This window comes from uncultured Roseobacter sp., from assembly GCF_947492555.1.
GTDB lineage: Bacteria > Pseudomonadota > Alphaproteobacteria > Rhodobacterales > Rhodobacteraceae > Roseobacter.
The window spans coordinates 625,867-682,550 of record NZ_CANLNE010000002.1 but is presented as its reverse complement, the minus strand read 5'-3'; the positions used below and the strand labels follow the sequence as shown (position 1 = coordinate 682,550).

Sequence of the window (56,684 nt, the reverse complement as noted above, 5' to 3'; positions counted from 1 at the left end):
GGCGATGGCCCGCACGTAGGCGTCCTGCAGCCCGCTGGCAGCCAGAACCTCGACCTTGGCGGCCTCAATCTCATCCACGGTATAGGGGATTTCGAAATCGATCATCTGCGCCGACCGAACCAGGCGTTCGGAATGCGCGCGGCTTTTGAAAATCTTGCCGTTATACGCGCGTTCGCCCTCAAATACCGAAGACGCATAGTGCATGGCATGGGTCAGAATATGGACGTTGGCCTCGCGCCATTCGACCATTTGGCCGTTCATCCAGATCTTGCCGTCGCGATCATTGTAAGCGCCTGCCATTGTCTTTCCTTCCAAGGTTGGCAACAAAATTTCCGAATATTGCGCAAATTACGCCCGAACCGGACATAAAGTTGCGCAAAAGATGCGATTCGATAGCCCTTAACCCTTGGAATGTCAACAACACTGACATATGCTGTAACACAATGGCAGGGTGATTATTGAGGCATGTAATGGCAGACGGGCGCGTACCTTCAGCCCAAAGCGGTGAAAACCTTTTGTTTTTGACCGATGAGCAGTTGCGGCAGGGCATCGAGGCGATGTTCTTTGCCTATCGCGGGTTCACGGCCGATCCTGATCGTATCCTCTCGGACATGGCTTACGGGCGCGCCCACCACCGCGCCGTGCATTTCATCAATCGCGCGCCGGGCACCACGGTCAACAATCTGCTCAACATCCTTGGGGTCACGAAACAATCGCTCAACCGTGTCTTGCGCACGCTGATCGAGGATGGTCTGGTCGAAAGCAAGGTCGGGAAGGCGGACAAACGGGAACGTCATCTGTTCCTGACGGAGGAGGGCCACGCGCTGGAACAGAAATTGTCGGACGCACAACGGGTACGGATGCGGATGGCGTACCGGGAAGCCGGGCCGGACGCCGTCGCCGGGTTCCGCACGGTGTTGGAGGCGATGATGGACCGGGAAATGCGCAACGCCTACGGACGGTTGAAGGATAGCGGCACATGAGCGATATGGACGCGCACCTGCTGATCATCGACGATGACGAGCGGATCAGGACACTTTTGCAGAAATTCCTGATGCGTAATGGGTTTCTGGTGACCGCCGCACGGGACGCGGCGCATGCGCGGCGCATTCTGTCGGGGCTGGATTTCGATCTGATCGTGCTCGATGTCATGATGCCTGGTGAGGACGGTCTGGAGCTGACCAGATCCTTGCGGGAAACACGGGCCGTGCCGATCCTGCTGCTGACGGCCAAGGGCGAAACCGGCAACCGGATCGAGGGGCTGGAAGCGGGCGCGGATGACTATCTGCCAAAGCCTTTCGAGCCAAAGGAGCTGCTCCTGCGCATCAACGCCATTCTGCGCCGCATGCCCGAAGCGCCCGCCGACCAGACAGCGCCCAAGGTGCTGACGCTTGGAGGCATTCGATATGACATGGAACGTGGCGAGATGTGGCAGGGTGAAGACCTCGTGCGGCTGACCGCCACCGAAATGCAGCTGATGAAAATTTTCTCGGCCAGTTGCAACGAACCCATCAGCCGCGCCAAGCTGGTTGAAGAGCTGGGGCGGGATCGCGGGCAGGCGCAGGAACGTGCCGTCGATGTGCAGATCACCCGTTTGCGCCGCAAGATCGAGGAAGACCCCAAGCAGCCGCGGTACCTGCAAACCGTCCGTGGTGCGGGGTATATGCTGGCGCCGGAATAGCAGGCCTGATGTTTGGGGGCTGTCTGCCCCCGGCCCTGACGGGCCTCCCCCGAGGATATTTCTGGCCAGAAGAAACAGGGCGCGGGCTGGCACAGCGCGGAAATACCCGCTAGAAAACCGCCAGCGCAAAGACAGGATTTCCGACCATGACCGATATCCCAGTGGATCAAATGAGCTTTGAACAGGCCATGGCTGAGCTTGAGAATGTTTTGGGCCAGTTGGAGCGTGGCGACGTGGCGCTGGATGAGAGCATTGCTCTTTACGAGCGTGGTGCGGCCTTGAAAGCGCGCTGCGAGGCCAAGCTAAAAGAAGCCGAAGAGAAAGTTGCTGCCATTACATTGGACGGCGACGGCACACCGACGGGAACGACACCGGTCGAAGGGCTCTGACCATGTTCGAGACCCGTCTGGGCGCGGATGCTCAGGCCATTCAACAGCATTTCGACCTGATATTGGGGCGTCTGGACGACCTGCCCGTGGTGCAGGCCATGGCGCATGCAACCCACGGCGGCAAGCGTTTGCGGGGTTTTCTGGTGTTGGAAAGCGCGCGGCTTCATGACATCGACATCGGGGCGGCGATCTGGCCTGCCACGGCCATTGAGGCGCTGCATGCCTATTCGCTGGTGCATGATGATCTGCCGTGCATGGATGATGATGACATGCGGCGCGGTCGTCCAACGGTGCATCGCAAATGGGACGAGGCAACCGCTGTGCTGGCGGGCGACGCTTTGCAGACACTCGCCTTCGAGCTGGTGACGGGGACCGAGGCAGGCCTGGAGGCCCAGGTGCGGGCCACACTCGCATTGCGCCTGGCTCGCGCCAGCGGGGCGCAGGGGATGGTTCTGGGACAGGCGCTCGATATTGCGGCGGAAACGGTTCAGCATCCTTTGACACTGGACGACATCACAGCACTTCAGCGCGGCAAGACAGGCGCCCTGATCGAATGGGCTGCCACCGCCGGGGCGGTGATGGCCGAAGCAGACACCACTGCCCTGCAGGACTATGCGTGCGCCCTTGGCCTTGCCTTCCAGATTGCCGATGATGTTCTGGATGTGACCGGAGACAGTGCCACGGTCGGCAAGGCAGTTGGCAAAGACGCCGAAGCGGGCAAGGCAACCTTCGTGTCGCTTCTGGGGCTGGACGCGGCGCGGCAGCGCGCCGATGATCTGGCGGATCAGGCCTGCGACAGCCTGGGGGGTTACGGCGCGCGCGCAGACATCTTAAAAGAGGCTGCGCGTTTTGTCGTGACGCGCGCGCATTGAGAGGGGCATCATGACCTCAGACAAACCCGAAACACCGCTGCTGGACAGGATCCGGCGCCCTGCGGACATGAAAGACCTGTCTGATCGGGAGCTGACCCAGCTGGCACATGAGCTGCGGGCCGAAACCGTCTCTGCCGTTTCGGTAACGGGCGGACATCTGGGGGCGGGTCTGGGTGTCGTCGAATTGACGGTGGCGCTGCATGCGGTCTTCGATACGCCGCGCGACAAGCTGATCTGGGACGTGGGCCACCAGTGCTACCCGCACAAAATCCTGACCGAGCGCCGGGACCGCATCCGCACGTTGCGCATGAAAGACGGGCTCAGCGGCTTCACCAAACGCAAGGAATCACCTTACGATCCCTTTGGCGCGGCACATAGTTCGACCTCGATCTCTGCCGCTTTGGGTTTTGCCGTGGCCCGGGATCTGGGCGGCGTGGTGCCCGAAGGGCTGGGCGACGCAATTGCTGTGATCGGCGATGGCTCGATGAGCGCGGGCATGGCCTATGAGGCGATGAACAACGCGGGCCATCTGGGCAAACGCCTGATTGTGATCCTCAATGACAATGAAATGTCCATCGCCCCGCCGGTGGGCGCCATGTCCACCTACCTCAGCAGGCTTTACGCAGAGGAACCGTTTCAGGATTTCAAGGCCGCTGCCAAAGGTGCCGTCAGCCTGCTGCCCGAACCCTTCCGCGAAGGGGCCAAACGCGCCAAGGACATCCTGAAGGGCATGGCCGTGGGGGGCACACTGTTTGAACAGCTTGGGTTTTCCTATCTCGGCCCAATCGACGGACACGACATGGACCAGCTCTTGCCGGTGCTGCGCACAGTCAAGGCGCGCGCGACGGGGCCGATCCTGATCCATGTGCTGACCAAGAAGGGAAAGGGATACGCGCCTGCAGAATCCGCCCGCGACAAGGGGCACGCCACGGCCAAGTTCGACGTGATCACCGGCGAGCAGAAAAAGGCGCCCTCAAATGCGCCGATTTACACCCGCGTATTTGCCGACAGCCTGCTGCAGGAAGCCGCAGAGGACGATAAGATTTGCGCCGTCACAGCGGCGATGCCGGATGGCACCGGCCTCAACCTTTTTGCCGAACGCTACCCGAGCCGCTGTTTTGACGTGGGCATCGCGGAGCAACACGGGGTGACTTTCTCCGCTGCCTTGGCCGCGGGCGGGATGAAACCCTTTTGCACGATGTATTCCACCTTCCTGCAGCGCGGCTATGATCAGGTGGTGCATGACGTGGCGATCCAGCGCCTGCCGGTGCGCTTTGCCATCGACCGGGCCGGGTTGGTCGGCGCGGATGGGGCAACGCATGCAGGCTCTTTCGACATCGCCTATCTTGCCAATCTGCCGGGCTTTGTCGTGATGGCGGCAGCGGATGAGGCGGAGCTGAAACACATGGTCGCCACGGCTGCGGCGCATGGTGACGGCCCTATCGCCTTCCGCTTTCCGCGCGGTGAAGGCAATGGCGTCGAGATGCCGGAACGCGGCGAGGTGCTGGAGATCGGCAAGGGCCGGATCATCTCCAAAGGATCGCGCGTCGCCCTGCTGTCCTTCGGGACCCGGCTTGCAGAAGTGGAAAAGGCGGCAGAGGCGCTCACCGCGCGGGGCATCCGCCCAACCGTTGCAGACGCACGTTTTGCCAAGCCGCTGGATCGTGATCTGATCCTGCAACTGGCCGCCGATCACGAGGCGCTGATCACCATCGAGGAAGGTGCCCTAGGCGGTTTCGGCAGCCATGTCGCGCAGCTTCTGGCCGACGAGGGCGTCTTTGATGAAGGGCTGAAATACCGCTCCATAGTGCTGCCCGACATCTTCATCGATCAGGCCAGCCCAGCGGATATGTATGCCGTGGCGGGCATGAATGCGGCCGAGATCGAAGGCAAAGTGCTGAACGTGCTTGGCGTTGCGCAGATCGGCGAAGCCCGCGCCTGAGCGTCAGGTCACCGCCACCTGCAGCAGCAGCACCGCACCCAGCGGCACCGCGACCATGCCGATGTAGCCTGCGATAACGAAGTAGCCGTCCCGCGCAAAAAGACCAAAAGCGAAAAGCCCAATGGTCGCCGCCGCCAGCGATGTAACGCCCGGCACAAGTTCCAGCGCGGGCCAGCCCAGCGGGATCACCGCGCATTGCAGCAGAATGATCATGCGCATCGGCCCGCGCGTCAAGTATTGCAAACGCGGGGAGGAATTTCGATCAATCCACGCGGCCGGGCGGCGCAGCCATGCCACCATCCGCGACAAGGTCGAGGCGCCGATGCGCATCCGCATGATGCGCCGGGGCAGCCAGAGCCTGCGCCCCATAAGGCCTTGTACGGCCAGCATCACGATGATGACTGCAGAGATTGTCGGAATGCCCGGCACACCCGACATCGGAGACACGAGGAAAAGCGCGACCACCAGAATAACGGGTGTGATGGTCCTGTCCCCGATCTCGGACAGGATATCGCGCATTTCGACTTTTTCATCCGTCGCCGCACGATCCACCGCGTCGAGCAACGTGCTCAGCGGCCAGTCTCTATAGTCCTGAAACGTCCTGATCTCGGTTTTCCTCACGCAACAACGCCTCCAGCCCGGTCCGGTAGTCGGGATAAAGCAGCTGGACACCCAACTCTTCTTTGATGCGATCGTTCCGAACTTTTTTACTCTCGGCGTAAAAGCTGCGCGCCATGGGGGTCATCTCCGCCGTCTCGAAATCGACGGCAGGGGGTAGCGGAACCTCCAGTAATTCGGCGGCATAGGCGATGACATCCTGCGGCGGCGCCGGATCGTCGTCGCAAAGGTTATAGACCGCACCGGGGTTCGGCTGCGCCAGCGATGCCTCCAGCACCTGCGCGATGTCCTGCACGTGAATGCGCGAGAACACCTGCCCTTTTTTGATGATACGCCGCGCCGTTCCCGCGCGCACCTTGGCAAAAGGGCCGCGCCCGGGACCGTAGATGCCAGCCAGCCGAAAGACGTGCAGGTTCAGACCCGGTATCGCCTGCCATTCGGCCTCTGCAGCAACCCTTGCCCGCCCCCGTTTCGTGGAGGGCGTCAGGTCCGCAGTTTCGTCCACCCAGCCACCCGCGTGGTCGCCGTAGACGCCGGTGGTGGACAGATACCCGACCCAGTCGAGCCGAGGCGCGGCCTCGGTGATCTGCGCCCTCATCTCGGCCAGAACAGGGTCGCCGTCCGGAACTGGCCCAGCGGAGATGAGCACCGCATCCGCTGCGGCCAACGCATCCGTCACGTCCGCGCCCGGCCAGATCAGCGGCTCCACGCCGGTGGCGACAATATCCTTGGCCTTCTCAGCGCTGCGCGTGGTGCCGATCACCCGCCAGCCCTTTTGGATCAAGCGGGGGGCAAGAGCCCTGGCACTGAACCCGTGCCCGAACGACAGAAGTGTTTTGCTCATGGGATCAAAGTGGACCGCCCCCACGCCGGGTGCAAGATGCGCTAGGCGTCTATCCTGATCTCTTTGGCCTTCGGGACCAGACCGTTGATGCGCGCCAGGTGTTCCGGCAGGCAGCGGGTCAGAAAATCGTGGTGTTGCACGATATGCCCGCGTGCGGCAGGCCCAAGATGGGCAAAGGCGCCGGGGTCCGACACCACATCAATGACCTGCTGCGCCAACGCATTCGGATCGTGGAAATCGACCAGCAGCCCGGTTTCCCCATGCGTAATCACTTCGCGCACCGGCAAGACGTCCGAGGCCACGATGGTCGCCTGCATTGCCATCGCCTCCATCAGCGACCAGGACAGCACGAAAGGCATCGTCAGATAGATGTGACAGCGGCTGAGCTGCACCAGTTTCTGGAACTCCGGATAGGGAATCTGCCCCAGAAAGTGTACGCGGCTCCAGTCGATGTCCTGCCCCACTTCCTCTTCCATTTCACGACGCAGGCCGCCGGGGCGCTCGGATTTGCCGCCGTAAGAGACATCATTACCGCCGATGATCAGCACACGCGCCTTCGGGCGTTCCCGCAGAATGCGGGGCAAGGCGCGCATCAACACGTGGAATCCGCGTGTCTTCTCCAGATTGCGCGCCACGTAGGTGATCACCTCGTCCTCCCGCGTCAGCGGATGATCCAGCCGACCCAGAGAAAGAGATGCATCGGCATCGGGCACCAGCGTATCGGTCCGGATGCCGTCGTGACAGACATACATTCTGTCATGGAAACTCGCCGGAAAGCGGTCGCGCTGCCACTGGGTCGGGCATTGCCCCAGATCGACGGTCTCAATGTTCGCAAGAGGTATCGCGTTTCGCGCCTGCATCAGGAAGGGGGCGTGATCCGACACCGTCTCTGCCGGGTCAAACCCCACCAGCCCGCCGTGCAGATTATAGTAGTATTCGAAATACCCGATGATCGGCACATCCGGCCAGACCTGTTTGAAGAACGTCAGCTCGCCCCAGCCGACGTGCCCCACCACGATATCCGGCTTGAAGCCGTGGTCGCGCTCCAGTTTGCGGGCCGCCATCGCCGCACTAAAGCCGGAACCGGTGGCCTCTTCCCAGACCTTCGACAGCCCGTAGGCGTCCTTGCCCGGCACGTGATGTGGTTTGTAGATGATGGTGCGCACCCCATCGAACTTCGGCGGGTTACGGCGCTGGGTCAGAAACGCGATCTCATGTCCGCCCGCTGCCAGCAGCCACTGCACGATCTCGCGATATTGGCCGGGCATGTTTTGGTGCACAAAAAGCAGTTTCATCGATACTCACACTATTCTTTCAAACTGTGAACTCCCATAGCGGGAGACGGGTGGCTTCGGCAAATCCAATCAGCGGCCTTTCCAGATCGGATCACGTTTTTCAGCAAAGGCGCGCGCGCCTTCCAACTGGTCCTCGGAAGCGTATAGCCGGTCCACCGTTTCCAGCTGCCGCCCGGTAATCCGGTTCATCGCGTCCTGGAACTTGGCGTCTTCCGCGTCCCGCACGATCTCCTTGATGGCCGCGTAAACAAGCGGCGGACCAGACGCGATCAATTCAGCCAGCGTCCACGCCCGCTGCACAAGCTCTGCCGCTGGCACGACCTCGTTCACCAGCCCCCAGCGATGCGCCTCATGGACATCAAACCATCTGCCGGTCAGGAGCAGTTCCATCGCGATGTGGTAGGGGATGCGTTTGGGCAGCTTGACCGATGCCGCATCCGCCACCGTGCCCGACCGGATTTCCGGCAGAGCAAAAGTCGCATGGTCCGCCGCGAGGATCATGTCAGCGCTCAGCGCCAGTTCCAGCCCACCCCCGCAGGCGATCCCGTTGACCGCAGCGATCACCGGCTTGTTCAAGCCGTGCAGCTCCTGCAATCCACCAAACCCGCCAACGCCGTAATCCCCGTCGACCGCGTCGCCCTTGGCTGCGGCCTTGAGATCCCATCCGGGGCAAAAGAATTTCTCACCCGCACCGGTGAGGATGGCGACACGCAGGTCCGGGTCATCGCGAAACTCGGCAAAGACCTCGCCCATGATGCGAGAGGTTTTCAGATCGATGGCATTTGCCTTTGGCCGGTCCAGCGTGACCTCAAGAATGGCTCCTTTACGAGCAGTTTTGATCGGGTTCATGCCTGTCTCCTTCTGAAATCGCCGACGTACCCAGCACCATCAACGCATCCGCGGCAACCGCCGATGTTGGTGTACAGATCAGCGGGTTGATCTCAACTTCCGCGATCTGGCCCTGATGCGCAATCACACATCTCTGTAGCGCCATAACGGTCTCGACAATCGCGCTCAAATCAATGGGTGGCTTGCCGCGAAACCCGGTCAGCAGCGGGTAGGTTTTGAGGCGGCACAGGGCCTGCCGGACGTCCATCTCGGTCACCGGCAGCAATAACGATACGCTGTCCTGCCACAATTCCGTCAGGACACCGCCGGTTCCGAGCGTCAGGACGTAGCCGTGTGCGGCATCCACCGTAACCCCGATCAGCAGTTCAGCGATACCGCCCTGCACCATCTCTTCGATCAGCAAACTGCCATTGGGCAGCGTCCGCGCCGCATCGGGCAGATCGCCGTGCGACAGGCCAAGACGCACCCCGCCAGCTTCAGACTTATGCGCAATCCCCTGTGCCTTCAGCGCCAAGGGCGCGCGCAGCGCCTTGGCATCAACCTGCAAAACGTCCTCGCAGACCACATGGACCGGCACGGCCACACCAAAGCTTTGCAACAGGTCTTTCGCCTCTGCCTCCTTCAGCATCCGGGGCGTGGCGGGCGGCGACGCAACCAAGGGCGGCGCGACACAAGGCGCGGACAGATGCGCCGCCGCCTCCGCCGCCACCATCGCCTCGCGCAAACCAAATAGCGGGGTAACCCCGGCCTGCATCAACGTAGCGGCAACCTCAGCGGGCATCAGTTCCGGCAAGGTCGAGACCACGGCCACGGGCCGCCCGCTGGCCCGGTGGGTCGCAATCGCCGCCTTGGTCGCGCAGTGCCAATCCGCAGCATCGGTATGCGGGTAATCAACGAGGATCAAAACCAACCCGATGTGTGCCGCCGCCATCGGCGTCCAGGCTGCTGCCATCTTCTCGGCATCCCCCCAGATATAAGTGTGATAATCCAGCGGATTGGACAGGGCCACCATCGGGCCCAATACCTCCTGCAACGCCGTCTTTTGCCGAGGTTCCAGCGCAGGGAAAGACAACCGCATGCCCATCGCGGCGTCTGCGGCAAGGCTGGCCTCCCCCCCCGAGCAACTGATGCTCGACAACGCCGAGGTTTCCAGCGGACCCGCGACATGCAGCAGCTTCAAACTCTCCAGAAGGCCTGGCAAATCATGGACGCGTGCGACACCCAAACGTGCCAGAAGTGCAGCAGCCCCGGCATCGCTGCCCGCAAGAGAGGCGGTGTGTGACAGGGTCGCGCGCTGTGCTTCCTCCGACATGCCCGCTTTCAAAGCCACCAGCGGTACCCCCCTGGCATGTGCTTTCATGGCCAGCGCGTGCCAGGCGGCAGTGTCCCCGAACCCCTCGATGTGCAGGCCAATCGCGGTGATCCGCGGGTCATCCAACAGCGCAGAAGCCATGTCTGCCTGCGAGGTCTGGGCCATGTTCCCACAGGTCCCGACAAAGGCAATCGGCAGCCCACGCTGTTGCATTGTCAGGTTGATCGCGATGTTGGAACTCTGCGTCAGGATCGCGACACCCCGCTCCACCGACACACAGCCATGCTGATCCGGCCAGAGCAATGCGCCGTCCAGCGCGTTGATGAACCCATAACAATTGGGTCCGAGAATGGGCATGTCGCCCGCCGCCGCAACCAGAGCCGATTGCAGATCATGGGCGCTGCCATCTTCTCCAGTCGCTTCGGAAAAGCCTGACGCGAAACAGACCGCGCCCCCCGCCCCAATCTGCGCCAAAGCCGACACGACCTGCACGGTCAGGTGCCTGTTCACACCGATGAACGCAGCATCCGGCACACCGGGCAGATCAGCAACCGATGCCACGGCGGCAACCCCCTCCACCGACGCCGGGTCGGGATGTACCCGCCAGATGTCTCCTGAAAACCCCATGCCGTGGAGCTGGCGCAGCACCTGACGACACCAAGGGCCACCGCCAACCACCGCCACCGACCGGGGCCGCAACATCCGACCAAGGTCACAGCTCACCTGAAGCCTCCGCAAGCTTCTTCTGGCCAAAAATATCCCCGCCGGAGGCACAAACCTCTATGCCCCCAGCGCCCGCAGCAGATCGCGGCTGATGATATGACGCTGGATCTCGCTGGTCCCATCCCAGATGCGTTCCACCCGCGCATCCCGCCAGAAACGTTCCAGCGGATAATCGTCCATCAAACCCATTCCGCCATGAATCTGAATGGCCGCATCCGTTACCCGTGCCAGCATCTCGGACGCATAGAGCTTGGCGCTCGCGATCTCTCGGTTCGCGGGCAATCCCTTGTCCAGCCGGTCAGCACTGGCAAGGGTCAGTAAATCTGCTGCGTCGATTTCGGTAATCATATCAGCAAGTTGAAAACTGACCCCCTGGAACTTGCCAATCTTCTGGCCGAACTGCTCGCGCTCTGCCGCGTAGTTCAGAGCATAGTCGAACACCCGCCGCGCGCGCCCCACACTCATGGTGGCGACGGTAATCCGCGTCGCGTAGAGCCAGGTGTTCATCACCTCGAACCCGCCATCGACCTCCCCCAGAACCTGAGCGTCCGGCAGACGGCAGTCATCGAAATCGAGGATCATGTTCTTGTAGCCACGGTGGCTCACGGACTTGTACCCGTCGCGGATGGTGAAACCGGGCGTGCCGCGATCCACCAGAAACGCCGTGATCCGCTTCTTCGGTCCCTTCGGCGTCTGGTCCTCTCCGGTTGCGATGAAGACAATGACGAAATCCGCGTGCTCCGCACCCGAGATAAAATGCTTAGTGCCATTCACCACCCAATCGCCACCGTCCCGCACGGCGGCACATTTCATGCCCCGCACGTCCGACCCCGCGCCCGGTTCCGTCATGGCCAGCGCGTCCGTCTTCTCGCCCCGCACCGCGGGCATCAGGTAACGCTCCACCTGCGCGCCTTCACAGGCCATCAGGATGTTCTGCGGTCGTCCGAAGAAATGATTGAGCGCCATGGAGCCGCGCCCCAATTCCCGCTCGACAAGTGCAAACTCAAGATGGTTCAGCCCTGCGCAACCTACGCTTTCTGGAAAGTTGCAGGCGTAAAAGCCCAGCTCAATCGTCTTGCGCTTGATCTCCTGCGCAATCTCAGCAGGCACTTCGCCGGCGCGTTCGACCAGTTCTTCATGGGGGTAGATTTCGTTTTCAACAAAGCTGCGGACGGTCTCCGCAATCATCTGATGTTCGTCAGTCAGGCCAAATATCGTCATCTGTCAGGTCTCTTGCGTACGGTGAAGGGAAGGCGGCGCGCGGCCTCACTTCCCCAAGCGCCGCGTGCTCGTCCAGCAAGACAGATCGTCGATGACCACGCGGACCACCATCAGGTGTACATCTGTTTCTTGCGCGCGCGGGTCTCTTCCGTGGCCTGCGCCGAACCGTCATGGTAGCTGCCGAACCAGCGGTCCCAGGGCATCTCGACCGTGCCGTAGTTGCATTCGAAATAGCGGTGGTGCAGCTGGTGAAAGAACACGCCCGCCTTTGCCTGCCGCTTATCTCCCACCACGATCTCCTCGAAGCCGGAATGGGAAAATACCGGGTGGGTGGATTGCACGTAGCCGTGAAAAAGCACATGCAGCGGATGGCTCGGGACGATGAAATGAATGGCAAAATTGGTGTAGAAGAGCAGATGTTCAACCGGGTGCATCGAGATGCCTGACCATGGCCCCACGTTCACGTTGCGGTGGTGCAGGGAATGCGCCAGCTTGTAAAGCGGCGGCCAGTGCAGCAGTCGGTGAATCCAGTAGAAATGGAAGCTCGACCAAATTGGCAACAGCACGAAAAACGCCACAAACCAGACCGGATTGCCCGGAAAGAGCATGCTTGGCGCATAGCCATTCGCCATTGCCCAGAAGACCAGTACCTGCGCAGCGGTCCACAGGGTAATGCCGCTGGCGATGTGCCAGAACATATTGTCGTGCACCTGATTGCCGAAGGTGAAGGTGCCGTTGGTGCGCGCCTGATCGCGCGGGTCGTATTTGGTGCGGTCGCCCTGCCCTTTGCGTATGATCAGCCAGTAGTGCAGCATGCCCGCACAGATCACCTGCGGCACCAGATTGGCCAGCCAGACCTTCGCGATCCAACCCCAAGCCAACACCTGCATCTCCGCCAGTTCCGGCAGAATTGCGAAATAGGCCAGCAGGGCCAGCGCAAAGCACAAGGTTGTTGTCGAGATTTCCAACCAGAAGGCCGCGTACCACCCAAAAATCGCGCGCGGACGCGGCGGCCATTGAAACAGCGGGTTCTGCGCCAGCGGCGTTGGGGGCCGGAAGTTCCAGCGTCCGGCCTCGCGCCCCTCCGCATGGCTGGCTCTCTCCTGGGCTTCTGTATCACTGGGCATACGTCGAGCCCTCCTCATCCAGGATCGCCTTCAATTCCGCCAGATGCCGGGCATCCTGTTCGGGGTAACTTTCCAGTTCCCGTGCGGTCTTTTCCGCGACGTCGTCCGATAACACGCGCAGCGGCTGGCCGGTCTGCAGCGCGAGAATATAGGTCATGCAGGCGCGCTCGAAGTAATAGAGCCGGTTGAAGGTGTCGGCGACCGTGTCGCCAATGATCATGATGCCGTGATTGCCCATGATCATGACCTTCTTTTTCGGATCGTCGAAAAGCTGAGCGCAGCGCGTCCCTTCCTCCTCGAAGGCGAGCCCCCCATAGTTGTCGTCGATCACGTAGCGATTGAAAAAGGTGCAGGCGTTCTGGTCCACCGGCGGCAGACGGCTGTCGGCCAAGGCGGCCAGCGCGGTGGCGTAGGGCGAATGCACATGCATGGCGCAGCGCGCGTGCGGGCAATGCCGGTGCAACCCGCCATGTAGCCCCCAGGCCGTTGGGTCCGGCGCGTCGGGGCCCTCCATGCTGGTCGGGTCATTGGCATCCACGACGATCAGGTCCGAGGCCCGGATGCGCGAGAAGTGCATCTGGTTCGGGTTCATCAGGAACCGCGTGCCATCCTCGTTGATCGCGAGGCTGAAGTGATTGGCCACCGCCTCGTGCATGTTCAGCCGCACGGTCCAGCGGAAGGCGGCGGCGAGGTCAACCCGCTCCTGCCAGTTCTCCATATTCGGGCGCATTTCCGTCACGGGTATCCTCCGGGTCGTCTGTCCCCATGACAACATCCAAGCCGCTTGCCTGACCAACGAAAAAAACGCAAGCTGGCCATAAGTAAAACTAATGAAGTGGTTATAATGGCTGACCTGCCCCCTCTGAACTGGCTCCGCGCCTTCGAGGCCTCGGCCCGGACACTGAGCTTTACCGGGGCCGCCCGCGATCTGAACATGACCCAGAGCGCGGTGAGCCAGCAGATCAAATCCCTCGAGGGGTTTCTGGGGCGACCGCTCTTTCACCGGCGCCCCCGCGCGCTGGAGCTGACCCAGACCGGCATCAGCTATCTGCCGGTGGTGCGCGACGCTTTCCGCACATTGGCCCATGGCACCCGCGCCCTGACGCGCAACGAAAGCGATGTCCTGCAGGTTCAATCGAACCTGACCTTTGCGATTCACTGGCTTGCGCCGAGGCTGATCCGCTTTCGGGCCAGGCACCCGGAGGTGCAGATCAATATCGTCACCGAGTTGTGGGAGCCACGGGATATGGCAGACGGCGCCGATGTGGAAATTCGCTTTTCCCTGCGCCCGTCAGACCGCGTGCATGCCGAAGTGCTGCTGACCGATCACTACTATCCGGTCTGTGCGCCTGGCTATGCGGTGACATTGCAGACGCTGGCGGACCAGCCGCTTTACGATTGCGCCAACATGATGGGCACTTGGGCGGTCTGGGCGGAAGAGCAGACGCTCGACTGGCCCGATCCACACATTACCTATGCGACCACCTATTCCGTGCCGCTTTCGGTTGCCATGACCGGTGGCGGGCTCGCCTTGGCGCATGATGCCATTGCGGGTGGACTGATTGAGGCGGGCCATCTGGTCGCCCCCTTTTCCCATCGCGCCCGGATGCAGGAGGCCTACTATCTGATCCAGTCGCCCCGCGCCCATGAGATGAGTGCCGCCCGCGCCTTTTCAACCTGGCTGCGGGAGGAGATCGCAGCGCAGAAGGTGGCCTGAAAGCCCACCCTACCTGCTGTTCTCAGAGCGGGCGGCTGGGAACCCAGGCATAACCATCACCGCATAGGATATAGGCTTCGCGCAGCCCGTGGGGCTTGTCGGTCGGGGCCTGCAGGATCATGGCGCCGCACGCCTCCGCCCTGGACGCGGCGGCATCCGGATCGCTCTCATAGAGCCGGATTTCGAGACCCGCGCCGCGCGGCGGGTTCTCAGGGAGCAGACCCAACAGCGGATTATCCGCATAGGTGCCGTCGCCGTGCAATTGGAACACCTCCTTGCCCGCTGTGATGATAGCGAAATCGTCGCTGACCCGGTGGGCGTTGAAGTCAAAGACATCCGCGAGGAAGGCACAGGTGGCCCGGACATCGCGGACCAGCAGATTCAGTCCGATGCCGCGCAGGCTTTTGCCGAAATCCTCGGCCGTGACCGTTTCATAATCCATATCCGCCCCTCCCCGCTTGAACCTTCCCGATTGCCGTGGCACCTAGGGACATGACGCATGCTTCTTTCCCCTCATGGCCCGATTCCGCCAGTCGGTTGATCGCCGTCGCCACGGGCCGCACCCCTGCCGACACCGTGATACAGGGCGGCACATGGGTCAATGTGCATACGCGTGAAATCCTCGACGGCCACGATATTGCCATTGCGGACGGTCGCATCGCCTGTGTGGTGCCGGATGCATCGCACTGCATCGGGCCTGACACCCGGATCATCGCGGCGCAGGGCCGGTACATGATCCCCGGTCTCTGCGACGGACATATGCACATCGAGAGTGGCATGCTGACCCCGGCGGAATTCGCCCGCGCCGTAATCCCACATGGCACGACCTCGATGTTTACCGACCCGCACGAGATTGCCAATGTGCTGGGGCTTGAAGGCGTGCGCATGATGCATGACGAAGCGCTGATGCAGCCGGTAAATATCTTCACCCAGATGCCCTCCTGCGCCCCTTCGGCGCCGGGCATGGAAACCACGGGGTTCGAGATCACGGCAGAGGATGTGGCGGAAGCCATGCAGTGGCCGGGCATTATCGGGCTGGGCGAGATGATGAATTTCCCCGGTGTGTCAAACGCCGATCCCAAGATGCTGGCCGAGATGGCCGCGACGCAAAACGCCGGTAAGACCGTGGGCGGACACTATGCCTCGCCCGATTTGGGGCCAGCTTTTGCAGGCTATGTGGCCGGCGGCCCCGCAGATGATCACGAAGGCACCTGCGAAGAGGACGCCATCGCGCGGATGCGACAGGGGATGCGGTCGATGATCCGGCTCGGCTCCGCGTGGTACGATGTGGAGACCCAGATCACGGCGATCACCGAAAAGGGCCTCGATCCGCGCAACATGATCCTGTGCACGGATGACTGCCATTCAGGCACGCTGGTGAATGACGGACATATGAACCGTGTTGTGCGCCACGCGATTGACTGCGGCTGTGACCCGGTGGTGGCCCTGCAAATGGCCACGATCAACACGGCCACACATTTCGGGCTGGAGCGCGAGATCGGCTCGCTCACCCCGGGACGGCGCGCAGATGTAATTCTGACCTCGGATTTGAAGACCCTGCCGATAGAGACCGTCATCGCACGCGGTGAGATCGTGGCGGAAGACGGCAAATGCCTTGTAGACTGCCCGCATTATGACTGGCCTCAGACCGCACGCCAGACCGTGCATATGGGCAAGGCGCTGGAGGCGGATGATTTCGCCATACCGGCGCCCAGTGGCGCCAATGCGGTCCGCGCAAACGTCATCGGCGTCGTCGAAAATCAGGCCCCCACCAAGGCGCTGCAATTCGAACTGCCGGTGACCGAAGGGCGCGTGCAGGCCACTGGTGAAGTCTGCCAGATCGCGCTGGTCGAGCGCCACCGCGCCACCGGATCCGTGACCAACGCCTTTGTCTCGGGCTTCGGCTACGAGGGGCCGATGGCGATGGCCTCCACGGTCGCACATGACAGCCACCATATGATTGTCGTCGGCACCGATGCCGCGCATATGGCCATAGCGGCGAACCGCTTGGGCGAGGTCGGCGGCGGCATTGTCATCTTCAAGGACGGGATCGAGACCGCGCTGGTCGAACTGCCCATCGCCGGGCTGATGTCGGACCAACCGGCGCGGGACATTGCCGCCAAAACCGACCAGATGATGCAGGCCATGCGCGATTGTGGCTGCACCCTCAACAACGCCTATATGCAGCATTCGCTGCTCGCCCTCGTGGTGATCCCGGAACTGCGCATCTCCGATCTCGGTCTTGTCGATGTGCGCAGCTTTGAATTCATTCCAGTAATTGAGCCGCTTTCATGACAGATATCCTGACCCCCGACGCCCCAGAGGCCGAAGAATTCCTTGATGCCAAGGCCGCCGTTGCGCGGCTGGAGGAGCTCTACACACAGGCCACCGGCTTTCTATGCACACATTTCGTCAAGGCGATGGCCGACGGCGCGCCAGACGGGCGGGTTCGCGCGTTTTACCCGCAGGTCCTCTTCAAGACCTCGACCTTTGCGCAGGTGGATACCCGGCTCAGTTACGGTCATGTCTCGGCCCCCGGCAGTTTTCGCGCCACGATCACGCGCCCAGACCTCTTTCGCAGCTACCTGACCCAGCAGATCGGCCTGCTGATCGAAAATCACAATCAGCCAGTGATCATCGGGGCCTCCGAGACCCCTATGCCGGTGCATTTCGCTGTGGCACATGACGCCACCATGACCGTGCCGCAGGAAGGGGCGGCGGATTTCACGCTGCGCGATGTCTTTGATGTGCCGGATCTGACCACAACCAACGATGACATCGTGAACGGCACCTATGTGCCCACCGATGGCATCGGCCCGCTGGCCCCCTTCACCGCGCAGCGTGTGGACTACTCGCTGGCCCGGCTGGCGCATTACACGGCCACGGATGCCGCGCATTTCCAGAACCACGTGCTGTTCACGAACTATCAGTTCTACGTCGCCGAGTTTGAATCCTATGCCCGTGCGCAACTGGATGATCCGAAATCGGGCTACACCGCCTTCGTCTCCACGGATAACGCGACCATCACCAAGGGCGACCAGGCGCTGGCCAGCCCGGTGAAAACCCCGCAGATGCCGACCTATCACCTCAAGCGGGCAGACGGGTCGGGCATCACACTGGTGAACATCGGCGTCGGCCCCTCCAACGCCAAGACCGCCACCGACCACATTGCCGTGCTGCGTCCGCATGCCTGGCTGATGGTTGGCCACTGTGCGGGACTGCGGAACTCCCAGGCGCTGGGGGATTTTGTGCTGGCGCATGCCTACCTGCGCGAGGATCACGTGCTGGACGACGACCTGCCTGTCTGGGTACCGATCCCGGCGCTGGCGGAAATCCAGATCGCGCTGGAACAGGCAGTGGCGCAGGTGACCAATCTCGAAGGATATGAACTGAAACGCATCATGCGCACCGGCACGGTTGCCACCCATGACGACCGGAACTGGGAACTGCGCGACCAATCCGGCCCGGTGCAACGGCTCAGCCAGTCCCGCGCCGTTGCCCTCGACATGGAAAGCGCCACGATTGCCGCCAATGGTTACCGATTCCGCGTACCCTACGGCACCCTGCTCTGTGTGTCCGACAAGCCGCTGCATGGTGAATTGAAGCTTCCCGGCATGGCCTCGGACTTCTATAAAACACAAGTTGCACGGCATTTGATGATCGGAATTCGGGCCATGGAACGGCTGCGCACCATGCCGTTGGAACGCATCCACAGTCGGAAATTGCGGTCCTTTGAGGAGACAGCCTTCCTCTGAGACCGAAAAACCCAATAAAATAGGTTAATTTTGCATGTTTTTCCTTGCAAAGCTCTACTAATCGTTGTGTTCATACACAACATCCGGGTAGATTTCGGACATGAGGCCCAACTCATCGGGCAGCTAAGGAGAACAAGAACATGGCGAAACCAATGACAAAGACCCAACTTGTTGCGGCACTGGCCGAAGAAATGGGTTCAGACAAGAAATCAGCGGGCGCAGCCCTTGAAGCGGTATGCGACCTGATCACACGCGAAGTATCCGGCGGTGGCGCGGTCACCTTGCCCGGCGTTGGCAAAATCTACTGCCGTGAGCGCCCCGAGCGCATGGTGCGCAACCCTGCGACCGGCGAACAATTCAAAAAAGACGCGGACAAGGTGGTCAAAATGACTATCGCCAAAGCGCTCAAAGACAGCGTGAACGGCTAACCGCCGCTCCGCTGAGACTTTCAGGGGTCGCCTTCGGGCGGCCCTTTTTTTATGCCTGTTCGGATGATCCCTCGGACAGCCGGTGATTTGATCTCGAACAAGGTCTGCTCTGCTCCCTTCCCCTAACCTCTCATCAGGTTTCGATCACAACCCGTGAAAGAACCTGCGTGATTCTGGCTGCGACGGCTCTTGCCGGAGGGTCATGCAGACTGACCTCTGTCCACGATGCTCGTTCGGACAAGAGACCAAACCGATCTCTGCAGCGCCTGCTATCCCGCCACGGTGCGGGGATTTGGAGGCACCGCCAAACGGTGCCGATGCATGGAGGAAGCTGCAATGAACGTTCTTATCATCTTCGCAACGGTCGAAGGGCAAACCCGGAAAATCGCGGAATTCGCACAGAGGATTGCAGAGAAGGCAGGGTACAATGTGACCCTGTTTGATGCCGCTGACAAAACCGCTCCCCTGTCGCTTGAGGCGATAGACAAGGTCATATTGGCGGCACCTGTGCATGAGCGGCGCCATCCCGAAACATTCGAGGTGGTGCTTGGCGCGCACCGTGCAGAGTTGGCGGAACGCGAGACGTTACTGCTGTCCATCAGCCTGAGCGCTGCCTTTGAAGACGGCATGGAGGAAGCCCAGGAGTACATTACCGAAATGGAGATGCGCACGCGGTTCAAATCCGACCTGAACGCGCTTGTGGCCGGGGCGGTGCGCACCGGCAGTTACGATTACTTTGCAACGCAGGTCCTGCGCCATGTCGTCTTGCGTGATCGCGATTATGATCCCGGCGCAGGGGAACATGAATTCACCGACTGGGACGCGCTGGCGGATGTGCTCGCCACATTTCTGGAGGCTGAGACGGCATCAACCCAGCCCCCCAGCCAAGCGTCGTCGGGTTAAAGCTGATCGACCGAGGAGATCACCTGCCCCACCAGCCCGTAGTCCAGCGCCTCTTGCGTGGTCAGCCAGAAATCGCGACCCGTATCCTCGGCGATCTTTTCGGGCGTTTGCCCTGTGGCCTCGGCAAAGAGCGTGTGGAACCGCGCGCGCATGATCCGGATCTGTTCGGCCTGGATCATCATGTCGGTCGCCTGTCCGCCTATGCCCCCGCGCGGCTCGTGCAGCAAAAACCGCGTGTTGGGCAGGCAATAGCGGTTCTCGGCCGCAGCTCCCACAAAGATCAGCGCCCCGGCGCTGGCCACCCAACCGGACCCGATGGCACGGACCTTGGGACGGATGAACTTGATCACGTCATGGACCATGTCACCGCTTTCCACATGCCCGCCGGGCGAGGAGATGTAGACATTGATCGGATCATCACTTTCTTCGGCCAGCGCCAGCAGATGCGTGACGGTGCGATGCGCCAGCTTGTCGGTGATCTCGCCCGTAATGATCACGTTGCGGCTTTTGAAGAACAGGGCTTCGATGCGCCCATCACCTGCCTTTTCCGGCGCTTTGCTGGTATCGTCGAGCATTTTGTCAGACATGGAATCCCTCCGCGAATTTAAACCTATGCGGGAAGTCTAGCGCCCGCTGCGGGATTGTCTATCGCATCCGGCGCATGAACGGCCTGCGCAAACACGGCAACGCGTCCGGGCGCATCTTGCTCTCCCTGCGGATATGGGAAATGGTCGGCCCGCAGACAGATCCGTCAGAAAGGCCCCCATGGACATTCGAGCAATTCTTGCGGGGCTCGCCTTTGCCCTGATGTGGTCTTCGGCCTTCACCTCTGCACGCATTATCGTGGCCGATGCCTCACCGCTGGCCGCTTTGACGCTGCGCTACCTGATCTCTGGGCTGCTGGGCGTCGCAATCGCCCGTGCCTTGGGGCAGTCCTGGCATCTGACCCCTGCGCAATGGCGGGCCACGATCCTCTTCGGCATCCTGCAAAATGCGGTCTACCTCGGCCTGAACTTCGTGGCGATGCAGACCATCGAAGCCTCGGTTGCCGCCATCATCGCCTCTACCATGCCCCTGTTGGTGGCGCTGGCCGGGTGGGCCTTTCTGGGGGAAGGGCTGCGCCCGCTCAGCTTCGCAGGACTTGTCGCGGGCGTTGTCGGTGTCGGGCTGATCATGGGCACGCGCATCACCGGCGGCATTGATCTTTATGGGTTGATGCTCTGCGGCATCGGCGTGGTCGCTCTGACCATCGCGACACTCTCCGTGCGCGGGGCGACCTCTGGCGGAAACTTCCTGATGATCGTGGGGCTGCAGATGCTTGTGGGGTGCCTGACACTGGCGCTGGCCACGGCCGTTTTCGAAACGCCACGCTTCAACCCCACCTGGCCGCTGGCTGCAGCCTTCATCTACACCACGCTGGTGCCCGGTCTGGCGGCCACCTTTGTCTGGTTCTGGCTGGTCAACCGCATCGGGGCAACACGAGCTGCCACCTTCCATTTCCTTAACCCCTTCCTCGGCGTGGCCATCGCCGCCTTGCTGCTGGGTGAGAAACTGGGCGCCCGAGATGTGATCGGCGTGGCGATCATCGCGCTTGGCATCCTCGCCGTACAGCTTTCGCGACATTCAAAGACGTAAACCGACCAGTCTGCGCATTGCGATCACGTCTAGGGTCAGGTTTAAAACCACCGCTGGCTTTGGACCTGTCGCTGATGACCCCGCGTGATGCCATCAAACCATACGCTTTCGTATTGATCCCGGGATTCTCGCAGCTTGGGTTTGCCTGCGCGCTCGAAGCGCTCAGCCTCGCCAACCGGCACCCCTCAGGCGGGCCATATTATCGTTGGCGGGTGCTCAGCGAAACGGGCGCACCCGTGACGGCCTACAACGGGGTCACCACCGCCGCTGATAGCACCCTGACCGCGTTGGACCGCAACGAAACCATCGTGATCTGTGCCGGCGAAGACGTGGGGCGCAACACGAGTAAACCCCTGGTCAACTGGCTGCGCCGCGAGGTGCGCAAGGGTATGGACTTTGGCGCGCTCTCGTCGGGGACCTATGTGCTGGCGCTGGCCGGTCTGGTGGCGGGCAAGCGCGTGACCACCCACTGGGAATACCGTGCGGCACTCACCGAAATCCTGCCCGATGTGATCATGGAGGACGCGATCTTTTCCATCGATGGGCGGGTCTTCACCACGGCGGGCGGGGCGGCCTCCATGGACATGATGCTGGAGCGGATCAAGGCGGATCATGGCACCGAACTGGCCACATGGGTTGCCGACCAGATGGTCTATACCGATCCACGCCTGCCCGACCACGCGCAGCGCGCCACCCTGCAAAGCCGGACACAGGTGCGCAATGGCAAGCTCGCCATGGCCATGCAGATCATGGAAAACAACATCGAAGACCCGCTGACACCAGATGAAATTTCCGACGCAATCGGTCTCTCGACGCGGCAACTTGAACGGCTGTTCGCCAAGTACGTCGGCGTGTCGCCCAAGCGCTATTATCTCCGGCTCAGGTTGGAGAAAGCGCGTGATCTGTTGCGGCAAACCGACTTTTCGGTGACGGAGGTCTGCGTCGCCTGTGGTTTCAAATCGCTGTCGCATTTTTCAAAGAGCTACCGTGCCGCCTATGGGATCAGCCCCGGGTTGGAGGGGGGTGATGCCCGTCTGGTCTGGCGTGGCAGCATCTGACGCTATTGCAACAACGCCTCGATTGCCCCGATGATTTTTGCGGATTGCGGTTTCGTGGCCGAGCCCCAGGTGCCGATCACATCGCCCTCCGGACCAATCAGAACCTTGTTGAAGTTCCAACGCGGCGTGAACCCGGTGGCGTCGGCGACATCGCGATAAAACGGATGCGCCTTTGAGCCCTTAACATGGGTGATATCGGTCATTGGCAGGTCCAGCGCAAAGTTCAGCTCGCAGAATTCCTTGACCTCCTCAGCGCTGCCCAGCTCCTGCCGAAAATCGTCGGAAGGGACCGCCAGCACCACAAGCCCCTGGTCGCGGTAGGTATCATAGAGCGCCTGCAGCCCATCATATTGCCCGGTGAACCCGCATTGCGACGCGGTATTGACCACCAGCACCGGTTGCCCCGCCCAATCCCCGGTGTTCAATGTGCCGCCATCAATTGATGGGAACACGTGGCTGGACATGCCCGCGAAAGCTGCCGTTGCCATCCAGAGGCCCAGAAAAATGCTGCAAAGAAGTTTCATAAGGCTCTCCCTATTCGCTTGGTGGTACATTTAGGGCGGCTGAGCGCAAAGTCATGCCTGCGTGATCGGAGGTGTTTTTCTCTTTAACTCCGACGTTTTTGACCCATTTACTAAGCAAAGGACAAAAGGAGCATCCTATGCCCAAATATGAAAAGACAGATGAAGCGATCTCGCGCCTGTCGCTTGAGGAATACCGCGTGACCCAGCAGAGCGGGACCGAGCGCCCGGGCACCGGCAAACTCTTGAACAACAAGGAGCCGGGCATTTACGTTGATATCGTCTCCAGCGAGCCGCTTTTTGCGTCTGCTGACAAGTACGAGAGCGGCTGCGGCTGGCCAAGTTTTACCAAGCCCATCGAGCCTGCAAATGTCACCGAACTCAGCGACACCACCATGGGGATGACCCGCACGGAGGTTCGCTCGACCCATGGTGACAGCCATCTGGGCCATGTCTTTCCCGACGGACCCCGCGACCGGGGCGGGCTGCGCTATTGCATCAACTCGGCGTCCTTGCGGTTCGTGCACCGTGACGACATGGCGGCCGAAGGCTACGGTGATTACGTGGATCAGGTGGAGGATGTGGCATGAGCCATCAACGGGCCGTTCTGGCAGGGGGATGTTTCTGGGGGATGCAGGATCTGATCCGCAAACGCGCCGGTGTGATCTCGACACGCGTGGGCTATACCGGTGGGGACGTACCGCAGGCGACCTATCGCAATCACGGTACCCATGCCGAAGGGATCGAGATCATCTTTGATTCTACGCAGGTGAGTTTCCGCCAATTGCTGGAGCTCTTCTTCCAGATACATGACCCGACGACGCCCAACCGGCAAGGCAACGATGTCGGCCTCAGCTACCGTTCAGCCATCTACTACGTGGATGAAGACCAGCGGGACGTCGCACTCGACACAATCGCGGACGTCGAAGCTTCTGGCCTGTGGCCCGGCAAGGTGGTGACCGAAGTGGAACCGGTTGGCGCTTTCTGGGAAGCCGAACCCGAACACCAGGATTATCTGGAGCGTATTCCAAACGGCTATACCTGTCACTTTGCGCGCCCGGACTGGGTGTTCCCCAAAAGGTCCGAAGCTGCCGAGTGAGAGGGGCGCCCCGCACTCATGAATATGAATACCGTGCCGCAAACATAAAGATGATCTTAAGGAACCCTGCTTTAGACAAGACTGGCTAAAACAGGAGAATACGATGCGTCTTTTTTCCCGTACCAATTCCGGGGCCGCTACCGAGTCTGGCGGCACTCAGGCTTTGTCGACGGCATTGGATCAATCACATGTGGTTGCTCGGTTTGATGAAGAAGGCAAGGTCGTGGAAGCGAATGCGGCCTTTTGCACAGCTTTGGGATGCACAAAACAAGATATCCTTGGCTGTTCGCAATCGGATTTTGCCGGCGACTCTTCGGCAGTTATCGAGTTCTCGGCAACCGGGAACAGCGGGATTCTCAAGCAGGGCGTGCTTTGCCACAAAACGCCATCAGGCGCGTTCGTTTGGCTGGAAGGAGCGTATACCGCTGTCAAAAACGAGAATACCGGACACCAGGAAACCGTACTGATCGCGCAAGATGTGACAAGGCGACACCAGGCATCAATCGACACACAAAAACAGTTGGCTGCGATCGAAGGCGATCAGTGCAAGGCCGTCTTTGACCTTGAAGGCAACTTTGTCGAAGCAAATGACAACCTCTTGTCTGTTTTTGGTTATTCGCGGGATGAGCTGCTTGGCCGGCCACATCACATGCTTGCGGGTGAGAAGTATGTTAAGACCGTGGAATATGGTGAATTCTGGGATGCTGTTTGCAACGGCGAATTCCGTATCGGTCGCTTTCGTCGCTACTCGAAGGCAGACACGGGGATGTGGTTACAATGCAGTTACTCACCCATTCTTAACGAAGCGGGCGTTCAAACCGGTATCGTAATGCTGGCGTATGACGTATCAGACCGCAAACGTTCGAATGAACAGGTGGATGCCATCAGCCGGGTTCAGGCCTGCATTGAATTCACAACCGATGGCCATATTCTGGATGCAAATGAATTGTTTCTGAACGCCGTTGGTTACTCTTTGGAAGAAATCAAAGGCAAACACCACCGCATGTTCCTGACCGAAGAGCAGGCCAACAGCCCAGAATACGCGGACCACTGGAGCAGGCTGGCCAAAGGCGAGATCATCGCAGGCGAAGTCTGCCGCGAAGGCAAAGACGGATCTAAGGTGTGGCTGAACGCCTCTTACAATCCAATCATTGGCGCCGATGGAAAGCCTTACAAGATCGTCAAATACGCGCAGGATGTGAGCAACCGGATGTTTGCCGTCACGATTCTGCAGGAAGCAATGAGTCGATTGGCGCAAGGCGATCTCAGCGCGTCAATTGACGCAACCTTTGCCAATGAATTCGAAATGCTGCGCGTTGATTTCAACACTGCGCAGTCACGCCTCCGCGATACCGTGAAAGGCGTTGTACACAGCAGTGACGAAATCGGTTCAGGCACGAAAGAAATTACCACTGCGTCGCGGGAATTGAGCAGTCGTACCGAAAGCCAAGCCGCGGCACTGGAGCAAACAGCGGCAGCGATCAGTGAAATGGCCGCTTCAGTCAAATCAACCGCTGAAACGGCGGAAAACACGCGCACTGTTGTCGAAAAAACCAAGTCTCGCGCATCGGTTGGCAGCAATGTCATGAGCGACGCACGTGATGCGATGGATGCAATTTCCAAAAGCTCATCCGAGATTTCCAGTATTACGTCGGTGATCGATGATATCGCATTCCAAACCAATCTGCTGGCCCTCAACGCAGGCGTGGAAGCAGCCCGAGCCGGTGAGGCCGGACGAGGCTTTGCGGTGGTTGCGTCCGAAGTTCGCGCGCTTGCGCAACGGTCCTCTGAGGCCGCTACTCAGATTGCCAAACTGATCTCCACCTCCGCAGAACAGGTGGAGCAAGGCGTTCAATTGGTATCCAAAACAGGAGAATCGCTCTCTGAAATTGAGGAGTTCGTATCCGAGGTCGCCAATATGGTCAGCGACATGGCTGCCGCAGCGACGGAACAATCCGGCGGACTGGGGGAAATCACAGCATCCATAAGCAACTTGGACGATGTGACCCAGAAAAATGCAGCCATGTTCGAGGAAACCAACGCCGCAACGCAGCTTTTGGCAAATGAAGTCGCGTCTCTTGGCAAAATCACAGCATCCTTCAGAGTCAGCTCTGAAACATCGGAAAGCTCAGTTCAAGACCTTCACCGCATGGCATCCTGATAAGTCATTCGGATGCCACGCGTGGTCGACCACTGGCCTCGACCGTCAAAACCGCTTCGATGAACACTTCACGAGCCTCGACACCTGCAACACGAATGTCTTTGGTCGTGGTGATCTGCAGATCTTCAGCGCCTGCGGCATGAGCCTTTGCACGGGCTTCCTCCCGCAGGTTGGTTTCCAACAAAGTCAGCGCAGCGTCCTGATCAGCGACTTCAACCGGACCATTTCTGAGGTGCACCTGAAAAAGGCCTTCGCTGGGGGCTGTCACGGATCCGCTGCATCGCATTGATATCCTTCCCACCACGGCGCCAATGGCATTCGCAACATCGGCGTGTTCGGGCAAAATCATCTCCGTGCCGACGGAGACGCCAACCGCAGGGTAATAGCTTGCCGCCGAAGCGCCAAGACCCACGACCGGCAGGTTGAGCCCGGCGCTGAGCCGCACCAACCCGCGATGGTCCTGCAGACCGGCTTGCATCAAAGTGTGACTGGCGAGGGCCTGCGGCGCATCGCCAAAATAAGTACTCTCTTCCGCGAACGCGGTTTCCAAGAGAGCCAAAGCGGTCTGATGTGTCAGTCGATCAACAACCATCCGGGCCAGTGATTTGGCACTTTTCGCTAAAACATCTCCTGAACCCTGTCGTCGGCGCGCCATCAACATCAGTGCTTTTTCCGCGGCGTCCGCATCCCACCCGGAAAGCTTTCCCAAGACATGACTGGCATCGGACGGCGTCACACCAGAAATCTGAACAAGTCCACGATCAACAAGCCGGGACAATGCGCCTGTGTCGATTCGAACGCGAACAACGTCTGCCAGCGGGCAAACGGCACCACCAATCCGGCGCAGCAACGCGGTATCTCGGGGGCCAAGACCTTCAAGGCTTTGCCCCGGCACCGCACGCACAAACCGGCCGTCATATTCGCGTGGCACCGTATTGCGCATTTGCGCATCGAGCGCGTCATGCACCGCTTTCGGAGCGTCTACCGCGAGCAGCGAGACCGGCAACAGGCGACGCGGCCCCAGGTTGAGCCCACCCTTGAGACCCTCGCCGATGACCCGTACTTCGCTGTCACCCCCGAGACCGGTTGTCCGCATGGCCACCGCCTCGACCATCGTCCGGTGGGGACCGACCTGCGCGCCACCTGGATCAATGGCAGGTTTTCCGTTCTGAAGCAGGGCGATGTCCGTGGTTGTCCCTCCAATGTCGCTGACGAGAGCGTGCTGCACGCCGGTCAACCAGCGGGCCCCGACAATCGAGGCTGCAGGACCGCTCAAAATCGTCTCGATCGGACGGGCCCGCGCCTGCTCTGCTGACATCAACGCGCCATCTCCACGTACAACCATCAACGGTGCGGAGATTTCCAGATCGCGCAGCACCTGTTCGGCGCGACCGATCAATCGTTCTATCATGCCAATCAAGCGTGCGTTCAATACTGCGGTAACTGCGCGTTTCGGTCCATTCAACCGCGCCGACAATTGATGTGAGGTAGAAGCCAGACGCCCGGTGATATCAGCCACAAGCGACGCCGCGCGCACCTCATGGGCCGGATTGCGGGTGGCAAATTGCGACGCCACGGCAAACCCGCTGACCCCATCACGATGCGCGCGCAGGAAGTCGGTGATCGCCCCCTCGTCCAATGGATGCGCTTCCATACCAGCGTGATCATGCCCACCCGCGCAAATCAAATGGGGGTCGCCCTTCAGCGCATCTGACAGACCATGGGCGTCCAGGTCCCGCGCGCGAAACCCGATGTAAATCAAACCGACGCGGCCACCCTGCCCCTCGACCAGCGCGTTGGTTGCAAGCGTCGTCGACAGCGAGGCCAGCGAAATGGTATCGGGCGCGATCCCCGATGTTTCGAGTACCAGTCTAACGGCCTTGCCAATGCCGATGGCAAGGTCTTCGCGCGTGGTCAGCGCCTTTGCGGACGCAATCACCTCAGTCTCATCTTTCAGCAGGACAGCGTCGGTGTATGTGCCACCTGTATCTACACCCAATAAATACGCCACCAAGCGCTCTCCTTTGCATTCCTCGCAATCGGACCTTTGGTGCTGCTTTGCGGAGTTCTTCGCCTCATTTCGCGTCCAATTGTGTCACGGCCCAGATCGCAGCATCCACAACGGTCGCATCCGGGTCACCGACCAACGCAGCGGCGGCAGGGCGCAATTCCAGCAGCCCCGAGTTGCCGATGGCATAAAGAACGTTGCGCACAAAGCGATCCCGCCCGATGCGTTTCACCGCCGATCCGGAAAACAAATGCCGAAATGCAGCGTCATCGAGCTGAGCCAGTTCTGCCAAATGCGGCGCGGTCAGTTTCGGTCTGGCCGTCAAGCGCATGTCCCGCGCGGTCACCGCAAATTTGTTCCACGGACAGACCGCAAGGCAGTCGTCACATCCATAGATGTGGTTTCCAATACGCGTACGTATGCTCTCGTCTATAGGGCCTTTGTGTTCAATGGTCAGATAGGAGATGCAACGGCGCGCATCGAGTTGGTAGGGCGCTGGAAAGGCGTCAGTCGGGCAGATGTCCAGACACGCCCGACAAGACCCGCAATGATCGACCTCTGCGGCATCAGGTGGCAGTTCCAAGGTGGTGAAAATCGTCCCCAGAAAAGCCCAGCTGCCCCACTCACGGCTCACAAGATTGGTGTGTTTACCCTGCCAGCCCAATCCCGCCGCAGCACCCAGCGCCTTTTCCGGCACCGGCGCGGTATCCACGAAAACCTTGACCTCTGCGGGCTCATCAGCCTCGGCCAAAAGCCAGCGGGCCAGCCGTTTCAGGCGCTTCTTGACCACATCGTGATAGTCTCGCCCCTGCGCGTAGACCGAAATGGCGCCGCGATCAGGCTCCTGCAGTATGGCCAGCGGGTCGTGGGTTGGCGTGTAGCTCTCCGCCAGCATGATGACCGAACGCGCCTCGGGCCAGAGCGCTGCGGGATTTCCGCGCCAGTGCATCCGCTCGGCCATCCACGCCATCTGGCCGTGATAGCCCGCTGCGACAAAGGCGTTCAACCGCTCCGCCACCTCGGGTACCGCATCCGGTCTGCAAATGCGGCACGCCACAAACCCGGCAGCATCCGCCTCCGCCTTCAGGCGTTCCGTCAGGCCAGGCAAACGATTGCCCATGACATGTTACTAGAAATCGAGATCATTGTAGTGTTTCGGTGGCGGAAATCCTGGCACCTGATCGGCCAGAATGGACCGGAAGGCTGGCCGCGACTTGATCTTGGCATACCAGTCCTTGACGACGTCGGATCGGTTCCAATCCACGTCAGAGATGTAGTCCAGCGCGCTCAGATGCGCGGCGGCTGCAAAGTCGGCCAGTGTCATCACATCCCCCGCCAACCAGCGGCGGTGGTCGAGCAGCCACGTCATGTAATCCAGATGATACTTGATCGCTTTGGCACCGGCCTTGACGTTGGAACTATCGGGATAGCCGTGGCCCATCACCTTCTTGTTCACCCGCTCATAGAGCAATTTGGACGTTACCTCATGGTGGAACTTGTCATCGAACCAGCTGACGAGGCGGCGCACTTCCTGGCGGGCAACGGCGTCCTTTGGCATCAGCGCGGGGTCAGGGCGCGTTTCCTCGATGTATTCGCAGATCGCGGCGCTTTCGGCCATCATCACCCCGTCAAGCCGCAAGACAGGCACCTTGCCAGCCGGGTTGCGTCGCATAAAGTCCGGGTCCTGCTCCCAGTACTTTTCCTCGACCAGTTCAACCTCGACTTTCTTCTCCGCGAGGCTCAGACGCACCTTGCGACAAAATGGGGAGAGGGGGACATGAAACAGGCGTGCCATCGAGAGTTCCGAGTGGTTGCGTAACCCCTCCTCAATGCCCGCAACGCTCGCCGGTTTCAACTCTCGAAACAGGCAGCGCGGCCATCTTTGCCGATTGTTGCTGCCCCGGATAGGATCGCGCGAGCCCTTTTCTGCACGAAGGCGGAGGGTTTGCTGGCGGATCGTCCTTTTGGGTCCGGCAATATGGCAGCAAGGCGCGCGGCCTGAACGCCCGAGAGTTGATCGGGTCGAACGCCGAAATAATGGCGTGCTGCCGCTTTGACGCCAAAGACGCCTTTGTCGAATTCGGCGACGTTTAGATAAACTTCGACAATGCGGCGTTTGGACCAGATCGCTTCCAGGATCGGCGTCAAAAGCGCCTCCATCGCCTTACGCGTGTAGTTACGGCCGTGCCAGAGATACACGTTTTTCACCGTCTGCTGGCTCAGCGTTGACGCTCCGCGGGTTCCGCCATCTTCAATTGCTTTCTTGATTGCCGGCAGATCGAACCCCCAATGGGTACAGAAGTTGGCATCTTCGGCGGCGACGACCGCGCGCGCCATCACCGGGGAGACATCGTCAAGCTCCACCCAATCCTGCGATACTCCACCAAGGGCACGGGACTGGGCAAACATGTAGGGCGTTGTCGGTGGGTTCACTACAGCCCCCAGCGCAATCAATCCCAGAATCACAACCGCCAGCACAAGAGTCGCGCGGGTCAGAAACCGCAAAACCCGCCGTAGCGGGTTTTGACGGGCCGGTTTCTTGCGCGACCGGGTGTTCTTTTTCGTGACGCGTTTTGCCATGAGCCAGCTATAAGCCTGCGCGGCGGTCTTGTGAACCGCCGCGCCGTTTACTATTCGGCAGGGACCGCCTGATCCTCAATGCCCAGCGGTGCAGGCAGATGCACCAGCATCTCCTTCGGGCAAACCTGAAGGAAATGCGCCTTCTCACTTTCCCAGTGTTGCAGAATGTCCGCGGTCCGCCGACTGCCGGTTTCGCTCAGATGCATCTCCAGCAATTCTTCCAACTGTCCCAGCCAGTGATCGACCGTGACCGGACAGGTCACCAGGGTCTCCATGTTCATCAGCGCGGGCGCGCGACCCTCGGGGTCATAGAGATACGCCATTCCGCCGGTCATGCCCGCACCGAAGTTGGCACCGATATCACCGAGGATCACAGCGACCCCCCCAGTCATGTACTCGCACCCGTTCGAGCCGCAGCCCTCAATCACCACCTTCGCGCCGGAGTTCCGCACGGCAAAGCGCTCGCCCGCGCGACCAGCGGCGAAGAGATGCCCGTCGGTGGCACCGTAAAGCACGGTATTGCCGATGATCGTATTTTTCGATGCCTCGATGGGCGAGGCCATCGGCGGGCGGACCACGATCGTGCCGCCCGACAGGCCTTTACCCACGTAGTCGTTGGCGTCGCCCGATACCTCCAGCTTCAGCCCGGGTGCCGCAAAAGCCCCCAGCGACTGCCCGGCAGAGCCGCTGAGCTTCACGGTCAGATGATCCGGCTGCAGTGTGTTGCGCATCCCGAACTGCTTCACGATATGGCTCGACGTGCGGGTGCCGACCGTCCGATGCGTATTTTGCACCGCGTAGGACAGTTGCATCTTCTCGCCGTCCTCAAGGAACCGCGCTGCGTCGCGCACGATCTCCGCGTCCAGCGTATCAGGCACGGCGTTCCGCGCCTTGGCCCGGTCGTAAACGATCTCCGCCGCGCCATCGACGGTGATCAGCAGCGGGTTGAGATCCAGATCATCCAGATGCGCCGAACCGCGCGAGACCTGCGCCAGCAGATCCGCCCGCCCGATCACATCGTCAAGGCTCCGCGCGCCAATCGACGCAAGGATTTCGCGCACCTCGGTCGCATAGAAGGTGATCAGGTTCACCACCTTGTCAGCATTGCCACTGAACTTGGCCCGCAGGCTTTCGTCCTGCGTACACACGCCCACCGGGCAGGTATTCGACTGACACTGCCGCACCATGATACAGCCCATCGCGATCAGTGCCGCAGTGCCGATGCCGTATTCCTCGGCCCCCAGCATCGCCGCCATCACAATGTCGCGGCCCGTCCGCAAACCACCATCTGTACGCAACGTGATCCGGTCGCGCAGGTTGTTCATCGACAAAACCTGATGCGCCTCGGTCAGGCCCATCTCCCACGGCAATCCGGCATATTTGATCGAAGTCGCGGGCGAGGCGCCCGTGCCGCCATTGTGCCCGGAAATCAGGATGATATCGGCCTTGGCCTTGGCCACCCCCGCGGCAATCGTGCCCACACCGGAGGAGGCCACCAGCTTCACCGTCACCTTGCAGCGCGGGTTGATTTGCTTGAGGTCATAGATCAGCTGCGCCAGATCCTCGATGGAATAGATATCGTGGTGCGGCGGCGGCGAGATAAGCGTGACGCCCTTGGTCGAATGCCTGAGCCGCGCTATCAAGTCGGTGACCTTCATGCCGGGCAACTGCCCGCCTTCGCCGGGCTTCGCGCCCTGCGCGACCTTGATCTCCAGCTCTTCGCACTGGTTCAGATACTCCGCCGTCACGCCAAAGCGCCCCGACGCCACCTGCTTGATCTTCGCGGACGGATTGTCGCCATTCGGCTCCGGCACGAAATGCGCCGGATCCTCGCCGCCTTCACCAGAATCCGATTTCGCGCCGATCCGGTTCATCGCCACGTTCAGTGTCTTATGCGCCTCAGGGCTCAGCGCGCCGAGACTCATGCCCGGCGTGACAAAACGCTTGCGTATGGAGGTGATGCTTTCCACTTCCTCAATCGGCACCGGCGTGCCCAGCGGTTTGATGTCCAGCAGATCACGCAGATGGATCGGCGGGTTGCTCTGCATCTTCTTGGAATACTGTTTCCACATCTCGTAAGACGCGCGATTGCAGGCCATCTGCATCATATGCATCGAGGTCGCTTCCCACGCATGGGTCTCGCCCGACTGCCGCGCTTTGTAGAACCCGCCGATGGGCAGCACCGAGGCCGGACCGCCCCAGGCCTTGGCGTGCACCTCTTCGGCCTTACGCTGGATACCGCTGACACCAATGCCCGAAATCCGGCTGGTCATGCCCGGGAAATACTCCGCACACATGGCCCGGCTAAGCCCCACGGCTTCGAAATTCAGACCGCCGCGATAAGAGGAGATCACCGAAATCCCCATCTTGGCCATGATCTTGAGCAAGCCCTGATCGATGGCGATGCGGTAGCGGTCAATCGCCTGGGTCAGGCTCATGTCGAGCAGCCCGCGGTCGATGCGGTCAGCCAGCGAATCCTCCGCCAGATAGGCGTTTACCGTGGTCGCCCCCGCGCCGATCAGCACCGCAAAGTAATGCGGGTCGACACATTCGGCAGAACGGACGTTGATCGAGGTGAAAGTCCGCAGCCCCTTGCGCACCAGATGGCTGTGCACCGCCGAGGTGGCGAGGATCATCGGCATACCGACCTTGTCCGCGTCCGACATCTGGTCGGTCAGCACGATGTGCCCGGCGCCCGAGCGCACAGCGTCTTCGGCATCGGCGCGGATCGCTTCCAGCGCCGCGCTGAGGTTGCCGCGTCCCGGCGCAAAGGTGCAGTCGATGGTCACCACATCCGCGTTGAAATGCCGGATCAGCTCGTCAAACTGCGCATTGCCCAGAAAGGGACTGTCGAGCGTGAAAATCTCGGTCTGGCTGCTGTCTTCATCGAGCACGTTCTTGAGATTGCCGAACCGCGTTTTCAGGCTCATCACCCGGTATTCGCGCAAGGAGTCAATCGGTGGATTGGTCACCTGACTGAAGTTCTGACGGAAGAAATGGCTCAGCGGGCGGTATTGGCCCGAAAGCACGGCAGAGGGCGTGTCATCGCCCATTGAGGCCAGCGTTTCCTTGGCATCTTCTGCCATAGGCGCCAGAATTTGTTCCAGTTCTTCAACGGTATAGCCCGCGGCCACCTGGCGGCGCCGCAGTTCGGCCCCGCTGAACAGCGCTTTCTCGGAGACGTCATCGAGCGCTTTTTCCAGGTCGTTGATCTTGCCCACCCAGTCCCCAAACGGCTGTGAGGCTGCCAGCGCATCCTTGATGGCCTGATCGTGATAGAGCTTGCCCTCGGCCATATCGACCGCCAGCAGTTGCCCGGGTCCGAGCGCGCCTTTTTCCACCACCGTGGCCTCATCCAGCGGCACCATACCGGTTTCTGATCCGGCGATGACCATGCCGTCATTCGTCACCACATAGCGCATCGGCCGCAGACCGTTGCGGTCCAGCCCGGCGCAAACCCAGCGCCCGTCGGTCATCGCCAAGGCGGCGGGTCCATCCCAGGGCTCCATGACGGAGTTGCAATAGGAATACATGTCGCGCCAGCTTTGCGGCAGCTCCACCGCCTGCTTCGACCAGCTTTCTGGCACCAGCATCGTCTTGGCCATTGGCGCATTCCGCCCCGCCCGTACGAGCACCTCGAAGACCGCGTCTAGCGCCGCACTGTCGCTGGACCCGGAGGCGACGATGGGTTTAATATCCTCGGCCATCTCGCCAAAGGCACCAGACGCCATGCGTATCTCATGGCTCTTCATCCAGTTGAGGTTGCCCTTCAGCGTGTTGATCTCGCCGTTGTGCGCCAGCATGCGGAACGGCTGCGCCAGCCACCACTGCGGGAAGGTGTTCGTCGAATAGCGCTGGTGATAGATCGCAAAGGCGCTCTCGAAACGCTCATCCATCAAATCAGGGTAGAACTCCGCCACCTGCTCGGCGAGCATCATGCCCTTGTAGATGATCGACCGGCAGGACATCGACGCGATGTAGAGCGTCGGCACCTGTGCCGCGAGCGCCGCCTTTTCAATACGCCGTCGTATGACATAAAGTTCGCGCTCGAAAGTGTCCTCATCCACGCCCTTGGCATTGGAGATCAGGATCTGCTCGATCTCGGGCCGGGTCGCGTTGGCCTTCTCGCCGAGACAGGAGATATCCACCGGCACGTGGCGCCAACCGTAGATGTAATATCCCATGCGCAGGACTTCGGTCTCGACGATGGTCCGACAGGTCTCCTGCGCGCCGAAGTCCGTGCGCGGCAGGAACACCTGCCCCACAGCTATCATCTCATTTGCACGCGGATCGTGGCCGGTGCGCTTGACCTGGTCGTAAAAGAACTCCACCGGGATCTGCACGTGAATGCCGGCGCCATCGCCAGTCTTGCCATCCGCATCCACAGCGCCCCGGTGCCAGATCGCCTTCAGCGCCTTGATCCCGTTTTCCACCACGCCCCGGCTCTTCTTGCCATCGACGGAAACCACCAGACCCACGCCGCAGGAAGAATGCTCCTCACTCTCGGCATAAAGCCCGTGCTCTGCCATATAGGCACGTTTGGCATCCTCACGGGCCACCCAGGCATCATCATATTTGGTCATTTGGCGTCTCCTTCAAGAAAGGCGGCAAGCTCGGTCTGCATCTCGGCTTCGTCACGTTGTGTGGCCTCCGGCCAGGCTGGCAGCCAGCTGGGGCGGTGATCCACAAAAATCTCGTCGCCCACCGCAAGACCACTCTGGTCTTCGAACAATCCGACCGGCAGATACGCGATATCGTGCCCCTGCATTCTCCAGTACAGGGTTGTACCACAGATGCCACAAAAGGCGCGCTCGCCATGGGCGCTGGCGTGGTAGGCCCGGATCGCGTCGGCACCTGTCGTCGAAACCTCCTGCACGCGCACCGTCAGGAGCGGCCCGCCCCCGGTCCAGCGCTGGCATTGCGCACAATGGCAGGCGTGAATCTCCGTATCCGGCAGCCGGGCAGAGAATTTTACTGCGCCGCAGAGACATCTTGCATTTGTGATCCGGCTCATGTGCCCTCTCCTTCACCCGAAAACATTGCGATGGTCTCTTCCGTGCTCAGCCGCTTGTGTTCGCCGGCAAGCCCGTAGCCCTGGGGGCAGCGGTCGATAAAGAACTCCAGCTTCATCTGCCCACCGGCAGCATTCTCAAATAGGCCCGCCGCCGGGTGACGTATGCCGTCATGCAGCGTGCCGTACCACAGAGTGGACCCGCATTTTCCGCAGAACCCCCGCTCCGCCCAGTCCGAGGACACAAAGCTCTCCGCGGGACCCTCGACGGTCAAAGTGCCGGGTAGCGTATCCACCGAGATGAACATGCCCGAGGTGTGGCGGCGGCACATATCGCAATGGCACGCCCGCAGGCGCAGGTTGTCCGACAGGACGCTGACTTTGACCGCGCCGCACAGGCACCGTCCATTGAGAATTTGCCCCGCCTCACTCACAGCCAAACTCCGAGGTTGCGGCCAGGAAACCCGGATCGCCGCGTTCGTAAATTGCCCGTGGCGTATAATCCAGCACCTCTTCGTCCCCATCCAACACACGTCGAGACCATTTGCCTTCGATCACCAACTCGCGGCTGAGCGATACCAGCACGTCCACGTTGAATGCCAAACCGCCTGCCCCTGCTTCACGCTCAAACAGGCGGTCGGCCTTGAAGACCAGAAATTCCTCGTCGCCGACCGTCACATTGGTGCCCGAATACTCGGTTCTACCGCTCAATACATAGGGTTGGCCGTCGATGATATTCGTGGTCAGCACAAATTCGCCCTGCGCCTCGTGATAGCCAATGTCCATCAGGTCACGAATGTTCATGCTGATGCCTGATCCAGGCACATGTTCCATCGTCAGGCTGTTGGCGTCATGTGTCTCCCATTTCACAAACGCCCAGTCACGATCATAATGGGTCGTGCCAAGGGGCTTGCCGCGCCGAAAGGTCAGCGCCTGCCAGCTGCTGTTCGCACATTGCATAATGGACGTCGTGACGCAGCTGTTTTTGTGCACGGTCGCCACCGCTGTACAGGCGTTCGGGACCCGCACGCGATCTTCGGCCAATACAATGGGGGCAGCAGCCGACAGCAGCAACGCGAGTGCTGCAGATCGTGTCAAAATGGCTCTCTTGCCCTCTTGGGTCATGATTGCTGTCCTTTAAGGTGTGCTGTGCTACACTGTGTTCGGTTAGGAAGCTGCGTCTGCGGGCGGGAGTTACTCAGCGGCCATTGCCGCCGCATCGCCCATCTGCTTCAGGATCGCCTCGGCGCAATCCCGCCCGTCGCGAATGGCCCAGACGACGAGGCTGGCACCCCGCACGATGTCGCCCACCGCATAGACGCCGTCGAGATCGGTGGCACCCGTCGTGAACGCCGCCTTGATCGTGCCCCAGCGCGTGACCGGCAATTCCGGCTGATCCCAGAGCGTGGGCAGCGCCTCGGGCTCGAACCCCAGCGCCATGATTACCAGATCGGCGTCTTCCACATAGTCAGCACCGTCGATTACCTCCGGTGCCTGCCGGCCGGTTGCATCGGGCGCGCCAAGACGCATCTTCTGCACCATCACACCGGTCACCGGATCGCCGACAAAGCCCTTGGGCGCCGAAAGCCATTCAAAGATCACGCCCTCTTCTTCAGCATTCTGGACCTCACGCTGTGAGCCCGGCATGTTCGCCCGGTCGCGGCGGTAGAGGCATTTCACGCTCGTTGCGCCTTGCCGGACGGAGGTGCGCACACAGTCCATCGCCGTGTCACCGCCGCCGATCACGACTACGCGTTTGCCTTCGGCATTCAGCGCCCCGGAATCAAATTCCGGCACCGCGTCGCCAAAGCTCTTGCGGTTGCTTGCTGTCAGGAAATCAATCGCCCGCACAAGGCCGGTTACACCCACGCCCGGCGCCTCGATTTCCCTTGATTTATAGACACCTGTGGCAATGATCACCGCGTCATGCTTCGCCCTCAGGTCATCAAAGCTGATGTCCTCGCCCACATTGGTATTGAGCTCGAAGGTCACGCCGCCCTGCTCTAGCTGGTCGTTACGGCGCATGACCACATCCTTCTCCAGCTTGAAGCCCGGGATGCCATAAGTCAGCAGCCCGCCGGCGCGGTCGTAGCGGTCATAGACGGTCACCTGCACACCTTCGCGGCGCAGCACGTCTGCCGCCGCCAGCCCGCCGGGGCCCGCGCCGATGATGCCCACGCTCTCGCTGCGCTCGGCCCGCGGTGCGATGGGCTGGACCCAGCCCTGCTCCCACGCCGTGTCGGTGATGTATTTCTCCACCGCACCGATGGTCACGGTGCCATGGCCGGATTGTTCAATCACGCAATTGCCTTCGCACAGACGGTCCTGCGGGCAAATCCGGCCGCAGATTTCCGGGAAGGTGTTCGTCGCCTGGCTGACCTCATAAGCCTCCTGCAAGCGGCCTTCGGCGGTCAACTTCAACCAGTCAGGGATGTTGTTGTGCAGCGGACAATGGCTCTGGCAATAGGGTACACCGCATTGACTGCAGCGACTTGATTGCTCCTGCGCCTTGGCCTCTGCGTACTCGGCATAAATCTCGTTGAAGTCGTCGCGGCGCACACCTGCGTCACGCTTTTCGGGCATGTCGCGCCCGACCGTCACGAATTTCAACATAGGTTGCTCAGCCACAGCTCGCGTCCTCCACGTAAGTCCCAGAACCGCACGCATACGCGAACTCAAAAGGAAAATAAAGTCAGTAAAGGTTACCTATAATCATTTAATTTGGCGTTTATCGGCGCAAAAAAGCTCTCCCAAACGAAAACTAATTCCGATTCGGTCCTTTATTCAGGCTTTTCATTTGATTCCCTGACCTTATACCACAAAGGCCTGCAGTCAGCCCGGACCGTTTCATGACGCTCTTCCACCTCTTCCTTGTTGCAGCCATTCAGGGTCTGACCGAGTTTCTGCCGGTCAGCTCTTCAGGGCACCTCATCCTGCTGCCAGCGCTCACCGGTGAGCAGGATCAGGGGCTGGCCATCGATGTGGCCGTACATGTGGGCACACTCTTCGCCGTGGTGTTCTACTTCCGGGCGGATGTGAAAATTGCCCTGCAAGGCAGTCTGCGCTTACTTCGCGGGCGTGTCGATACGCAAGGTGCGTTCCTCGCACTTTGCCTTGTAGCGGCAACCATTCCGGTGGTGATTGCGGGAACAGTGGTCAAACTGGCCGGACTAGATGACATGTTGCGATCCGTGACCGTCATCGGCTGGGCCATGTTGGGGTTCGGAATCGTGCTTTATTGGGCGGACAAAACTGGCACATATGATCGTACGGCAACTGATTGGCGGCTCAAGGACGCGGTGACGATGGGGCTCGCACAGATGTTGGCCCTTATTCCTGGCACATCACGCTCGGGCATCACGATCACTGCCGCACGCAGGCTTGGCTACGACCGGGAAAGCTCTGCCAAGCTGGCCATGTTGATGTCTATTCCGACCATTGCGGCCTCAGGGGTGCTGCTCGGCGTTGATGTCGTCCAGGAAGCTGATTGGGCGGTGGCACGCGATGGTCTGATTGCTGCCGCCTTTGCCTTTGCATCGGCTTTGCTGGCACTGAGCATCATGATGCGACTGCTGCACAGCGTCAGCTTCACACCCTACGTGATCTATCGCGTTATTCTGGGTATCGCACTGCTGATCTACGCCTACACTTAGGTGCGCAGGTTCTTCGCGGAATCCTTGATCGCATCATACTGACCTGACGGGCGGAAGCGCCACAGGTAGTCGGGCAACACGGACGCCAGAGACACCGGCGTTATACCCAGCGCGGCGAACCCCTTTGCGTTGTCACTGACCACATTATCATTGGCGAGGTTACGCACCTGATCCCGGGTGATCATCGAATTGGTAACAAGCCCAAGCGTCACCGCCTGCAGCATGTCAAAACCAAACGCCATTATGCGGGCAAAAAAGAACGGAATGCTCACGACCAACCGGCGCCGGTGAATCACCTCAAGCATTTGCTGCATCAGTTCGCGGAAGCTTGCGACATCAGGGCCGCCCAGCTCATAGATACCTGCAGACGCGTCGCCGGTCAGCGCCAATTCAGCCGCCCGCGCGACATCATCAACATAAACCGGTTGGAACTTTGTCTCCGCGCCAACAACCGGCAGGATCGGGCCGAGACGGCTCATCGACGCGAAACGATTGAAAAACTGATCCTCGGCGCCAAAAACGATGGACGGACGCAAGATCACCGCTTCGGGCATATGCTCTAGGACGCCGGCCTCTCCTTCGGCTTTCGTACGGGCATAGTCGCTGTCAGAAGCGGCATCCGCGCCAATAGCAGAGATGTGCACCAGCCGGTCGACACCCTCCTCGGCTGCGAGACGCGCCACCCGTTCGGCACCTTCGGCCTGCACAGTATCAAACTGATTCTTGCCACTCTCAGCCAGAATACCAACACAGTTGACGACGGCGTCCGCCCCGGACATGACCGCGCGTACCGAGTTGTCATCGCGGATATTGCACAGCACTGGTTCAACCTGCCCAACAACGCCGTAGGGCTTGACGAAAATCGCCTCGTTCGGGCGCCGCACCGCGACACGCACGCGCCACCCCGCCTTGGCCATCCGTCGCGCAATGTAACGCCCGACAAAGCCGGATCCTCCGTAGATCGTGACCAGTTTCGACATGATGAGCCTCTTTCAACGCCGTCTATCACGATGTACCCCCGCATACCCTTCGAAACAAGGCGCAAATCAGCAAACAACACCCGAATGGCGAGAGGCACATAAAGCTTAAGGGACCGCCAAATGACCTAGGCAAGGTTGAACCTGCATGGTTCGCAAAATCACCAGTTTCCGTTTGACACCCCAGCGACATCGGCTTAAAGGCAAGCCTCACGACACCTGCCCAGGTGGCGGAATGGTAGACGCGCTAGCTTCAGGTGCTAGTGTCCGTATGGACGTGGAGGTTCGAGTCCTCTCCTGGGCACCAAATCTCCTTTTAAATATTCGTATTTTCAGGCCACCAGGGCAAATTTTATTTGGTCCATCCACCTTCTCAAATACCTGCGCAGCTGCTCAACCCGGCGTTTGCGTTAGTGAGGTCATTGACCGGACCAAGCCATTAGCCGTCTCTTCACTAAGCGTTTAACAGAATTCAACACAGCAAGGTCATGCATCGCAGCCGTGTAGGTGCATCTCTGTCGATCTGGACACGGGCCCGGCGACGTCAAAATCAGAATGCTCGGTGTCGGATATTCAGTTTTCGACGCTGATCTTACTTGCCAATTTTGACCGTCTACGTTTGACTATCTCGTGCGCTCGTAACACAGAACGGGAAGGTCTCAAATTGCCAGACATCAGCACAAACAAAGTCGTCCGCGTGATTTTTCTCGCCCGAGAGTATGGACCGGAAAGCAGCCAGCTTCACAACTATATCTCGAACCTGAACGACGAAGAAGCTGCCAACCTTGTTGCGATCATGTGGGTGGGACGCGATAGTTTTGAACCGGAAGACTGGGCCGAGGCGCTTGCCACTGCGACAACCGAGGCGACCGCGCCGACGGAGAACTATCTATCCGGAATACCCGAACTTCCAGATCATCTGGAAGCCGGACTTGAGGCCCTGGGTGTCGATGTGACCGATGCAGAGGATCATTTCCGAGACCGCTGACCTTGGCGGCGACCTTCCAGCGAGCAATCAGTAGCGCCTTCTGCGGCACCGTCGAAGGGGGCAAAGACGCCAATCGGCGCTGGTCTTCGGTTTCGGGGTCATCTGAATGCGCGAGTGCTCACCGGTCGATTGCCGATAAATTTACAAAATGACATTCGTTTTCGTCTTTCCCGCTGATCCACCACGCCAACCAGTGATGCGGCCGACCAAGGCCCCCGACGAACCAATCAGATCCATCAAACTGGCAGAACACTCAGTATTTGGATGGCGCAGTTAACCACGAATAAATGTATGCGTATTCGTTTAAAATTTTTCTCAATATAGTTGAGTTGTCTTAACTCATTCAATCGGGCGTCGGAGGTAAAATGTCAGCAACACCAGAACATGCAGCCCGCGTCCTGGGCATGACTGACGAGGCGACTCTGGCCGATGTGCGGCGGGTCCGGCGTGAGCTGGCATTTAAGTATCATCCCGACCGGTCCAGTGATCCAGCACGATCATCGCGCCACATGGCCCGTATTAACGCCGCCGCTGATACCTTGATTGCACACCTGAGAGGCCAAGCTCCCAAACCATCGAAGCCAGAACGGCCTGAGGGTCATGGCTTCTCCGATCGGAAAACGACACGGCAAGCTTCGGCCAAATGCAAAACCTCCAACACGGCATCAGACCGTACCAAAACTGACCCGGACAGGACCGCATCGCGTCCAGGGAACAACGCCGCCGCCCCTGGAAAAGAACACGCGGCGCACGCGATGACTGCTCAACCACATAACGGTAAACGGTCATCTGCTGAGACTACTCTCATTCGGTTGGCTGCTGCGTCCTACCGCAATGTATTGGAGCGGATCGGTACCGTTACCCCGGCACCGACAATAGACATGAAAGTGCTTTGCTACCCAGGCTCGCATTGAGCCACCTGGGTGATCATTAAGTCGTCGCGCGATCATCCCAAACTGCAGAACATCAGCGTAGTCACTTGATGAAGGCAACGTGGTCACTTTCCCAGATCACGATCTCAAAATGCCAGTGTTGGCAAAGAGCCACTCGCAACAAGTGGCTCTTTCCCCATCAAGCGGCTTCACCATGCACAGCCTTGCGCATGTCCATGAGATGACCGTCCCATCCCTTGTCAAGCGACAGTGTCAAATCAAAGGCTTCAGCGCCCTGCGGCAAGCCTTCATGTTCCAGTGACAGCTGTGTGCCACCGGCCACCTCCGTGAGGGTCCATTTCACTAAGCTTTCCGCATCGCCCATTGGCTTCACGGTGAAGCTGTATTCCAGATACTCCGGCTCTCGGGCTGCCTTGACCTCTCCCCAGATCAGCTTGTCACCGCTTTGCGCTCCGAACATTTCCAACTTTGTGCCCGCGGTCAGCGTGACCTTGGGGGGATGGAACCATTCGGCAAGGTGTTCAGGTTCGGTGAGATAGGCCCAGACCTTGGCCCGGGATGCCTTGAGGAAAATGGTTTTCCGTAAAACTGTGTCAGTCATTTACTATCCTTTTCGATTGCAATTTTCAGTGCCGAAAGATGATCGTCCCAGAAGCCGTCGAAGTAGCTCAGCCAGTCGAAAACAGGACTGATACCCTTCGGGTTCAGCTGGTTGATCCGCTCGCGGCCCTGGGCGCGCACGGTGATCAACCCGCCGTCAGACAGCACGGTCAGGTGCTTTTTAACCGCGGCGCGGGTCATGTCGAAATTCTGCGCAACTTCGGCGATCGTCAGGTCGCGATCCCGCAGCATCAGCAGAATGTCGCGCCGGGTTGGGTCCGCCAAGGCGCGAAAGGTGGATTGTACAGGGGTCATGTCTCCTCCAATATGATACCAATTGGTGTTCCTTTTACGAAACCATAAGGTATCATGTCAACCCAGATGGTAACGGCGATCTTGAAAGGGTCAGAAGGGCGCAGCGGTCCTAATTTTCATGGAGCGACCGCCCTGTGGATGTTTGAACCGCAGCTCTTCGCTGTGCAACATCAGGCGTGGAAAGGCGCGTGCAGGGCCGGTGGCATAGAAGGGATCCCCGAGAATCGGGTGACCGAGCGCCAGCATATGCACGCGCAGTTGATGACTGCGCCCGGTCTTGGGGTGCAGACGGACACGTGATGTGTTGCCCTCATTTTTCAGCACGCGCCAGTCGGTCTGAGCCGGTTTGCCGTTAGCGTGATCCACCATCTGTCGCGGTCGGTTTGGCCAGTCGACGATCAGCGGCAGATCGACGGTGCCGGTCTTCTCCGACGGTACGCCCCAGACGCGGGCAACATAGGTTTTCCGCGTCATCCGCTTTTCGAATTGCAGCCCGAGATGGCGCTGCGCATGGGGGGTCAGCGCGAAAATCATCACGCCCGAGGTGTCGCGATCAAGTCGATGCACGAGCAGCGCATCAGGAAATGCGGCTTGCACGCGGTTCAGCAGGCAGTCGGCCAGCTCCGGCCCTTTGCCCGGCACTGACAACAGACCCGCAGGCTTGTCCACCAGCAGCACTTCTGCGTCTTCATGCAGCACGACCAAAGGGTCTTGAGGCGGGGCGTAGATATCGCTCATGCCGCCGGATCGCAGATGCCGGCGCGATGTTCAACCCTCGCGGTGCGCGTAAAGGGGGGTGGGCTAAAGCCCACCTTACCTGCTTTCGGGTAGGGTGGGCTTCAGCCCACCGTGCGCTCAGACCTTCACCCGCTCGGATTTCGGGTCGTACATCGGCTTCAGCGATGCCTCTGCCTTCACCAGCGTGCCTGCGACGTCGATATGATACTCCGAAGCCAGCACCTCGGCCGCCGTCTCGCCGGCGCACGGCACATAGCCGAGGCCCATCGCCGCGCCGAGACTATGCCCATACGCACCGGAGGCGAGGTAGCCCACGATCTCGCCATTCCGCATGATCGGCTCGTTGTGATAGAGCAGCGGCTCCGCGTCGGTCAGTTTGAACTGCAAGAGCCGGTTCTTCAGCCCCTCTTCCTTCTTGCGCAGCACCGCGTCCCGCCCGATGAAGTCCGGCTTGTCGGTCTTCACCGCGAAACCCAGCCCCGCTTCCAGCACGTGGTCCTCGCAGGTGATGTCATGCCCGAAGTGGCGGAAACCCTTCTCGATTCGCGCCGAATCCATCATGTGCATCCCGCAAAGCTTGAGGTCGAGCGCCGCGCCCGCCTCCATCAGCGTCTCGAACACATGGCCTGCCATATCGGTGCTCATGTAGACCTCCCAACCGAGCTCACCCACGTAGGTGACCCGGTGCACCCGGGCCATCCCCATGCCCAATTCGATCTCCTGCGCGGTACCGAAAGGGTTCACCTCGTTGGAGAAGTCGTTGGGCGAGACCATCTGCAGCAGTTCCCGCGACCGGGGGCCCATCACGGCCAGCACGCCCTCGCCCGCAGTCACGTCCGTAATCACCACATTGAAGTCGCCCACATGGCGCTGCATCCATGTCTGATCGGCCAGCCGCGTCGCCGCCGGGGTCACCACGAGGAACGCGGTCTCCGAGACCCGCGTCACCGTCACATCCGCCTCGATCCCGCCGCGCTGGTTGAGGAACTGGGTGTAGACGATCTTGCCCACCGGCACGTCGTACTGCCCGCCGCCCACATGGTTCATGAAAGCCACCGCATCGCGCCCCTCGACCCGGATCTTCCCGAAAGACGACATGTCGTACATGCCGACATTGTTGCGGATCGCGGTAACCTCTTCGGCGACGTTGTCGAAGAAATTCTGCCGCTTCCACGTGTATTCATATTCCGCCGTCTGCGTCGGCTTAGCGATCCAGTTCGCGCGTTCCCAGCCCGCAAATTCGCCCATCACCGCGCCATTGTCGATGAAATGCTGATGGAACGGCGAGCGGCGGATGCCCCGCGCGGTCTCCTTCTGGCGGAACGGGAAGTGGTCGGCATAGAGCAGGCCCAGCGACTCAGTCGCGCGTTCAAAGAGGTACTTTTTGTTGCCCTGAAACGGCTGCATCCGGCTGATGTCGACGTCACCGAGATCGAAAGGCTTGTCGCCATCCTCCATCCACTGTGCCAGCGCCATGCCCGCACCGCCAGCAGACTGGATACCGATGGAATTGAAGCCTGCAGCGACCCAGAAGTTATCGAGCTCCGGCGCCAGACCCAGGTGATAGGCATCATCGGGCGTGAAGCTCTCGGGCCCGTTGAAGAAGGTGTGAATACCGGCCTCTGCCAACATCGGCAGACGTTCCACAGCAGCTTCGAGGATCGGCTCAAAGTGGTCGAAATCCTCCGGCAGCTGGTCGAATTCAAAATCCGCCGGGATGCCGTCCATGCCCCAGGGCTTGGCGTTGGGCTCAAACGCACCCAGCAGCATCTTGCCCGCATCTTCCTTGTAATACGCGCATTCATCCGGCACCCGCAGCACCGGCAATTGGGTCAACCCCGCAATGGCCTCGGTCACGATGTAGAAGTGCTCACAGGCGTGCAGCGGCACATTCACGCCCGCCATGCGGCCCACCTCATGCGCCCACATGCCGCCGCAGTTCACCACCATATCGGCCGTGATATGGCCGCTCTCGCCACCCTGCTCCCAGTCGACACCGGTGACCCGCTTGCCCTCGCGCACAATACGGGTGGCCTTGGTGCGCTCCAGCACCTGCGCGCCGCGTTGCCGCGCGCCCTTGGCCAACGCCAGCGCGATGTTCGCGGGGTCCCCTTGCCCGTCCTTGTCGAGATAGACCGCCCCGGTCACCCCCTTGATGTTGAGATGCTCGTAGCGTTCCTTAACCTCGGAGGGCGAGATTTCCTCGACCTCCACGCCGAACGCGCGCGCCATCGCCGCCTGCCGCAAGATCTCCTCGCGGCGCTCTTCGGTCAGCGACACGGTGATCGACCCACAACGTTTGAACCCGGTGGCGACGCCGGTTTCCTCTTCGAGATTGCCGTACAACTCCTGGGAGTACTTCGCCAGCTTGGTCATATTCGCGGTCGCGCGCAGCTGTGCGATGAGGCCCGCCGCGTGCCACGTCGTACCGGACGTCAGCTGCTTGCGCTCCAGCAGGACCACATCGGTCCACCCCAGTTTGGTCAGGTGATAGGCGACGGAGCAGCCGATGACGCCCCCCCCGATGATGACAACGCGCGCGTGAGACGGTGGCAGAGCCATGAGCAGTGTTTCCTTTAAACGATGGTGTGACCGACGGCCCGCAGCCGCCGTGCGATTTCAGCGATATGCGCGGGGCTGACTTCACAGCACCCGCCGACAATGGTGGCCCCGAGGCCCACCCATTGCATGACGTATCCGGCGTAAGCGCGGGGGCCCATATCCCTACGCGCTTTCAGCGCGTCGACGGTGGGTTTGGCCTTGAGGAAATCCTCAGTGATCATCTCAAAGGCATTGGCATAGCCGCCGAAGGGCTTTCCCAGCTCCGCAATGATCGGCATGGCCTGGGTGACCGCTTCGGGGGCTGAACAGTTGATCAGCACCGCGTCGGCCTCTGCCGCAACCGCCCTCGCGTCCTCAAGCGGCTCGCCCGAGCGCAGGCGTGTCCCGTCGGTATCGGACACGGTGAGCGACAGCCAGACCGGCAGATCGGTCTGCCGCGCGCCTGCCAGCGCGTCGCGCGCATGATCGACAGAGGCCACAGTCTCAAGGATCAGAAAATCGACATCTGCGGCCAGCGCGCGCGCCACCTCGGCAAAGAGCGGCACAGAGATGTCCGACGCGGGATGCAGGTCGGGCTGGTAACTTGCACCAAGCGGGCCGATCCCTCCCGCGATGCGGCCCGCTCCGTGTGCCGCGCGGGCGGCTTTGGCCTCTGCAAGTGCTGTTGCATGCAGGGCCTCGAAACGCCCCGCAAGGGGTGTGTCTTCCAGACGGTCGCGATGGATCGCGTAAGTATTCGTCGTCGCAATCGTGGCCCCTGCGGCAAAGAAATCCGCATGCACCCCCTGCACCATGCCGGGATGCTCCGCCATCACCTGCGTCGACCACAAAGGCGTGGGCCGATCCCCTGCGCGGTGGATCAGCTCCTGCCCCATGCCTCCGTCCAGAAGCGTGATCTGTGTCACGCACGGATCCTTTCGTTCTCGGGATCCCAGAGCGGTTGATCCGGCTGCACGACAGCCTTGTAGCGTTGGCCGTAGATTTCCACCTCCACTTCGCTGCCCGGGTCCGTCAGGTCCTTGCGCAGCATGCCCAGGGCCACGGACTTGTTGATCCGGTAGCCCCAGTCGCCACTTGTGGTTTCGCCCACAACTTCATCTCCGACAAAGAGCGGCGACATGTAAGGCGCGTCCTGATCGCCTGCATCGACCACCAGCGTGACGAACTGCTTCTTGCTGCCCTGCTGCTTTTCATTGAGCAGCGCGGCCTTGCCAATGAAATCCTGCGGCTTGTCAAAGCGGATGAAGCGTTCCATGCCACCTTCGAGCAGCGAATAATCCGTCGACAGATCGCCTTTCCAGCTGCGATAGCCCTTCTCGATCCGCATGGAGTTGAGCGCGAACATCCCAAACGGCGCGGCGCCTGCGTCGCGGATCGCGGTGTAGACGGCGGCGCTGTCTTCAAAGGAGGTATGCACCTCCCAGCCCAATTCCCCCGCGAAGGAAATCCGGAAGAGCTTGACCGGTTTGCCTGCAACCGTCGCCTCCTGAATGGTCAGCCAGCCGGTGGAGAGGTCCGCGTCGTCCGTCAGACCGGCAAGCATGTCGCGCGAGGCAGGCCCGGTCAGCAGATGCGCGGACCACTCTTTGGTGATGTCTGTCAGAGTCAGCGAGCCATCGGCGGGCAGGCGGCCTTGCAGAAACTCAAAGTCGTGCCATTGCGCCACAGCCGCCGTCATCAGCCAGAAGTCATCCTCGCCCCAGCGGACGATGGTGACTTCGGTCACGATCTTACCACGGCTGTCAGTGAAGTAGCCAAGGTTCATCCGCCCCGCTTTGGGCAGCGCACCGGCAATCTGACCACGCAGCCATTCGGCTGCACCCTCACCGCTGAGCGTGTAGCGCGAGAAGCCCGGCATATCGAGCACGCCTGCGCCGTTGCACACAGCCTCTACCTCTTCCTTGACGCGTACCGCCCAGGGGCCGTTGCGATCCCATGTCTCGGTCGCTGCCTCGGAGGTGTCGTCACCATCTTTCGCGAACCAATTCGCCCGCTCCCACCCGTTATAGGCACCCATCTGGCCGCCGTCTGCCAGCAGGCGTGCGTGGTTCGGTGACAGCTTCTTGTCGCGCCCGGCAGGCCATTCGTGATGCGGGAAATGCATCGCGTATTCGTGGCCATAAGTTTCCAGCGCCTTGGACAGGCAATAGTCGTGATCCGCATAATCGGTGTAGCGGCGCGGATCGACGGCCCACATGTCCAGCTCGGTCTCGCCGTGCATGATCCACTCGGACAGGCACTTACCGGCACCCCCACCCTGCGCGATCCCAAAGGTGAAGGAATGCGCCTCAAAGGCATTCTTCACCCCCGGCATCGGGCCGATCATCGGCAATCCGTCGGGGGCATAGGGGATCGGGCCGTTGATGTTCCGGCCAACGCCCGCCGTCCCCAGCGCAGGCACCCGCTCCATCGCGTCCTCGATGTAGAACTCCAGCCGCTCCAGATCATCCGGATAGAGCTGGAAGGAGAAATCCTCCGGCATCGGATCGTCGGGCGTCACCCAATGCGCCTTGCAGTTCCGCTCGTATGGCCCGAGGTTCAGACCGTTCTTGTCCTGGCGCAGATAATACGAAATATCCACGTCACGGATCATCGGCATCTTGTGGCCCTTCTCCTTGGTCCACTCGGCCAATTCGGGAATCTCATCGGTCAGGAAATACTGGTGGCTCATCACGACCATCGGCACCGTGCGCCCGCCGAAGGGCTTGAACATCTCGCCCACGCGCTGCGCGTAGTAGCCTGCGCAGTTGGCCACATATTCACAGCGAATGTCGCCCTTCTCGGTCTTCACGATCCACTCGTCGCCATCGCGCTCGATGCTCGTGACCGGGCAGAAGCGTTCAATCCGCCCACCTGCATCCCGCGCGCCCTTGGCCAGCGCCTGCGTCAGCTGTGCGGGGTCAATGTCGCCATCCAGTGGATCCCAAAGGCCGCCTGCCAGATCATGCGTCTCCATGAACGGGTTGTGTTCTTTCAATTCCTCGGGTGTGCAGATGTCCATCTCAAGACCCTGATAACGGGCTTGCGAGGCGACTCTCTCGAACTCCATCATCCGGTCCTTGGAATGCGCCAGCCGCAGCGCGCCTGTGACGTGGTAGTTCATCGGGTAGTCGACGTCCTTCGCCAGCGTCCGGTACATCGACAGCGAATAGCGCTGCATGTTCATGACCGCCCAGGAGCCCGCGAAGTTCGGGCAGTTGCCCGCCGCGTGCCAGGTCGAACCAGCCGTCAGTTCGTTTTTCTCCAACAGCACACAATCGGTCCAGCCCGCCTTGGCGAGGTGATAGAGCGTCGAGGCGCCGACAACACCGCCGCCGATGATGATCACGCGAGCCGTTGTTGGAAAATCTGCCATGGTTTAGGTCTCCCTTTGCGGCTCATCAGCCGAAATTGTGTAATAATCGCCTTTTGTGGCGGTATGGATGTGGCCGCGCAGGCGCAGCCCCGTCGGCCCGTCAATCGAGCCGGTGGAAAAACAGATGAACGGATCATCTTCGTGGTCCCAGAACAGCGCCGACCCACAGGTTGGGCAGAAGCCGCGCTTGGCCTTCGGGGACGACTGGAACCAACGCACCGGGCCGGAAATCTCCAACGCCCCGTCCTCGACATAAGACGACGCCCAGACATGCCCCGACTGCTTGCGGCATTGCATGCAGTGACAGGCCGCAGGTGCGCCCGGCTCCCCCTTGGCCGTATAAGTGACCGCGCCACACAAACAGCTTCCAGAGATCATCTCACGCCCTCCCCGGTGTGGTGGATGTGCCCAAAAGGACACCGTAAATCACGAAACAGGCCGCCAGCACGCGGCGCACCCAGATGTTGAACACCGCCCCCAAAGCGGCACGTCCCAGCCCGGCCCCCAGCAGCGTAAACCCGCTGTAGCTGAGCGCCGTGATGGTCAGCGCCGTGGGCACGATCACCGCCATCTGCTCCCAGATCGGCACATCCGGCTGCACAAATTGCGAAAAAGCTGCGAGGTAACCGGCCACGCTCTTTGGGTTGATCGTCGCCACCGCCAGCGCGTGCAGATAGACCGATTTTGCCGGGCGGTCGCCAACCACCACGGGGCGCTTGGCCAGGATCCAGCCGCGCACACCCAGATAAATCAGGAACCCCGCCCCCACCAGCTTGGCAATGAAGAACCCGGTAGGCGAGGCGGCGATCAGCGCCGTGATCCCCAGTGCAGAGAGCAGCAGAAACAGGCTCGCCTGCGTCAGGATCGCCAGCACGCCAACCATGGCGCGGGGGAAGCTCAGATGCATCCCATTGGTGATGCAATTCACCGCATTCGGCCCCGGCGTGGTCACGAAGACCACCCAGAACAGCGCGAATATGGTCCAGGCCTCGAAGCTCATTCAATACACCGGGGGGGCAATGACCCAGATGGCCACGGCAGGTTTGTCATAGGGGTTGGCCCAGCGGAACGCCTCGCCGCGAATGCGAAAGCTGTCACCGGGGGTGATCGTGTGGGTGGTGCCACCGATCTCCAGATCGAGCCGTCCTGACACGAGATATCCCACCTCCTGCGTGGGCCTTGTCACGGTGTCGGTGATGCGGCTCTGCGGTTCGAAGGTCGAGTGCACCATCTCGAAATCATCTGTCAGATCGGGGGAGAGCAGTTCTTCAACCAACCCGGCCACCGTGTTGCCAATCTTGCGGCGTGCCGTTTTGCGCACCACATAGCCCGCCTCATGGGCGGGCGCTGCCGCATGCCGAAAGAGGATTGAGACCGAAACCTCCAGTGCCTCCGCGATATGGCGCAGATCGGTGATCGAGGGTTCCGACATGTCCCGCTCGACCTGACTCAGCCAGCCCACCGAGCGACCCAACCTCTCCGCCAGATCGCTGAGAGTCAGCCCGCGTGATTTGCGCAAGGCCCGCAGGTCAGCCCCCAGCGTATCGGAATGAGTCGGAAGATCGTGGCGCATCGGTCTCGTGAAAAAATCGGCGTTTTGTTCACGTTAACGATTCTAGTGAAAAAATCCAGAACTTTTTCACGGTCGGCAACAGTATACAGTCAGGCCGGATGGGCTCTGCCACGTAGGAAAGTGTCAGCACCCATCCATGAGGCGATATCAGCAAGGAAAGACCGTGCCGCCGCTATGTCCAGACGCAAGACAGAAACAGCCAGAATGGTTTTTTATCAAGCTTGTCAGATATGCACGAACACCGATTTCAGTATGTCAGCCAGGGCAATAGCGTCGCGTCTGTTGAAAGCATCCGGCTGATCACTGTCGATATCGAAAACCGCAATGATCTCGTCTGCCTCATTGCGCACCGGCAGTACCAATTCGGACCGTGTGGAACTCGCGCAGGCGATATGCCCCTCGAAAGCCTCGACATCCGGCACCAGCTGCACCTCGCCAGTCCGCGCCGCCGCGCCGCAAACGCCACGCGAAAAAGGAATGACAAGACACCCGTGCCCACCCTGATAGGGACCGATTTTCAACAGCTCGGGTTCGGTGACCCGGTAAAACCCGGTCCAATCAAAGCGATCATCCGAGTGGTGCACCTCGCATGTCACGGTCGCCATGAGCGCTACCGCGTCGGTTTCGCCCTCCGTCAGCGCAGCGATGGACTTTTTCAACGCATTGTAATCAACCGTCATACGCGTTCAATGGCGATAGCAGTGCCCTCGCCGCCACCGATGCAAATCGCGGCCACGCCCCGTTTGACGTCCCGTTTCTCCATCGCATTCAACAGCGTCACCATGATGCGCGCACCGGAGGCGCCAATCGGATGACCCAGCGCGCAGGCCCCGCCGTTCACATTGACGATCTCATGATCGAGCCCCATCTCGCGCATGAAGGCCAGTGGTACCACGGCAAAGGCTTCATTCACCTCCCACAGATCGACACTGCCTTTGTCCCAGCCAATCCGGTCGAGCAGCTTTTGCGCAGCGGGCACCGGCGCCGTGGTGAAGAGCCCGGGGGCCTGAGCGTGACTGGCATGGCCCACAATACGCGCACGAACTTTCAGCCCCTGCGCTTCGGCAGCATCCACCCCCGCCAGAACGAGCGCCGCCGCCCCGTCGGAAATGGAGGACGAGTTTGCGGCCGTCACTGTCCCCCCGTCGCGGAAGGCCGGTTTCAACTGCGGGATCTTTTCGGGGCGTGCGTTGCCGGGTTGTTCATCCGCCGAAACCGTCACCGCCCCTTTGCGCGACGGCACGCTGACCGCGGCAATTTCACCGTCGAAAGCGCCGGTCTTCTGCGCCTCAAGCGCACGTGACAGCGACGCCAGCGCATAGCTGTCCTGCACCTCGCGTGTGAACTGGTACGTTTCGGCGCAATCCTCTGCAAAGGTGCCCATCAGGCGGCCCTTGTCATAGGCATCCTCCAACCCATCGAGGAACATGTGATCGATAACCTGAGCATGGCCCAAACGCGCCCCACCCCGCATTTTTGGCAGCATATACGGGGCTTTGGTCATGCTCTCCATGCCGCCCGCGACCATCACATCCGTATGTCCGAGGGCTATCTGGTCAAAGGCAATCATCGCAGCTTTCATGCCGGATCCACACATCTTGTTGAGGGTAGTGGCGGGCACATCTTCGCCTAATCCGGCCTTGAACCCCGCCTGTCGCGCAGGCGCCTGACCTTGTCCTGCGGGCAAAACGCAGCCCATCAGCACTTCCTGTATTTGTGCGGGGCCTGAATCCGTCATCGCTGCCCTGATTGCCACCCCCCCAAGATCAGAAGCGTCCAGGTTGGAAAAATCACCCTGAAATCCGCCCATCGGCGTCCGGGCCGCCCCGGCAATCACGACGTCGCGCATGATCTCGTCCTTTCGATGCCTAAGAATTTCGTAAGATTTGCCAAGTACTGAACAATCAAACGAGTAGTGAGGCTATATAATGCAACTCTCCACGAAAACAGAAGAGCAGTTGCGCATCGTATCGGTAAAGGAAGACCGTATCGATGCTGCGGTTGCCCTGGAATTCAAGGATGCGATGCGTGTTGAGACCGAAAACGGGCCAGACACGGTTGTGCTCGATCTAAGCCAGGTTCAGTTCATCGACTCCAGCGGGCTTGGGGCGATTGTTGCCGCCATGAAAAGCCTTGGGGCAGAACGCAAGATGGCCCTCGCAGGTCTCACGCCAACGGTGGAACGCGTGTTCCAATTGACACGAATGGACACTGTTTTCAGCGTCTTCTCGACGTTGGATGGCGCGTTGGCCGAGTTGCAACACTGAGCAAAACACCAGGAAAAGATCGAACAAATGGCAAATCTGCCCCCTTTCGAGATATCGGTGAAAAGCAGCGACATGGCTGTGCGCAAAGCCTTGGGGCAATTTCTGCACGCGCTGCAACCACTTGAGCTCAGCGTGGAAGAGGCAGGCACGGTCGAACTGGTTCTGGCCGAGACCCTGAACAATATCGTGGAACACGCCTATCCAGATCCTGCCACGGCGGGATATTTCACCATTGCTTGTGCGCATCAAAAAGACGGGTTGCACCTGCAAGTAACTGACCAAGGCCTCGCAATGCCAGATGGTACCACACCAATGGGTCAACGTGTTTCTGTCGATGTGGAGCCTGGTGATCTCCCCGAGGGTGGCTTCGGCTGGTTCCTGATACAAGATCTGGCAAAAGACGTTTCTTACCAACGTGTTGGATCGGAAAATCAGCTCACCATGCGCTTGGCTGTTGCCGTACAATAACCTTCGCCATCGTAGACGCGCCGTCTCCAAGACATATTTCGTCCTCATTCTTCCCCCAAAGCGCCCTGTTGCAATCATATTGCCGCCTTGTTCACTACGCATATTGAGGGTGTAGCTGCATATAGCTTCCCTCGGCGCTGCGCGTAATAGCCCCCACCCAGTGCGCGGCGTCGAGGACCTTACCCCCAAAATCGTGAGACGCGCAGCCATGGACTTTGGCGCATCACGCGGTACTTTGCACAAAAATTGTTCAAAGAGGCTGTAAATGCGCGATTTTCATTTTCCGGGACGCTCGCCCGTTCTTGCAACCAACGGCATGTGCGCCACGTCGCACCCGCTGGGCGCCAAAACCGCCATCGACATTCTGGAGCGTGGCGGCAATGCGATGGACGCGGCCATTGCCGGTGCCTTGGTGTTGGGCATTTGCGAGCCGCAGATGACCGGGATCGGCGGGGATTGCTTTGTGCTCTGGCAGCAGGGCGACGCTGATGTTCAGGCGCTGAATGGGTCCGGCCGCGCGCCGGCGGCCCTGGACGCCGCTGATTTGCGCAGCACGGGCGAAACAACCGTCCCGATCCAGAGTGCTCATTCCGTGACGATTCCCGGGGCCATCGACGCCTTTTGTCACCTGTCTGAAACCGTCGGCAAACTCGGGTTGGACACGCTGCTGGCACCGGCCATCTCTGCTGCTGAAAACGGCGTGCCTGTCGCTCCCCGTGCTGCATTCGACTGGGAACGCGATGCTTCCGTTTTGCAAGGCAAGGCGCGGGACTACTACCTGGTTGACGGACAGGTCCCCCAAGTGGGCCAGTTGTTTCGTGCGCCCGGTCAGGCGGATGCCCTGCGACGCATCGCCAAACAGGGGCGTGACGCTTTCTATACCGGTGAAGTCGCCGAGGATATGATCAACACGCTAACTGCGCTTGGGGGGCGTCATACGGTCGAAGATTTTGCAAACGCGGCCTGCACCCACACGACCCCCATTTCAGGGGGCTACAAAGACATCGAGGTAGTAGAACACCCACCCAACGGCCATGGTGCAACGGCGTTGTTGATGCTGAACATCCTCGCCCAATTCGACATCGCGGACATGGATCCGTTTGGCGCAATGCGTACGCATCTCGAAGCGGAAGCGGCCAAACTGGCCTACGACGCCCGCAACCGTTTTCTGGCCGATGCGGATTACACCACCCGACTGGACCACATGCTGAGCATGGAAACCGCCAGGGCGCTTGCTGCCCTGATTGATCCAACCAAGGCCATGACCGATGCCACGCAGATTTCTGAGAACACGCATAAGGACACGATCTACATCACAACCGTCGACCGTGACGGTATGTCGGTTTCGCTGATCTATTCGATCTTTAACGGTTTCGGTTCTGGCATCGCCTCGAATAAATTCGGGATCCTGCTGCAGAACCGCGGCTCTGGCTTCACATTGGAAGCAGGCCACCCGAATGAGCTCAAGGGCGGCAAACGACCGATGCACACAATTATCCCTGGCATGCTGCGCAAAAACGGAAAGATCATCATGCCCTTCGGCGTCATGGGCGGTGCCTACCAGCCGAACGGTCACGCACGGTTCGCCTCGAACCTGGTGGATTTCGGCATGGACCCGCAAACCGCAATCGACGCGCCGCGGGCCTTCTCCGACCGGGGCGACATGAAGGTTGAAAAGGGCTACACCGACGCGGTCCGTCAGGAGCTCTCAGACATGGGGCACAATGTCAGCATCCCGGAGACCCCCATCGGGGGCGCCCAGGCGATTCTGATCCGCGATGATGGCGTGCTCGAAGGCGCAAGCGACCCACGCAAAGACGGATGCGCATTGGGGTATTGATCAGCAGGTAGGGTGGGCTTTCAGGCCACCTAACCTCAGTTCAGCTGGAAATGCAGCGGGTATGTCCCGTTTTGAAACGGTCCGAAAAGATCGGGGATATCCGGGTGATCCACAGGTTCCCCGGAATAATCTGCGATCAGGTTCTGTTCCGAAACATAGGCGACGTAATAGCTCTGCTCGTTCTCCGCAAGCAGGTGGTAATACGGCTGTTCCTTGACCGGACGACTGTCTTCGGGGATCGCCTCGTACCATTCCTCCGTATTGGAAAATTCCGGATCGACATCGAAAATCACACCACGAAAGGGGTGTTTTTTATGTCGGACCACTTGTCCGAGATGGTATTTGGCACGCGTTCTTAACATTACAAACAAGCCCCTTACCGATTGAAGTTAAACGCTTCAAGGGGGATTTGTCCAATCACAGCCTCGGATTTTTGCGAAACAGTTTGTGAACATCTTACCGACAGTAGCGCAATTGCGGCGGCAGACCGCCACATCTCTGCTAAGCGATTAAAAATGCGCAAAATATCACATCTACGGTAGAAAACAGGATTTCCTAAATCGTGCTTTTCGGCTAAACTGATAAAAAACATAAAAGAAGCGAGAGGCAGATGAGCAGAACTCTTCGCGCTATGGCATTGGTTGTTTTGGTGGCCTCTTGTGGGGGTGGCCAGGGCACGGCACCGCGGCATTTGGATGACGCGTGC

Annotated in this window: 56 protein-coding genes and 1 tRNA gene (2 of these 57 only partly in view); 23 read left to right on the top strand and 34 right to left on the bottom strand. The window is 60.3% G+C overall.

What is annotated here, in order from left to right; genetic code table 11:
• On the bottom strand, positions 1–300 hold the 5' end (the start) of the coding sequence (locus Q1A07_RS10385; protein WP_299780414.1) for a branched-chain amino acid aminotransferase. 570 nt of this gene lie to the left of the window's left edge; only the first 300 of its 870 coding nucleotides appear in the window; the start codon lies at positions 298–300; the stop codon falls past the left edge of the window.
• Between the two features lie 170 nt (positions 301–470).
• Between Q1A07_RS10385 and Q1A07_RS10380 the strand changes: the two genes are divergently transcribed.
• The 5 genes from Q1A07_RS10380 to dxs all read left to right on the top strand — a co-directional run bounded on the left by Q1A07_RS10380 (position 471) and on the right by dxs (position 4,884).
• A complete protein-coding gene (locus Q1A07_RS10380; RefSeq protein ID WP_299780412.1) occupies positions 471–983 on the top strand; it encodes a MarR family transcriptional regulator in 513 nt (170 codons plus the stop codon).
• A complete protein-coding gene (locus Q1A07_RS10375) occupies positions 980–1,681 on the top strand; it encodes a response regulator (RefSeq protein ID WP_299780410.1) in 702 nt (233 codons plus the stop codon). Before Q1A07_RS10380 ends, Q1A07_RS10375 begins: the two co-directional genes overlap by 4 nt.
• A 146-nt stretch (positions 1,682–1,827) precedes the next feature.
• Entirely contained in the window at positions 1,828–2,070 is a 243-nt protein-coding gene (locus Q1A07_RS10370) for an exodeoxyribonuclease VII small subunit (protein WP_299780408.1), read from the top strand.
• A gap of 2 nt (positions 2,071–2,072) precedes the next feature.
• Positions 2,073–2,942, top strand: coding sequence for a polyprenyl synthetase family protein (locus tag Q1A07_RS10365; protein WP_299780406.1), 870 nt, complete (start codon positions 2,073–2,075; stop codon positions 2,940–2,942).
• Positions 2,943–2,952: 10 nt separating this feature from the next.
• Positions 2,953–4,884: a 1-deoxy-D-xylulose-5-phosphate synthase gene (gene dxs / locus Q1A07_RS10360; RefSeq protein WP_299780404.1), complete on the top strand. Its 1,932-nt coding sequence runs from the start codon at positions 2,953–2,955 to the stop codon at positions 4,882–4,884.
• A 3-nt stretch (positions 4,885–4,887) separates the two neighbouring features.
• Here dxs and Q1A07_RS10355 read toward each other — a convergent pair whose 3' ends face one another.
• The 8 genes from Q1A07_RS10355 to Q1A07_RS10320 all read right to left on the bottom strand — a co-directional run bounded on the left by Q1A07_RS10355 (position 4,888) and on the right by Q1A07_RS10320 (position 13,618).
• Complete coding sequence (locus Q1A07_RS10355) at positions 4,888–5,505, bottom strand: exopolysaccharide biosynthesis protein (RefSeq protein ID WP_299780402.1); 618 nt, start codon at positions 5,503–5,505, stop codon at positions 4,888–4,890.
• Positions 5,468–6,346 carry an SDR family oxidoreductase gene (locus Q1A07_RS10350; protein WP_299780400.1) on the bottom strand — a complete coding sequence of 293 codons (879 nt, stop codon included), beginning with the start codon at positions 6,344–6,346 and terminating at the stop codon, positions 5,468–5,470. Before Q1A07_RS10350 ends, Q1A07_RS10355 begins: the two co-directional genes overlap by 38 nt.
• Positions 6,347–6,387: 41 nt before the next feature.
• Positions 6,388–7,641 (bottom strand): glycosyltransferase family 4 protein, encoded by a 1,254-nt coding sequence (locus Q1A07_RS10345; RefSeq protein ID WP_299780398.1) that lies wholly within the window; start codon positions 7,639–7,641, stop codon positions 6,388–6,390.
• A 69-nt stretch (positions 7,642–7,710) separates the two neighbouring features.
• Positions 7,711–8,490 carry a carnitinyl-CoA dehydratase gene (locus Q1A07_RS10340; RefSeq protein WP_299780396.1) on the bottom strand — a complete coding sequence of 260 codons (780 nt, stop codon included), beginning with the start codon at positions 8,488–8,490 and terminating at the stop codon, positions 7,711–7,713.
• On the bottom strand, positions 8,465–10,525 hold the full coding sequence (locus tag Q1A07_RS10335; protein ID WP_366944076.1) for an acetate--CoA ligase family protein: 2,061 nt from the start codon (positions 10,523–10,525) through the stop codon (positions 8,465–8,467). The genes Q1A07_RS10340 and Q1A07_RS10335 overlap by 26 nt, the downstream gene beginning before the upstream one ends.
• Positions 10,526–10,582: 57 nt before the next feature.
• A complete protein-coding gene (locus Q1A07_RS10330) occupies positions 10,583–11,746 on the bottom strand; it encodes an acyl-CoA dehydrogenase family protein (RefSeq protein WP_299780394.1) in 1,164 nt (387 codons plus the stop codon).
• A 110-nt stretch (positions 11,747–11,856) separates the two neighbouring features.
• The gene (locus Q1A07_RS10325; protein WP_299780392.1) at positions 11,857–12,873 is read right to left on the bottom strand and encodes a sterol desaturase family protein; all 1,017 of its coding nucleotides are present in this window, start codon (positions 12,871–12,873) and stop codon (positions 11,857–11,859) included.
• Positions 12,863–13,618 (bottom strand): class II aldolase and adducin N-terminal domain-containing protein, encoded by a 756-nt coding sequence (locus Q1A07_RS10320; RefSeq protein WP_299781952.1) that lies wholly within the window; start codon positions 13,616–13,618, stop codon positions 12,863–12,865. The genes Q1A07_RS10325 and Q1A07_RS10320 overlap by 11 nt, the downstream gene beginning before the upstream one ends.
• A 99-nt stretch (positions 13,619–13,717) precedes the next feature.
• Here Q1A07_RS10320 and Q1A07_RS10315 point away from each other — a divergent pair, with 99 nt between their 5' ends.
• On the top strand, positions 13,718–14,590 hold the full coding sequence (locus tag Q1A07_RS10315; protein ID WP_366944075.1) for a LysR family transcriptional regulator: 873 nt from the start codon (positions 13,718–13,720) through the stop codon (positions 14,588–14,590).
• A 22-nt stretch (positions 14,591–14,612) separates the two neighbouring features.
• On the opposite strand, the gene Q1A07_RS10310 is transcribed toward Q1A07_RS10315, so the two are convergent.
• Entirely contained in the window at positions 14,613–15,032 is a 420-nt protein-coding gene (locus Q1A07_RS10310; RefSeq protein WP_299780390.1) for a VOC family protein, read from the bottom strand.
• A 50-nt stretch (positions 15,033–15,082) separates the two neighbouring features.
• Between Q1A07_RS10310 and ade the strand changes: the two genes are divergently transcribed.
• The 4 genes from ade (at position 15,083) to Q1A07_RS10290 (ending at position 19,676) form a co-directional block, all read left to right on the top strand.
• A complete protein-coding gene (gene ade / locus Q1A07_RS10305) occupies positions 15,083–16,885 on the top strand; it encodes an adenine deaminase (protein WP_299780388.1) in 1,803 nt (600 codons plus the stop codon).
• Positions 16,882–18,345: an AMP nucleosidase gene (locus Q1A07_RS10300; RefSeq protein WP_299780386.1), complete on the top strand. Its 1,464-nt coding sequence runs from the start codon at positions 16,882–16,884 to the stop codon at positions 18,343–18,345. The genes ade and Q1A07_RS10300 overlap by 4 nt, the downstream gene beginning before the upstream one ends.
• A gap of 140 nt (positions 18,346–18,485) precedes the next feature.
• Positions 18,486–18,773: an HU family DNA-binding protein gene (locus tag Q1A07_RS10295; RefSeq protein WP_195821270.1), complete on the top strand. Its 288-nt coding sequence runs from the start codon at positions 18,486–18,488 to the stop codon at positions 18,771–18,773.
• A 336-nt stretch (positions 18,774–19,109) separates the two neighbouring features.
• Positions 19,110–19,676, top strand: a complete 567-nt coding sequence (locus Q1A07_RS10290; RefSeq protein ID WP_299780385.1) for a flavodoxin domain-containing protein — start codon at positions 19,110–19,112, stop codon at positions 19,674–19,676.
• Here Q1A07_RS10290 and Q1A07_RS10285 read toward each other — a convergent pair.
• Entirely contained in the window at positions 19,673–20,263 is a 591-nt protein-coding gene (locus Q1A07_RS10285; RefSeq protein ID WP_299780384.1) for an ATP-dependent Clp protease proteolytic subunit, read from the bottom strand. The genes Q1A07_RS10290 and Q1A07_RS10285 overlap by 4 nt on opposite strands.
• A 178-nt stretch (positions 20,264–20,441) precedes the next feature.
• On the opposite strand from Q1A07_RS10285, the gene Q1A07_RS10280 reads away from it, so the two are divergent.
• Positions 20,442–21,311, top strand: coding sequence for a DMT family transporter (locus tag Q1A07_RS10280; protein ID WP_299780383.1), 870 nt, complete (start codon positions 20,442–20,444; stop codon positions 21,309–21,311).
• Between the two features lie 74 nt (positions 21,312–21,385).
• Entirely contained in the window at positions 21,386–22,369 is a 984-nt protein-coding gene (locus Q1A07_RS10275; protein WP_299780381.1) for a GlxA family transcriptional regulator, read from the top strand.
• Between the two features lie 2 nt (positions 22,370–22,371).
• Here the strand turns inward: Q1A07_RS10275 and Q1A07_RS10270 are convergent, their stop codons facing one another.
• A complete protein-coding gene (locus Q1A07_RS10270; RefSeq protein WP_299781948.1) occupies positions 22,372–22,857 on the bottom strand; it encodes a glutathione peroxidase in 486 nt (161 codons plus the stop codon).
• Between the two features lie 173 nt (positions 22,858–23,030).
• On the opposite strand from Q1A07_RS10270, the gene msrB reads away from it, so the two are divergent.
• From msrB to Q1A07_RS10255, 3 genes are all read left to right on the top strand, one after another.
• The gene (msrB, locus tag Q1A07_RS10265) at positions 23,031–23,480 is read left to right on the top strand and encodes a peptide-methionine (R)-S-oxide reductase MsrB (RefSeq protein ID WP_299780379.1); all 450 of its coding nucleotides are present in this window, start codon (positions 23,031–23,033) and stop codon (positions 23,478–23,480) included.
• On the top strand, positions 23,477–23,989 hold the full coding sequence (gene msrA / locus Q1A07_RS10260; RefSeq protein ID WP_299780377.1) for a peptide-methionine (S)-S-oxide reductase MsrA: 513 nt from the start codon (positions 23,477–23,479) through the stop codon (positions 23,987–23,989). The genes msrB and msrA overlap by 4 nt, the downstream gene beginning before the upstream one ends.
• A gap of 103 nt (positions 23,990–24,092) precedes the next feature.
• Positions 24,093–26,150, top strand: a complete 2,058-nt coding sequence (locus Q1A07_RS10255; RefSeq protein ID WP_299780375.1) for a methyl-accepting chemotaxis protein — start codon at positions 24,093–24,095, stop codon at positions 26,148–26,150.
• A gap of 4 nt (positions 26,151–26,154) precedes the next feature.
• On the opposite strand, the gene Q1A07_RS10250 is transcribed toward Q1A07_RS10255, so the two are convergent.
• From Q1A07_RS10250 to Q1A07_RS10210, 9 genes are all read right to left on the bottom strand, one after another.
• Positions 26,155–28,161, bottom strand: coding sequence for a hydantoinase/oxoprolinase family protein (locus tag Q1A07_RS10250; RefSeq protein WP_299780373.1), 2,007 nt, complete (start codon positions 28,159–28,161; stop codon positions 26,155–26,157).
• Between the two features lie 64 nt (positions 28,162–28,225).
• On the bottom strand, positions 28,226–29,278 hold the full coding sequence (gene queG, locus Q1A07_RS10245; protein ID WP_299780371.1) for a tRNA epoxyqueuosine(34) reductase QueG: 1,053 nt from the start codon (positions 29,276–29,278) through the stop codon (positions 28,226–28,228).
• A 9-nt stretch (positions 29,279–29,287) separates the two neighbouring features.
• The gene (locus Q1A07_RS10240; RefSeq protein ID WP_299780369.1) at positions 29,288–29,953 is read right to left on the bottom strand and encodes a glutathione S-transferase family protein; all 666 of its coding nucleotides are present in this window, start codon (positions 29,951–29,953) and stop codon (positions 29,288–29,290) included.
• 56 nt (positions 29,954–30,009) lie between these two features.
• Complete coding sequence (mtgA, locus tag Q1A07_RS10235; protein ID WP_299780367.1) at positions 30,010–30,738, bottom strand: monofunctional biosynthetic peptidoglycan transglycosylase; 729 nt, start codon at positions 30,736–30,738, stop codon at positions 30,010–30,012.
• A 50-nt stretch (positions 30,739–30,788) separates the two neighbouring features.
• Positions 30,789–35,321: a glutamate synthase large subunit gene (gltB, locus tag Q1A07_RS10230; RefSeq protein ID WP_299780365.1), complete on the bottom strand. Its 4,533-nt coding sequence runs from the start codon at positions 35,319–35,321 to the stop codon at positions 30,789–30,791.
• Positions 35,318–35,752 (bottom strand): GFA family protein, encoded by a 435-nt coding sequence (locus Q1A07_RS10225; RefSeq protein ID WP_299780363.1) that lies wholly within the window; start codon positions 35,750–35,752, stop codon positions 35,318–35,320. Before Q1A07_RS10225 ends, gltB begins: the two co-directional genes overlap by 4 nt.
• The gene (locus Q1A07_RS10220) at positions 35,749–36,183 is read right to left on the bottom strand and encodes a GFA family protein (protein ID WP_299780361.1); all 435 of its coding nucleotides are present in this window, start codon (positions 36,181–36,183) and stop codon (positions 35,749–35,751) included. Before Q1A07_RS10220 ends, Q1A07_RS10225 begins: the two co-directional genes overlap by 4 nt.
• Positions 36,176–36,874, bottom strand: coding sequence for a hypothetical protein (locus tag Q1A07_RS10215; RefSeq protein ID WP_299780359.1), 699 nt, complete (start codon positions 36,872–36,874; stop codon positions 36,176–36,178). The genes Q1A07_RS10220 and Q1A07_RS10215 overlap by 8 nt, the downstream gene beginning before the upstream one ends.
• Before the next feature lie 69 nt (positions 36,875–36,943).
• Positions 36,944–38,377, bottom strand: coding sequence for an NAD(P)-dependent oxidoreductase (locus Q1A07_RS10210; protein WP_299780357.1), 1,434 nt, complete (start codon positions 38,375–38,377; stop codon positions 36,944–36,946).
• Positions 38,378–38,598: 221 nt separating this feature from the next.
• Between Q1A07_RS10210 and Q1A07_RS10205 the strand changes: the two genes are divergently transcribed.
• Positions 38,599–39,402 (top strand): undecaprenyl-diphosphate phosphatase, encoded by an 804-nt coding sequence (locus Q1A07_RS10205; RefSeq protein WP_299780355.1) that lies wholly within the window; start codon positions 38,599–38,601, stop codon positions 39,400–39,402.
• Here the strand turns inward: Q1A07_RS10205 and Q1A07_RS10200 are convergent.
• Positions 39,399–40,382: a complex I NDUFA9 subunit family protein gene (locus Q1A07_RS10200; RefSeq protein WP_299780353.1), complete on the bottom strand. Its 984-nt coding sequence runs from the start codon at positions 40,380–40,382 to the stop codon at positions 39,399–39,401. The genes Q1A07_RS10205 and Q1A07_RS10200 overlap by 4 nt on opposite strands.
• A 218-nt stretch (positions 40,383–40,600) precedes the next feature.
• Here Q1A07_RS10200 and Q1A07_RS10195 point away from each other — a divergent pair.
• The 3 genes from Q1A07_RS10195 (at position 40,601) to Q1A07_RS21925 (ending at position 42,281) form a co-directional block, all read left to right on the top strand.
• A tRNA-Leu gene (locus tag Q1A07_RS10195) sits at positions 40,601–40,686 on the top strand.
• Positions 40,687–41,043: 357 nt separating this feature from the next.
• Positions 41,044–41,367, top strand: coding sequence for a DUF3775 domain-containing protein (locus Q1A07_RS10190; RefSeq protein WP_299781946.1), 324 nt, complete (start codon positions 41,044–41,046; stop codon positions 41,365–41,367).
• A 365-nt stretch (positions 41,368–41,732) separates the two neighbouring features.
• A complete protein-coding gene (locus Q1A07_RS21925) occupies positions 41,733–42,281 on the top strand; it encodes a J domain-containing protein (protein ID WP_366944071.1) in 549 nt (182 codons plus the stop codon).
• Positions 42,282–42,438: 157 nt separating this feature from the next.
• Here Q1A07_RS21925 and Q1A07_RS10185 read toward each other — a convergent pair whose 3' ends face one another.
• The 11 genes from Q1A07_RS10185 to Q1A07_RS10135 form a co-directional block, all read right to left on the bottom strand.
• Positions 42,439–42,861 (bottom strand): SRPBCC domain-containing protein, encoded by a 423-nt coding sequence (locus Q1A07_RS10185; protein ID WP_299780351.1) that lies wholly within the window; start codon positions 42,859–42,861, stop codon positions 42,439–42,441.
• Entirely contained in the window at positions 42,858–43,175 is a 318-nt protein-coding gene (locus tag Q1A07_RS10180) for a metalloregulator ArsR/SmtB family transcription factor (RefSeq protein WP_299780349.1), read from the bottom strand. Before Q1A07_RS10180 ends, Q1A07_RS10185 begins: the two co-directional genes overlap by 4 nt.
• A 90-nt stretch (positions 43,176–43,265) precedes the next feature.
• Positions 43,266–43,913, bottom strand: a complete 648-nt coding sequence (locus Q1A07_RS10175; RefSeq protein WP_299780347.1) for an RluA family pseudouridine synthase — start codon at positions 43,911–43,913, stop codon at positions 43,266–43,268.
• Between the two features lie 117 nt (positions 43,914–44,030).
• On the bottom strand, positions 44,031–46,475 hold the full coding sequence (locus Q1A07_RS10170; RefSeq protein ID WP_299780345.1) for an FAD-dependent oxidoreductase: 2,445 nt from the start codon (positions 46,473–46,475) through the stop codon (positions 44,031–44,033).
• Positions 46,476–46,489: 14 nt separating this feature from the next.
• Positions 46,490–47,380: a homocysteine S-methyltransferase family protein gene (locus Q1A07_RS10165; protein WP_299780343.1), complete on the bottom strand. Its 891-nt coding sequence runs from the start codon at positions 47,378–47,380 to the stop codon at positions 46,490–46,492.
• Positions 47,377–49,830 carry an FAD-dependent oxidoreductase gene (locus Q1A07_RS10160; RefSeq protein WP_299780341.1) on the bottom strand — a complete coding sequence of 818 codons (2,454 nt, stop codon included), beginning with the start codon at positions 49,828–49,830 and terminating at the stop codon, positions 47,377–47,379. Before Q1A07_RS10160 ends, Q1A07_RS10165 begins: the two co-directional genes overlap by 4 nt.
• Positions 49,831–49,833: 3 nt before the next feature.
• A complete protein-coding gene (locus tag Q1A07_RS10155; RefSeq protein WP_299780339.1) occupies positions 49,834–50,208 on the bottom strand; it encodes a GFA family protein in 375 nt (124 codons plus the stop codon).
• 1 nt (position 50,209) lies between these two features.
• On the bottom strand, positions 50,210–50,830 hold the full coding sequence (locus tag Q1A07_RS10150; protein ID WP_299780337.1) for a LysE family translocator: 621 nt from the start codon (positions 50,828–50,830) through the stop codon (positions 50,210–50,212).
• The gene (locus Q1A07_RS10145) at positions 50,831–51,403 is read right to left on the bottom strand and encodes an XRE family transcriptional regulator (protein WP_299780335.1); all 573 of its coding nucleotides are present in this window, start codon (positions 51,401–51,403) and stop codon (positions 50,831–50,833) included.
• A 224-nt stretch (positions 51,404–51,627) separates the two neighbouring features.
• Positions 51,628–52,083 carry a GAF domain-containing protein gene (locus Q1A07_RS10140; RefSeq protein ID WP_299780333.1) on the bottom strand — a complete coding sequence of 152 codons (456 nt, stop codon included), beginning with the start codon at positions 52,081–52,083 and terminating at the stop codon, positions 51,628–51,630.
• Entirely contained in the window at positions 52,080–53,252 is a 1,173-nt protein-coding gene (locus Q1A07_RS10135) for an acetyl-CoA C-acyltransferase (protein WP_299780331.1), read from the bottom strand. Before Q1A07_RS10135 ends, Q1A07_RS10140 begins: the two co-directional genes overlap by 4 nt.
• Positions 53,253–53,331: 79 nt before the next feature.
• Between Q1A07_RS10135 and Q1A07_RS10130 the strand changes: the two genes are divergently transcribed.
• The 3 genes from Q1A07_RS10130 to Q1A07_RS10120 all read left to right on the top strand — a co-directional run bounded on the left by Q1A07_RS10130 (position 53,332) and on the right by Q1A07_RS10120 (position 55,978).
• Positions 53,332–53,670, top strand: coding sequence for an STAS domain-containing protein (locus Q1A07_RS10130; RefSeq protein WP_299780329.1), 339 nt, complete (start codon positions 53,332–53,334; stop codon positions 53,668–53,670).
• Between the two features lie 27 nt (positions 53,671–53,697).
• Positions 53,698–54,138, top strand: coding sequence for an ATP-binding protein (locus Q1A07_RS10125; RefSeq protein WP_299780327.1), 441 nt, complete (start codon positions 53,698–53,700; stop codon positions 54,136–54,138).
• 265 nt (positions 54,139–54,403) lie between these two features.
• The gene (locus Q1A07_RS10120) at positions 54,404–55,978 is read left to right on the top strand and encodes a gamma-glutamyltransferase family protein (protein WP_299780325.1); all 1,575 of its coding nucleotides are present in this window, start codon (positions 54,404–54,406) and stop codon (positions 55,976–55,978) included.
• Between the two features lie 35 nt (positions 55,979–56,013).
• Here the strand turns inward: Q1A07_RS10120 and hspQ are convergent, their stop codons facing one another.
• Positions 56,014–56,340, bottom strand: coding sequence for a heat shock protein HspQ (hspQ, locus tag Q1A07_RS10115; protein ID WP_195820854.1), 327 nt, complete (start codon positions 56,338–56,340; stop codon positions 56,014–56,016).
• A 248-nt stretch (positions 56,341–56,588) separates the two neighbouring features.
• Between hspQ and Q1A07_RS10110 the strand changes: the two genes are divergently transcribed.
• Positions 56,589–56,684, top strand: the beginning of a protein-coding gene (locus Q1A07_RS10110) for a lytic transglycosylase (protein WP_299780321.1). Its footprint extends 492 nt past the window's final position; 96 of the gene's 588 nt are visible here — the first part of the coding sequence; its start codon is at positions 56,589–56,591; its stop codon lies off the right edge, out of view.

Coding starts and splice junctions, on each gene's coding strand:
- Q1A07_RS10175 (WP_299780347.1), bottom strand. CDS start 43,913: ATGAGCGATATCTACGCCCCGCCTCAAGACCCTTTGGTCGTGCTGCAT.
- Q1A07_RS10125 (WP_299780327.1), top strand. CDS start 53,698: ATGGCAAATCTGCCCCCTTTCGAGATATCGGTGAAAAGCAGCGACATG.
- Q1A07_RS10290 (WP_299780385.1), top strand. CDS start 19,110: ATGAACGTTCTTATCATCTTCGCAACGGTCGAAGGGCAAACCCGGAAA.
- Q1A07_RS10185 (WP_299780351.1), bottom strand. CDS start 42,861: ATGACTGACACAGTTTTACGGAAAACCATTTTCCTCAAGGCATCCCGG.
- Q1A07_RS10310 (WP_299780390.1), bottom strand. CDS start 15,032: ATGGATTATGAAACGGTCACGGCCGAGGATTTCGGCAAAAGCCTGCGC.
- Q1A07_RS10215 (WP_299780359.1), bottom strand. CDS start 36,874: ATGACCCAAGAGGGCAAGAGAGCCATTTTGACACGATCTGCAGCACTC.
- Q1A07_RS10275 (WP_299780381.1), top strand. CDS start 21,386: ATGACCCCGCGTGATGCCATCAAACCATACGCTTTCGTATTGATCCCG.
- Q1A07_RS10140 (WP_299780333.1), bottom strand. CDS start 52,083: ATGACGGTTGATTACAATGCGTTGAAAAAGTCCATCGCTGCGCTGACG.
- msrA (WP_299780377.1), top strand. CDS start 23,477: ATGAGCCATCAACGGGCCGTTCTGGCAGGGGGATGTTTCTGGGGGATG.
- queG (WP_299780371.1), bottom strand. CDS start 29,278: ATGGGCAATCGTTTGCCTGGCCTGACGGAACGCCTGAAGGCGGAGGCG.
- Q1A07_RS10255 (WP_299780375.1), top strand. CDS start 24,093: ATGCGTCTTTTTTCCCGTACCAATTCCGGGGCCGCTACCGAGTCTGGC.
- Q1A07_RS10200 (WP_299780353.1), bottom strand. CDS start 40,382: ATGTCGAAACTGGTCACGATCTACGGAGGATCCGGCTTTGTCGGGCGT.
- Q1A07_RS10170 (WP_299780345.1), bottom strand. CDS start 46,475: ATGGCTCTGCCACCGTCTCACGCGCGCGTTGTCATCATCGGGGGGGGC.
- Q1A07_RS10120 (WP_299780325.1), top strand. CDS start 54,404: ATGCGCGATTTTCATTTTCCGGGACGCTCGCCCGTTCTTGCAACCAAC.
- gltB (WP_299780365.1), bottom strand. CDS start 35,321: ATGACCAAATATGATGATGCCTGGGTGGCCCGTGAGGATGCCAAACGT.
- Q1A07_RS10295 (WP_195821270.1), top strand. CDS start 18,486: ATGGCGAAACCAATGACAAAGACCCAACTTGTTGCGGCACTGGCCGAA.
- Q1A07_RS10160 (WP_299780341.1), bottom strand. CDS start 49,830: ATGGCAGATTTTCCAACAACGGCTCGCGTGATCATCATCGGCGGCGGT.
- Q1A07_RS21925 (WP_366944071.1), top strand. CDS start 41,733: ATGTCAGCAACACCAGAACATGCAGCCCGCGTCCTGGGCATGACTGAC.
- ade (WP_299780388.1), top strand. CDS start 15,083: ATGACGCATGCTTCTTTCCCCTCATGGCCCGATTCCGCCAGTCGGTTG.
- Q1A07_RS10370 (WP_299780408.1), top strand. CDS start 1,828: ATGACCGATATCCCAGTGGATCAAATGAGCTTTGAACAGGCCATGGCT.
- Q1A07_RS10380 (WP_299780412.1), top strand. CDS start 471: ATGGCAGACGGGCGCGTACCTTCAGCCCAAAGCGGTGAAAACCTTTTG.
- Q1A07_RS10270 (WP_299781948.1), bottom strand. CDS start 22,857: ATGGCAACGGCAGCTTTCGCGGGCATGTCCAGCCACGTGTTCCCATCA.
- Q1A07_RS10145 (WP_299780335.1), bottom strand. CDS start 51,403: ATGCGCCACGATCTTCCGACTCATTCCGATACGCTGGGGGCTGACCTG.
- Q1A07_RS10280 (WP_299780383.1), top strand. CDS start 20,442: ATGGACATTCGAGCAATTCTTGCGGGGCTCGCCTTTGCCCTGATGTGG.
- Q1A07_RS10155 (WP_299780339.1), bottom strand. CDS start 50,208: ATGATCTCTGGAAGCTGTTTGTGTGGCGCGGTCACTTATACGGCCAAG.
- Q1A07_RS10135 (WP_299780331.1), bottom strand. CDS start 53,252: ATGCGCGACGTCGTGATTGCCGGGGCGGCCCGGACGCCGATGGGCGGA.
- Q1A07_RS10285 (WP_299780384.1), bottom strand. CDS start 20,263: ATGTCTGACAAAATGCTCGACGATACCAGCAAAGCGCCGGAAAAGGCA.
- Q1A07_RS10345 (WP_299780398.1), bottom strand. CDS start 7,641: ATGAAACTGCTTTTTGTGCACCAAAACATGCCCGGCCAATATCGCGAG.
- Q1A07_RS10315 (WP_366944075.1), top strand. CDS start 13,718: ATGGCTGACCTGCCCCCTCTGAACTGGCTCCGCGCCTTCGAGGCCTCG.
- msrB (WP_299780379.1), top strand. CDS start 23,031: ATGCCCAAATATGAAAAGACAGATGAAGCGATCTCGCGCCTGTCGCTT.
- Q1A07_RS10150 (WP_299780337.1), bottom strand. CDS start 50,830: ATGAGCTTCGAGGCCTGGACCATATTCGCGCTGTTCTGGGTGGTCTTC.
- Q1A07_RS10350 (WP_299780400.1), bottom strand. CDS start 6,346: ATGAGCAAAACACTTCTGTCGTTCGGGCACGGGTTCAGTGCCAGGGCT.
- Q1A07_RS10180 (WP_299780349.1), bottom strand. CDS start 43,175: ATGACCCCTGTACAATCCACCTTTCGCGCCTTGGCGGACCCAACCCGG.
- Q1A07_RS10330 (WP_299780394.1), bottom strand. CDS start 11,746: ATGACGATATTTGGCCTGACTGACGAACATCAGATGATTGCGGAGACC.
- Q1A07_RS10205 (WP_299780355.1), top strand. CDS start 38,599: ATGACGCTCTTCCACCTCTTCCTTGTTGCAGCCATTCAGGGTCTGACC.
- Q1A07_RS10225 (WP_299780363.1), bottom strand. CDS start 35,752: ATGAGCCGGATCACAAATGCAAGATGTCTCTGCGGCGCAGTAAAATTC.
- dxs (WP_299780404.1), top strand. CDS start 2,953: ATGACCTCAGACAAACCCGAAACACCGCTGCTGGACAGGATCCGGCGC.
- hspQ (WP_195820854.1), bottom strand. CDS start 56,340: ATGTTAAGAACGCGTGCCAAATACCATCTCGGACAAGTGGTCCGACAT.
- Q1A07_RS10130 (WP_299780329.1), top strand. CDS start 53,332: ATGCAACTCTCCACGAAAACAGAAGAGCAGTTGCGCATCGTATCGGTA.
- Q1A07_RS10340 (WP_299780396.1), bottom strand. CDS start 8,490: ATGAACCCGATCAAAACTGCTCGTAAAGGAGCCATTCTTGAGGTCACG.
- Q1A07_RS10300 (WP_299780386.1), top strand. CDS start 16,882: ATGACAGATATCCTGACCCCCGACGCCCCAGAGGCCGAAGAATTCCTT.
- Q1A07_RS10375 (WP_299780410.1), top strand. CDS start 980: ATGAGCGATATGGACGCGCACCTGCTGATCATCGACGATGACGAGCGG.
- mtgA (WP_299780367.1), bottom strand. CDS start 30,738: ATGGCAAAACGCGTCACGAAAAAGAACACCCGGTCGCGCAAGAAACCG.
- Q1A07_RS10325 (WP_299780392.1), bottom strand. CDS start 12,873: ATGCCCAGTGATACAGAAGCCCAGGAGAGAGCCAGCCATGCGGAGGGG.
- Q1A07_RS10365 (WP_299780406.1), top strand. CDS start 2,073: ATGTTCGAGACCCGTCTGGGCGCGGATGCTCAGGCCATTCAACAGCAT.
- Q1A07_RS10240 (WP_299780369.1), bottom strand. CDS start 29,953: ATGGCACGCCTGTTTCATGTCCCCCTCTCCCCATTTTGTCGCAAGGTG.